Here is a 57671-nt window from a genome sequence, read left to right on the forward strand (position 1 = left end):
GCCTCCCAGCAGATCCTGTCCAGCTAGAGGCGATCGCAAGCGCGGCGCAGCCGGGCGCGGCGGGTCGCCGACCAACAACCTAGGAGAACCAGAAATGACGATCAACTACCAGTTCGGCGACGTCGACGCCCACGGCGCACTGATCCGCGCCCAAGCCGCCTCCCTGGAGGCCGAGCACCAGGCCATCATCCGCGATGTGCTTGCCGCCGGCGACTTTTGGGGCGGCGCCGGCTCGACAGCCTGCCAAGAGTTCATCACCCAGTTAGGCCGCAACTTCCAGGTCATCTACGAACAAGCCAACGCCCACGGCCAAAAGGTGCAAACCGCCGGCTCCAACATGGCCTCCACCGACTCCGCCGTCGGCTCCAGCTGGGCCTAACGCAGATGAAAGTCGTATTGTTCTGCGGCGGTTACGGGATGCGGATGCGAACCGCCGAGGACGACGTCATACCCAAGCCGCTGCAGATGGTCGGGCCGCGCCCGCTGCTGTGGCACGTCATGCGCTACTACGCACACTTCGGCCACAAGGAGTTCATCCTGTGCCTCGGTTACGGCGCCGAGAAGATCAAGGACTTCTTCCTGCGCTACCGCGAGACGGAGTCCAACGACTTCATCATCCGGGGCGGCAAGGTCGAGCTGCTCGACTCCGATATCTCCGACTGGGCAATCACTTTCGTCGACACCGGCCTCGAGTCGCCGATCGGTGAACGGCTGCGTCGCGTCCGCAAGTTCCTCGGCGACGACGAATACTTCCTGGCCAACTACGCCGACGTGCTCACCGACGCTCCGCTCGACGACATCGTCGAGCGGGTGATCGGCAGCGGCGCCATGGCCTCGATGCTGATCGTGCCGCCGCAGTCGTCATTTCACTGCGTCGACATCGCCGACGACGGCGACGTCAAGGAAATCGCCCCCGTCACCAAGTTCCCGATCTGGGTCAACGGCGGCTATTTTGTGCTGCGCCAACAGGTCATCGACCTGATACCGGAGAACGGCGACCTGGTCGGCGACGCGTGCACGGCGCTGGCAGGCACCGGCGGGCTGATCGGATACCGCCACGACGGCTTCTGGAAACCGGCCGACACCTTCAAGGAGCGCGCCGAGCTCGACGCCGACTACAACAACGGCACTCGCCCCTGGATGGTGTGGGATCCGCCCCGACGGCGGGACCGATCCGCATGATCTCACTGACGCCGTCCCGGTTGACGTCGGTGGCCGCCATCGGCGCCCACTGCGATGACATTGTCATCGGCACGGGCGCCACCTTGATGGAGATCGCCCGCCACAACCCCGCTTTGGTGGTGCATGCCCTGGTCTTGACCGGCGGCGGCACCGAGCGGGAAGTCGAAGAGAAGAACGCGTTTGCGGCACTGTGCCCGTCGGCGGACGTGCGGTTGACGGTTGTGGACCTGCCCGATGGCCGGCTTCCGGACCATTGGGCGGCGGTGAAGGGTCACCTCGCCGATTTCGCCCGCGAGTGTGAGCCGGACGTGGTGTTCGGTCCGCAGCGCGGCGACTCTCACCAGGACCACCGTCTGATCGCAGAGCTGATCCCGACGGAGTTTCGCGATCATCTCTCGTTCGGTTACGAGATCCTCAAGTGGGAATCGGACTTGCCGAATCCTTCTCTGTACATTCCGGTTTCGGCCGAAACCGCACAGCGTAAGGCGGCTGTGCTGGCGGAGTGCTATCCATCTCAGTCGGGCCGCGACTGGTTTGACGACGAGGCTTTTCTCGGCTTGATGCGGGTCCGCGGCGTCCAGTGCCGCGCCCGCTACGCCGAAGCATTCACCGTGGAGAAATCGGTGCTCGAAACCGGCGAGGAGTATTCGCTCAACTAGCCGACCAGCCGCTGCCGACACACATCGAGAAAGGACCTGACCGTGCGAGTGCTGGTCACCGGCACCCAGGGATATCTGGGTTGCCTTGTCGCGCCGTTACTTTCGGCCGACGGCCATGACGTCGTCGGCCTGGACACGGGCTATTACCGCTTCGGGTGGCTGTGCCCGGGCCGGCTTGCCGGCAGCCCGGATCAGGCTGAGCCGCTGACCCTGATCCGCGACATCCGCAACGTGACCGTCGATGACCTTCGTGGGTTCGACGCGATCGTGCACATGGCCGAGCTCAGCAACGACCCGATCGGTGACCTGATCGGTGACGTGACGTTCGAGGTGAATCACCGCGGCAGTGTGCAACTGGCCGCGCTGGCCAAACGCGCGGGTGTCAGCCGCTTCGTCTACATGTCGTCGTGCAGCGTGTACGGCATCGCCGAGGGCACGGTCGACGAGAGCAGCCCGATCAACCCGATGACGCCCTACGCGAAATGCAAGGCGCTGGTCGAACGAGACCTGGCGGCAATGGCCGACGACGACTTCTCGCCGACATTTCTGCGCAACGCCACCGCGTTCGGCGTCTCACCGCGGATGCGGTTCGACATCGTGCTGAACAACCTTGCCGGACTCGCGTGGACCGACCATCGCATCGCGATGACCAGCGACGGCACCCCGTGGCGGCCACTGGTGCATGCCCTGGACATCGCCCAGGCGATCCGGTGTGCGCTACACGCCGACCGGCAGACCGTCCACCGCCTGGTGGTCAACGTCGGCACCGACGAGAACAACCTAACGGTCCGAGAAATCGCCGAGACGGTCGGTGCCGAGTTCCCGGGTTGCGAACTGACTTTCGGCCCAGCCGATCCCGACAACCGCAGCTACCGGGTGGCATTCGGCAAGATCCACGAGGTATTCGGCGACTTCCGCGCGAACTGGTCCGTCGCCGCGGGCGCCGCCCAGCTGCACCGGGTGTTCGACGCGATCGAGATGGACCCCGAAACGTTCCACGGCCGGGGACATACCCGGCTCAAACAAATCGAGTACCTGCTCAAGACCGGGCAGGTTGACAAGAAGCTGTTCTGGACGGAGGTCTGAGTGAAGTACACGCCCACTGATGTCGCAGGGGTGACCATCATCGACATCGAACCGCATCGCGACCATCGAGGATTCTTCTCGCGAGCGTTCTGTGCCGAGGAATTCGCCAAGTACGGATTGGATGTGGCTGTCGCACAGACGAATATCTCCTACAACTATGCCCGTGGCACGCTGCGGGGTCTGCACCGGCAGGCGCCGCCGTTCGCCGAGGCCAAATTGGTGCGCTGCACCCGCGGCTCCATCGTCGACGTTGCGGTCGACCTGCGGCCGCAGTCGCCCACCTACGGCAAGCACGTGATGGTCCATCTGACCGCCGACAACCACCGGGCGTTGTTCCTGCCGCCGTACGTCGCACACGGGTTGCAAACCCTCGCCGACGACACCGAGGTTCTCTACCAGGTCAGCGGATCCTATTCGCCGGCCGCCGAGCAGGGATTCCGCTGGGACGACCCGGAGTTCAGCATCACCTGGCCACTGCCGGTAACCGTCATCTCCGAAAAGGACGCCAGCTGGCCGTTTGTCACGCCGGCGGGTACGCCGGCCTTGTGATCGTGCGTGTGGTCCCGCGATGACATCTGACACGTTGCCGGCGCCGGCCGTGCGAATGGTCGTGAGCGGCAGCATCGTCGAGCGCCGCAAGGCCGACGAGGTGCTGTCGATCATCGGCTCCCGCCTGCGATCCCGGTCCACGGTCGGGCTGGCGGTCGGCTCGGTGAACCTGGACCACCTGCATCACTTCCGCAAGCTCGGTGCGGCGCCGGACGGCCGGCTGGAGTGGCTGCTGCTGGCGGACGGGATGCCGATCGCCTGGCGGGGGCAACTGCTCACCGCCGGCCCGTGGCCCCGGATCGCCGGAGCCGATCTGCTGCCCGGTGTTTTGGCGCTGGCCGAAGCGACCTCCCAGCGGGTCGGGTTCTTCGGTGGGAGCGCCGACACCCATCAGCGCCTGGCCGAACATCTGTCCAAGCACTATCCGGCGCTGGCTGTTTCGGGGATGTGGGCGCCGGACGCGACGGCCGTCGAGTCGTGTTCGGACACGCTGGCGGCAGCAATCCGCAGTGCCCGCACAGACATCCTGATCGTCAGCCTCGGCAAACCGCGGCAGGAGCAGTGGGTCGACAAGTACGGATTCGCCACCGGGGCACGGATATTCCTGGCGTGCGGCGGAGCCATCGACTTCCTGGCAGGCCGCACCCGCCGCGCGCCCGACTGGATGCAGCGCGCGGGCCTGGAGTGGCTGCACCGGTTGTCCCACGAGCCGCGGCGGTTGGCCCGCCGCTACCTGCTGCAAGGCCCGGTCGCGCTGCTGCGGGCCAGCCGTGCCCAGCTGATCTGTTATCCCGGCGTGCACTACACCGGGGTGCCGGAGACGCTGGCGTACAAGCGGATCGGGTCGGGATGACGGCGTCCCTTCCCAAGACAGCGTCGAAGCCGGCGCGCCGCCCGGCGGTGGCGGCGCCTGCAGTCGCGTCGCCGGCCACACCGGCCCGCCACTGGCAGCACCGGTATTCCGCGCGGCTGCGCGTCACCGACACCGCCATCGTCGTCGCATCGGTCATGCTCGCCCAATACATCAGGTTCGGCGAATCACCGCACACGTCAGGTTATCCCGGCCAGGTGATGACGCTGTTCTCGCTACTCTTCGCCGCGCTGTGGCTGTCGTCGACCGCCGTGTTCAACACCAGGTCGCCCCGGATCATCGGGGCGGGCATCGACGAGTACCGCCGCATCGCCAGCGCGTCCTTCTGGACGTTCGGGATCATCGCGATGTCCACGCTGCTCGCCAAGATCGACTTGGCGCGTGGCTATTTGGCGGTCGCTCTGCCCGTCGGCACCATCGGGCTGCTGGCGAGCCGCAACCTATGGCGCCGCTACATTGCGCGCCAGCGGGCCGCCGGCAAGTATCAGACGTTGGTGCTGGCCATCGGCGATCGTCCCGGCGTCTCGCATCTGGCCCATGAACTCATGCGCAATCCCCGCGACGGCTACGTCGTGGTCGGGGTAGGCATCCCGGGATACGGCTCGTCGCGCGGCAAGAAACTGACCGTGCACGGTCGCGAGATCCCGATCCTCGGGGACGAAACACACGCATTGGCTGCGATTCCGCGCTGCGGCGCGGACACGGTGGCGATCACCGGAACGGAACGGTTCGGCGTGCGTGGCATCAGGCAGCTGATGTGGCGGCTGGAGACCATGGATGTCGATCTGGTGGTCTCGCCCGGAGTGATGGACGTTGCAGAATCGCGGCTTGCGCTGCGCCCGGTTGCGGGATTCCCCTTGCTGCACGTTGAAAAGCCGCAATACCAGGGCGCCAAGTCTTTTCAGAAGCGCGCGTTCGACTTCTGCTTCTCGCTGGCGGCGCTGATCGGCACGTCACCGCTTCTGCTGACCGCTGCGATCGCGATCAAACTGACGAGCAAGGGGCCGGTCTTCTATCGGTCCGAACGCATTGGCCTGGACGGTCGGCCGTTCACGATGTTGAAGTTCCGCACCATGGTCGAAAACGCCGACGCGCAACTCGACCGGCTGCTTCCGCTGAACGAAGGTGCGGGCAACATGCTGTTCAAGATCCGCCGCGACCCCCGGGTCACGCCCGTCGGCAGGATACTTCGGCGCTTCAGCATCGACGAACTACCACAGTTCATCAACGTGCTGAAGCGGGACATGAGCGTCGTCGGCCCCCGACCGCCACTGCGGCGCGAAGTGGAGAACTACGACGGCGACGTCAAGCGCCGGCTGCTGGTGAAGCCTGGTGTCACCGGTTTGTGGCAGGTGAGCGGACGCTCGGATCTGTCCTGGGAGGAATCGGTTCGGCTGGACCTGTCCTACGTGGACAACTGGTCGATGGCGGCCGACCTCCTGATCATCGCCCGGACGCTCAAAGCAGTCCTCACCCGGGACGGAGCGTACTGAGCCGACATGACCAAGCTCGAGCCATCGGTGGCGCCGACGCGCATCGCGCACGCGTTCTCCATTCAGCTGTTCTGCCGGGCACTGGGCATGCTGGCCTCGGTGAGCTCGGTGGCGATGACCGCGCGCTACCTGGGTCCCGGGCGCTACGGGCAGCTCACGATTGCGCTCGCCTTCATCGGAATGTGGGCCAGCCTGGCCGATCTGGGCATCGGCACTGTCATCGTGCGCCGGGTCACTTCGGGGCGCGGCGAACTCGAGCGGCTGGTCCGGGTCAACAGCGGCCTGTCGCTGGTGTACTGCCTTCCGCTTGCCGCCGTCGCGGTGGGCTCGGGGTTGATCGTCTACCGCGACGCCGACGTGCAAGTGATGCTGGTGGTGCTGTCAGCGCAACTGCTGATGCTGACGATGACGACCCGCTTCGAACCGGTGTTCCTTGCCACCGTGCGGTTTTCGGCGGTAGCACTGTCCGACGTCATCGGCCGGCTGGGCACGCTGGCGATGGTCGGCTGGCTGGTTGCGGCGCACTGCGACGTCATCTGGTTCGCGGTCGCGCAACTCATCCCGCCCACACTGCAACTGCTGATCCAGGGCACCGCCGCGGCCCGGCACATCTGTTTGCGACCGATTTTCTCGGCGCGGGAGACCGCCGACCTGCTGCGAGAAAGCCTGGCGCCCATCGGAATAGCAGTGGTCGCCATCCTGTACTGGCGCGCCGACGGCGTGATCCTATCCTTGCTCAGTAGCCACTCCGAGGTCGGCGTGTACGGTCTGGCCTACACGATCGCGGGCAACACCGCGATCGTGTCCACCTTCTTTCTCAAGTCGACGTTGTCGACGGCCACCGAGTTGTTCACCCGTGACGTCGCCGCATTCGCGGCCTTCATCCGGCGCGGCGTCGAGCTGATGAGTTTCGTGGCGGTACCGATCGCCGTCGTCGGCGCGTTACTGGCCGGACCGCTGATAGCGCTGTTCGGCGATCACGCGTTCGTCGACCGCGGGACGCCCACGCTGGCGCTGCTGTTCGTCGCGGTAGCACTGCGGTTCGTGGCCAGCACCCTGAGCCAGGGTTTGTTCGCCTGCCACCACCAACGGTTTCTGCTGCAGCTGTCGATTGCCGCCCTGGCGGTCAACGTCGCGCTGAATGTGGCCCTGGACGGGCGATTCGGCGCCGTCGGGGCCGGCGTCTCGCTGGTATGCACCGAGTTGTTCGGCGTAGCGATCGCCGGCTGGTGGCTGCATCGCCAATGCGGTTACCGCACGCCGGCGCCGTTCCTGCTGCGCATGCTGGCACCGGTGGGCGCCAGTGTTTCAGTGGCGGTGCTGCTGTCCGGCCGGCATGTCGTTCTGGTGGTGGCCGCGACCGCTGCCACCTACCTGGCGGTCAGCCTGACGATCGGCCCGCTGCGCTGGTCGGACCTGACAGCGATGCGCGACAAGCAGGTGGCGGCATGACCGATCGGGCGTATCTGAAACCCCCACGCGCTGAGGCGCTTTCAACGGTGCCGGCGCAACGCACGCTGGCCGCGCTGATCGTGACCTACAAAAGCCACGACCTGCTGCAGGAGTGCCTCGACCTCGTCGCCCAACATCTGCCCGAGTTGCCGGTCTATGTCTACGAGAACAGCGGCGACGGATATCCCGGCCGGGAGGAACTCACCACCCGGTACCCGACGGTGCATTGGGTGCTGGGGCCGGTGAATCTGGGCTTCACCGCTGCCTTCAACGCGCTGGTGGAACACACGCCGCCCGACGCCGACCTGCTGGTGCTCAATCCCGACGCCCGGCTGCGCGGACCATTGACCCGCACCCGGCAGCTGCTGCGTGAGCCCAATGTCGCGGCGGTGTCGCCGATGATCCACGACGCCGGCGCACCCGGGCCCAAGCCGTGGGACATCGCGACGCGCCGCACCACGCTGCTACGCGCGCTGGTCGCCGTCGCCGGCTATTCCGATGCGCTACGCGGAACGCCGTTTTCACATCTGTACACCCGCCAGCCGGCCGAATCGCAGTGCATCGACGGCTACATCGGCGGCGCCTGCCTGGCGATCAACCGCGCGGCATGGAACGCCATCGGCGGGTTCGACGAGGAGTTCTTTCTCTATGGCGACGAGGCCGACTGGCAGACCCGCGCCCGGGACGCGGGCTGGCGCATTTTGCTGGCCGACGAAATCGGCGTCGACCACGGTCGTCCGGTCACCGGCCAGAATGCGTCCGGACCGTGCACGACCCACGGCGCCGACGTCGCCTCCCCCGAGCGGCGCCGCAACCGCGACTTGTGGCGAGCCAACGCCGCTCTGGCGCTCGAACACCAAAGCAGTGTCCACCACGCGGACATGTACCTGGCCGCCACGACGGCGCTGGACCGGCTGCAGCGCTCGAAGCGCACCCTGCGCCGCGGCACTGCGCGTCGCACCGGCCTGCCCGCGATCGTGATCACCACCAACCGCCTGGTCTACGGCGGCGCCGAGCGGCAGAAGGCGCTGCTGGCAACGGAATTGGATCGGCGCGGGTATCCGGTCACCATCGTGTGCGTGCAACGGTTCGGCCCGCTGATCAGGGAGATCCCGCACACTGTGCGGGTGGTCCGCCAGCCGTGGTGGGCGCCGGTTGTCGACATTCCCGCCGGGCCTGCGGTGCTGATCAGCGGTGACACCAACACCGAAACCGGCTTCGCCACGCTGTGGCGGGCGGCTGCGCGCGAAAGACGCTGGCTGGTGGCGCCGCATATTCCGCCGGAGCCGGATCGGCCCATCTATTCGCGGCCGCTGACCGCCGCCATGCGCCGAGCCGACGGTTTCGTCGTGCTGGCCCAACGACATTGGGACATGCTGGCCGGCCAGCATCGGTTGCGCGGGCGGCGATTCGTCGCACCCAACGGCGTCGCCGTCACGAACGAACCGGCCGCGCGGACAAGGCCTGCCGGTGGGCCGCTGCGACTGGTCATGCTGTCGCGCATTGTCGAGCACAAGAATCCCCATCTGCTGATCGAGGCGCTGACCGGGCTGATGGACATGCCGTGGACACTGTCGATCTTCGGCGACGGCCCCGACCGGAAAAGGCTGCAGGCCGCCACTCCGGCGGAGTTGCGTGACCGGGTGCACTGGCACGGCTGGTCGGCCGGGCCCGAGCCCGCGCTGGCCGACGCCGACCTGCTGTGCGTTCCCAGTCGCTCCGAGGCGTTCCCGCTGGTGATCCTCGAAGCGATGGCCCGGGCGGTACCCGTTGCGGCGTCGGCGGTTTGCGCCGTCCCGGAAATGCTGGATTTCGGCAAGGCGGGGATCGTCGTGGAGCCGGTCTCGGTGTCGGGATGGCGGAATGCGCTGAGCGACATCCTGTCCCAACCGGCGGAGCTTGCCGCGCTGGGTCAGCGCGGTTTCGACCGGCTGCGCGAGCACTACACCGTAGAGGCGATGACCGATGCCTACCTCGACGCGATCGAGGCAGTGCTGGGGACAGACAACGAATCGAGGGTCAGATGAATTGCCGCTTATGCGAGTCGAACCGAATGCTTTCCGTGCTGGACCTCGGCGCGACCCCGCCGTGTGAAAAGTTCCTCACCGCCGACGAGCTGGACCTGCCCGAGCCGACGTTCCCGCTGCACCTGCGGCTCTGCGAGGACTGCCTGCTGTTGCAGATACCGACGCTCATCACACCCGAGGACACGTTCACCGAATACGCCTACTACTCCTCGTTTTCCGACAGCTGGGTGCAGCACGCCAAGTCGTTTGTCGACAGCACGGTCGAACGGCTCGGGCTTTCCGCCGAGTCCTTCGTGGTCGAAGTCGCCAGCAATGACGGTTATCTGCTGCAGCACGTCGGCGCCGCGGGCGTGCCGTGCCTGGGAATCGAGCCGTCGGTGAATGTCGGCGCCGCCGCGTCCCAACGCGGTGTGCCGACGCTGTCGGCGTTCCTGGACGAGCAACTCGCGCAGCGGGTCCGCGCCGAGCACGGTCCGGCCGACCTGGTCGTCGCGAACAACGTCTATGCGCACATCCCCGACCTGCTGGGCTTCACCCGAGCTCTGCGCGGGCTGCTCGCCGACGACGGATGGCTGAGCATCGAGGTGCACCATGCGCTGAACCTGGTGAGCCTCGGGCAATTCGACACGATCTACCACGAGCACTTCCAGTACTACACCCTGCTTTCGGCGACGCGGGCGCTCGCCACCGCCGGGCTGGCCGTGGTGGACGTCGAACTCCTGCCGACGCACGGCGGGTCGATCCGCATCTGGGCGCGTCCCGACGAGGCGGCAGGACCTCCGTCGCAGCGGGTCTTGGAGGTACTGAGCGTCGAGGAAGCCGCGGGCCTGCACGGCATCCACGGATATCTGTACCTCGGCCAGCGCGCCGCGGCGGTGCGCCAGGATCTGCTGCGGTTTCTGTTGCAGTGCCGCGCCGACGGCAAGCGTGTCGTCGGCTACGGCGCGCCGGGCAAGGGCAACACCCTGCTCAACTACTGCGGAATCCGCAGCGACCTGCTCGAGTACACCGTCGACCGCAACCCCTACAAACACGGGCGGTTCACGCCGGGAACGCGGATCCCTATCCACGAACCCGAGCTGATCGACAAGGACCGTCCCGACGTGGTTGTGGTGCTGCCGTGGAACCTGGAGACCGAGCTGACCGCGCAACTCGCCCATATCGCCGACTGGGGCGGCCGGCTGGTCTTTCCGCTGCCGACGCTGCACTTCGCGGGGATGTGAAAGGACTTTCGCCATGGAGCCCAGAGGACAGGCGCTGATCGCCCGCTACAAAGCGGTGTATTCCATTCCCGCCGATGCGGCGATCACCGAGCAGATGATCCTGGCGCACTGGGAATTGGAACGCCAACTCACCCACGATCTGCTCACCTCCACCGCCGAGGATCGCTGGGAGACGTTCGACCGCAGCTATACCCGTTTGTACAGCGAACTGGAGTGGCTCAACCGTTTTGTCGGCGAATCGGACGCCACTGTCGCGACGAATCGTGCGCAGCACCAGAAGTGGCGTGCCGCGATCGGCGCACCGCCGCTCGCGGTTTACGAGATCGGCTCGGGCAAAGGCGAACTGATCACGTTTCTCGCGCAGCAAGGCTTTTTCTGCAAGGCCACCGAGATCACCCGGGAACGCGGTGCGAAACACTCGGATGCCACCGCACCCAATCTCTCGTGGGGCGTGTCGGATGGCGTGCACCTGGACGACTTCGAAGCCGCCGCCGGCTACGACGTCGCCATCTCGGATCAAGTGCTCGAGCACCTTCACCCGGACGACCTCGAGGCACACTTGCGCGGTGCGCTTCGCATCTTGAAGCCGGGCGGACGCTACATTTTCCGCACCCCGCATCGGTTCAGCGGACCACACGATGTGTCCCGGGTGTTCAACTGCGACAGGCCGCTGGGCATGCACCTCAAGGAGTACACCCATCGCGAGATCCTGACGGCGCTGCGGCGAGCGGGGTTCACCCGCGTCTACTTCCCATTCATCCCGGTCCGCAATCCGCGGGTCAACAGGATTGTGGGACAAGCGTATCTGCAGCTATTGCTGGTAGTGGAGCGTGTGTTGTTGTGGGTTCCCGATTACACCCTTCGCCACCGCTGCGCGCGGCTGCTGGGAAAGCTTCGCCTCTTTGGCCACAACGTTTCCCTGACCGCGGAGAAGCCGTGATGGAGCCGGCATGACCGCCTGCCGAGGATGTGAAAGTACCGACCTGAACCGAGTGCTCGATTTGGGCAATGTCCCGGCGGCGGATAACTTTCCCTTGATCACCCAACCGGTGAGCGCCGAGGAGTCGTCGCATCCGCTGGCGATGGACTTGTGCACTCACTGCGGCTTGGCCCAGCTCGCCCACGACGACACCGTGACGTCCGAGCCACGCGGCGTCGAGCCGCGGGCCCTTCGCGACCAGGCCGCCGAAGCCGTTCAATGCGTCGCGGATGCCGGCTGGCTGCGAGGCAAGACGGTCCGCGAGTTCGGCAGCCCCCATGGCGGAACATGGTTGCGGCTGTTGACCAGACGCGGCTTCGTCAGGTTCGGAGTCGCAGACGTAGTGCTCGACAGCTTCGGGATCATGCACGAACGCGACCAGCGGGCGGCCTTCGAGGTCCGTGCGAAGACGACGGCACCCGACGGGGTGCTGCTGCTGCAATTCCATTCGCTCTTGACGATCGTCAGCCAGGGCCAATGGAATGCCTTGCGCCACGGTCACTTCGCCTACTATTCGCTGACCGCGCTGACCGGGCTGCTCGGCGCGGTCGGAATGAGCGTGGCGAGCGCCTGGGAATTCGACCTGTACGGCGGGACCGTGCTGGTTGCCGCCGTGCACGGCCAGGCCACCCCGGACGAGCATGTCCGGGAAATCCTGCGGCGCGAGCGCGACTTCGGCATCACCGACCCGTCGGAGGTCGGGCATCTTCAGCGGGCCGCCGAAGTCCACGCCAAGCGCCTGCGCAGTTGGCTCGAGACACAGCGGCGCAACCGGCGGCCGGTCTACGGGTACGGCGCCGCGTCGCGTGTGCCGGCTTTGTTCAGCATCGCGGGCGTCGATCGGCGGCTGCTCCCCGCTGTCGCCGACGCATCACCCGCCAAGCAGGGCCGCCGGATTCCGGGTACCGACGTTCCGATCATCACCCCCGAGCAACTGATCGCGGCCAACCCCGATCGCGTCTTTCTGACCGTGCCCGACCTGTATCAGGAAGTGCGCCGCAAGTATCCCGAGCTCAGCGGTCGGTGGCTGATCGATCCCGGGCCCGGCTCAGCGCTGTGAATCCCGTTCGGGTGCTGTGGCTTTCACCGTGGATGCGGCCGCTGGCGCGGGTGCAGGCCGAAGCCCTGCAGCGGCGGGGCGCCGACGTGCTGCTGGTGACGTCGGATCAGCACCCGGAGTCGGGCGCCGCCCGCGACTACGAACTCGTCCTGGACCCACGGTTTCGCACCGCGTCCACGTGGCCCGCCACGCTGGCAGCATGGCGCCGCATCCGCGACTATCGCGCCGACGTCGTCGTCAGCGAGCTGGTCCGCGATCCACGCTGGATCGCGCTGGCCGGGCGCACACCCCGCATTCAGCTGATTCACGACCACCGCCCGCACGACGCCGCCGAACAGCGACCGGCCGCCGAGCGCTTCGTGTTCGACCGCTGGGGCGCAGGCTCGGCCGCCACCGTCACCTTCAGCGACCATGTCGCCGCTGCCGCCGCGGCCCGCCGCGACGTGACCGGCACCCGTGTGCACGTCGTCCCGCTTACCAGCGACCTCGACCCGGCCGTGGTTCCGCCACCGGCCGGACCGGAAGCCCGCCGCGATTTCGTGCTGATCGGCCGGCTCAACCCGTACAAAAACCTCGACGTGGTACTCGCGGCCTGGCAGCAGCACATCACCGGAAGTGGTTGGCGCGGCGATGATTTAGTCCTCATCGGTGACGGGCTCAGCATTACCCGCACCCTGCCCGCGCACACCCGGTGGCGTCCCGGGCGGTACCGCTACGCCGATGTGCTGCCGACGCTGGCGGCGGCCAAGGGCTCGATCGCCCACTACCGGCGGGCTTCGCAGAGCGGTGTGCAGGTGCTGTCGATGCAACTGGGAGTCATGCCGATCGTCTCCACCGACGGTGCCCTGCCCGAATACCAACCGCCGGAATGCCCGCCGGTCGGTGTCGACGACGTCGCCGGACTGGCGGCCGCGTTCGACCGCCTGGCCGACCCCGCCACCGCGGCCGCCGAGGGCACCGCAGCGGCGGATCATTACCGGCAACGGTTCAGCGTCGAGCGTGTCGCAGACCGTCTGCTGGACGTCATCGCCGCAGTGCGGGCTGCTCGATCGCCAGATCGCACCATAACTGCGTCAGTTGCCGATACCAGCGGTCGAGTGCAAAGTCGCTAGCGCGGTCGCGGGCGGCAGCCGCCAAGCGAACGCGCATACCCTCGTCGTTCACTAGAGCGATTAACGCGCGGGCGATTTCGTGTGGTCTCCCGGGCTGAACCACGAGACCGTTGACCCTGTCCCTGACCACTTCCCCGATGCTGCCGGCCGTGGTCGTCACCGGCACCAGGCCGCACGCCATCGCTTCCAGCAGAGCCATCGGCAGGCCTTCGTCGCGGCTGGGCAGAACGAAAACGTGGGCGGTAGAAAGCAGTTGGTCGCGGGCAGCGGTGTCCAGCCACCCGGTCACCCGGATGGTGTCGTCAAGGCCCGCGGTGGCGACCGTCGCGCGGACCGCGTCGACCTCCCCGTCGCCGGCGAGCGTGACACGCAGTCGGCGCCGCACTGCCCGGTCGAGCTCGCCGACCGCAGCGATCAGGTCATAGCTGCCCTTGCGCTCCCCCAGCCGGCCCAGCGCCACGGCGTGCACCTGCTCGACACCCGATTGGACCACCACGCCAGGCGGAATTCGGACGGCGTTGTGCAGCACACTGATCCGGCTCTCCGTCAACCCCAGCCGGCGGGTGTACTCCTCGACATGGCGCTCCCCCAGCACCACCCAGTGGTCGGCAATCAGCATCCGGCGGACCGCACACTGCACCGTAGCCGGCAGCCGGTCGAACCAGCCGCCGAAGTCGTAGCTGTGGCCATGCACCACCGCAGGCACACCCACCCGCCGCGCCGCCGCCAACGGCAGCGCCTTGCGGATCACGCTGCCGCCGTGCGCGAGGTGGACATGCAGAACGTCGACCCGGCCGCGCAGCACCAACCACGTCGCGCGCAGCATCCCGCCGATACCGACCGCGACTCGCTGCCAGGCCGGCGCGTCCACAAACGTTGGCACGACACCGATCTCGACGCGCTCATCGGGGTGCGCCGCCATCAGCGCGGCGACCGTGGCCATGCCGCCCCGGCTGTGGGCACCGGCCGGTGCCGGGCCCACCATGAGCACCCGCAGGCGCTGCTGCTCAGAACTCATCGCCGCATCCCGAACGCCATCGCCGACCCCAGCGCCAGGCCCAGCGCCAGGGCGCCGCCCGGCTCTTCGGGCAGCGGATCGATCACTGACATCACCAGCAGGCCGACACTGACCGCCGCGCTGGCCTTCGCCGCTGCCGACCCGTTGCGAAGCGCCCGCACCACCGGGATGAGCGCAAACAGCGCGAACGCCGCCATGCCGACGCCGCCTGCTTTGCACAGCCACCACAGATAGAAGTTGTGAGAGTAGGTGGTGCCCAGCGTGGAGGCGAATGTGTCGAACGCGTCGGAGCCGTCCCCGTACGGCAGCTGATAGGCGTAGCCCAAGCCGTGTCCGAAAACCGGCGCGTTGGCGATCGCGCGGTTGAGGTTGGCGTCCTCGGCCAGTCTGGCCAGCGTGGAGGAGTCGGTGGCGAGCGCGCTGCTCGAAACCCCGCCCAGTACACGGTGATTGAATCCGGTGACCTGATCCCCGAGCCACGCTCCGGCCGTCGAGCGTTGCAGCAGGAACAGCGCCCCGGACACCGATGCCGCCAATATCGCCGCGCCCGAGACGGCCAGCACGGCCGTCCGGCGCAGAGCCGGCCAGCCCACGCTGGCGGCGAAGGCGACGACCGCGGCCACCGAGACACAGATGAGCGTGTTGCGGGAGAACGCAAGCATCGACACCACCAACGCTGGCGGGCCTAGCGCGAAAAACGTTGCGGGCCTGACCCGTCCGACGATCTGGGCCGCGACGAGTGTGGTCAGCACGGCGATCGCCGGCGTCAGGGTGTTGGTGATGACGCGAACGGCCTCGGCGGCGCCCGTGGTGCTCTCCAGGCTCTCCGCACGACCGGCCAGCTGGATCACATGCAGCGAACTGAGCACGGCCAGGCCCGCCGAAAGCCACAGCGTGACGGCGACCGCGTGGATCGCCTCCTTGAGGTAGTCGCCCTGCACGACCAACATCGCCAGCATGGACCCGGCGACCATTTCGAGCAGGAACATCGCTTCCTTCAGCACTACGGCAGTGTCGTGTCCGGTCGCGATTCCGACGACGGCGAAAAACACCACTGTCAGGGCGAAAGTGGCCGGCAACAGGCAGGCGGAGAACCGTGGCCGCACGATCGGCAGCAGATAGCAGAGCGCCAGCAACAGCGGCACATGGTGGCCGTAGACGGTCAGCGGGCCGATGACTTTGCCGGGCGGCAATCCCTGCGGCAACGAAGCGAACGCCAAAAACATTGCCACCCAGGCCATTAACTGCGGCCTTGTCCAGTACACCACCACGCAGAACATGAACCCGATCAGGATCACGCCCTGCGTGGTGTTGCGTACCGAGAACACCCCGAAGACAAAGCAGCAGAACAGAAACACCGCCAGCGCGGCCGCGTTCAACAGCAGACGCTGTCGGTCGCGGACGTAGACGATCACGCCGCGCCGCGCAGCCTCGCCCGATAGGGCCGTCGCCAGTAGGTCTGGATGGCGGCCTTGGTGTGCCGCGACACCCTGGCATCGGTCAGCACCGTGCCGACGACCTCGGTACCGGTGTTACGCAACGCATGCAGGGCGTCCTTGACCTCATCCACGGTGGTCCGGCCCGCGCGAACGACCAGGACGGTGGCTTCCACCGCATCGGCCAGCAGCCCGGTGTCGGCGGTCGCCAGCACGGGCGGACCGTCGACTACCATTCGGCCGAAGCGAGCCGACAAGTCCCCCAACACATCTGGAAGATCCGCACTGCGCGGCAGCGTCTCGTCGCCGCGGGCGTTGCGCGACGCCAGGACGAACAGGTCCTCGACTGGTGTGGCGCGCAGCGATTCGCCGGCGACGTTTCGGTCCACCAGCACGTTGGCCAGGCTCAATCCGGACTTGACGCCGAGCAGGCCGGCGATGACGGGCCGGCGCACGTCGCCTTCGACGAGCAGCACCGTCTCGCCGAGTTCGGTGAGCGACATCGCCAGGTTCAACGCCGTTGTGGTGCTGCCCTCGCCGCCGAAGGGCGCCGCCACCAGTACCCGTCGCGCGTCGGGGCCCATCGCCCTGAGGAGCCGGGTGCGGAAACCGCGGATCGCGTCGTCGAACGAGCCTTCGGCGCCGAACCGCGGTGTGCCGTCACGCCGCCCGGGCAGCTCCGCCAAAGTCGGTGCGCCCGACAGCTGTTCGAGTTGTTCGCGGTCGCGCACGGTGCGGTCGGCGGCCTGGCGGGTGAGAGCCACCGCGATGCCGAGCAGCACGCCCGCGACAAGGCCCATCGCCATGTTGCGCATCGGCACGGGCTTGACCGGGGCGTCGGGTATGCCGGGCCGCTCGATCACCGTGGCCCTGGCCACCGGCACGGGTGGCTGGACCGGTGCCGGCGGCAACGGGGTCGGCTGCGGCGTTCCGGCGTCGTCGGTCGCTGCCAATCCCGTTGAGGGCTCGTCGCCGTCTAAATGCGACGGCAGCGCAACGGGTTTCGGTGGTGCAGGCGGTGGCGGCGGGAGCGGGCCCGCACCCAGTGTGGGAACCATTGCGGCGAATGCGTCGGCCATCGCGGCAGTCAGCGCTGCGACCCGCACCGGGTCGGTGTCTTCGACGGTGACCGTGAAGAGGGTCGTTTTCGGCGTGTAAGACACGTGGGTTTGGCTCACCAGAGCGTCGGCGCTGCCCGGAGCGTGAAAGTCGTTGACAGCGCGCTGGGCGACCGCGTGCCCGCCGGCGATCTGCGCATACGACGCCAGCCGTTCCTGCGCGGCCTGGGTCGCCTGATACACGTCCGTGAGGGTGGTTTCGCCGGAAAACGAGATCAGGATCGTTGCCGAGGATTGATAGCCCTTGGTCTGGAAGGCCGTGACGGCCGCCGCCCCCACCAGACACGCCAGCACCGCACCCGCGACAAGCTGCCAATGCCGGGCAATTGTCCGGGCAAAGGTACGGAAATCCACCAGTAACCCCTCTTGCGGTTCGCTGACGAGCGAATCCCGTCGATTCTGTCTGAGATCGAGGCGAATGGCAAACCTCGTGACCGAACTGCCCTAGAGGGCTCAGGAGCTCAGTGGGACATCGAGCGTCGCCACCGGATACCAGCCGGCGGGGTCGCGCCCATCGCGGGCCAGCTGCATCGGCGGGTAGTCGACCACGTGCGTGGCCCCGGGTTTGTGCTGCTGCCAGGCGATCGCCGCCTGCAGCGTGTAGTGCCCCGGCGCCAACGAGCCCAAGTCGACCTGCACGGACTCCGTCGTCGAGACCGGGACGGGCTGGTCGCCAGACCCGTTCGGCACCAGCGCCTTCAACGCGACGGTCGACGGCAGCGTCCGGATCACCGCTCCGCTGAAATCCACCAGCCGGTAGCCGGGCACCCACTTCTCGGTGGCGGCGGCCGAGCCGTGGTTCGTCCAGGTGACCGCTATCGAAGCGACGCCGTCGCGGGTTGCCTGCGACCCAGGCCGGGCTTCCACCGAATAGCGGTATCCGGCGAAGGCGTTGGCCCGCCACCACAGCGAATACACCGCCGGGTCCATCGGCGTCGTCGCGTCGGCGCCGGGGAAGTTCACGCTGGAGGTCATCGACACGTGGTATTTGACGACGTCGCGCAGGCCTTTGGTGAAGTAGCTCTGCGGGTCGGGCCCGTTCGGCAGCTGACACCACTCGGTGATCACCAGCGCCGACCCGAGCCGCTCACGCAGCTGGTCGACCAGCGGATCCTTCGCCTGCACGTAGTGCGAACTGTCCGACTCGGCCCAGGCCGGCAGCGGCGCGTAGATGCCGAGGCAGTCGGAACGGATGCCCACCGGCGCGGCAAGCTTCTTGGTGACGTCGTCGGCGAGCAGTTCGCGCACGATCTGCGGGTTCTGCGGTGTGACCACCAGTTGGGTGTGCGGGAACGCGGCGACGTTGGCGGCAACCAGCCGGTGGATGGCCGCCGCGGTGATGTTCTGGTCACGGAACTGGCTGAAATACCCGAGCGCCGCGACGCTGTCTTCCGGTGCCGGGCCGGGCACGCCCAGCACGTCGCGCAGATACGCGTTGTGGTTCTCGCTGAAGTCGCCGTACCCGGAGAACTCGAACACGGACAGCCGCTCGTCGCGGTCATAGCGGCGGCCGAGCGCGGCGAGCAACTGCTCGAAACCGCCGAGGTAGCCCTGGTCGTTCCAGTTCGGCACCACCTGGGTCACCCCGCCCGCCGCTGCTGGATAGGTGGTGGTGGCGCCGGGTATTGCACGCACCCAGTCGGGGACCGCGGTGTTGGTGTCGTCGGGGTAGGAGGCGTCGCAGCAGGAGTTGTAGGCGTACACCCGAAGTGTCAGCCGCATCCCGCGACCGGCCAGCTGCGCCAGCGCGTCGTCGATCGCACTGAAGTCGAATTTGCGGTCGTCAGGCGCGTCGGGTCCGAGCGTGCGCGGATCGGTCGGCTGCAGTTGACGCCACGTCACCCGCAGACTCGCGTCGTACGACTTGGGCCAGGCGCCGTAGCGCTTCTGCGCCGGATTGCTTTGCGGGAACAGTGGTTTCAGCAGATCCTTGTACTGCCCGCGCAACGGGTTGGAGATCTCCTGCACGGTCGCCGGGATGGCCGCGCTGATGACGGCGCGCAGCGGCCCGTCCTGGCGGTGCGCCCCGCATCCGGCCACTGCGGCCACCACGCAGGCGATGACCCCGGCCCGTCGCAGCATCGCTAGATGACGCCGAGCGTCAGGGCCTCGCGATCGGCGAGGAACGGCATCCGCATCCACCCCGTCGACAGCAGCGCTTCCATCGCATCGGCGGGCAGCGGACGCGACAGCAGGAAACCCTGGGCACGGTGACATCCGTGCCGCATCAGCGTCAGCGCAGCGGCCGGAGTCTCGACGCCCTCGGCCACCAACTGCAGGTCGAAGGCCTCGGCAAGCCCGATGATCGCGCGCACGATGGCCAGATCCGTGGGGCTGGCACCCAGGTCACGCACGAACGTCGTGTCGATCTTGAGCATGTCGACCGGAAGCGACTTCAGGTAGGACAGCACGGCATAGCCGGTGCCGAAGTCGTCGATCGCGATCTGCACGCCGACGTCCTTGAGCTCCTGCAGCGTTCGGCGGGTGGTTTCGATGTCGCGCACCATGACGCGCTCGGTGATTTCCAGGCACACCGAACCGCTGTCGATGCCGAACTCTTCGATGACGTCCGCGACGCTGCGGACGAACCCGCGGGTGACCAACTGCATGGGCGACACGTTGATGCGCAGCACGGCACCCAGCCCCACCCCACGTGAGCGCCACCGGCTGAACTCCGCGCAGGCGCTTCGCATCACCCACCGGCCGAGCTCACCGGCAAGGTTCATCGACTCCACGACGCCGATGAACGAATCCGGCAGCAGCAGCCCGCGTGTCGGGTGCTGCCAGCGGACCAGCGCCTCGGCCGCCACGATCGCGCCGCTCCACAGGTCGACCTCCGGCAGATAGTGCAGCACAAGCGCTTCGCTGTCGATGTCGCCCTGCAGATGCAGTTCGATGTCGCTGCGCAGCGCGTTTTCGAGCGACATGTAGCCGCTGGACACCGAGATCTGGTTGCCGCCCGCGCGCTTGGCGGTCAGCACGGCTTCGTCGGCGCGGGCGAGCAGATCGGTGCTGTCGTCGCGGCCGGGCAAACCGACCGCCACCCCGATGCTGACCGTGGACGTGACGGTGTCGCCGCCGATGGCCAACCGCTCGCAGAGCATCGTGCGGAGCCGCTGTGCGAGTGCTTCGGCGGTGTCGCTGGACATCGCGCGCTCCGGCACGATGACGAACTCGTCGCCGCCGATCCGCGCGATCATGTTGCGGTTTCCCACGCACGCGCGAAGCCGCTCGGCGAACACCTGGATGCACCAGTCGCCGGCACTGTGGCCGAAACGGTCGTTGATCGACTTCAGCCGGTCGAGGTCGAGGAACAGCACGGCGACGGGCCCCTGCCCGGTTGTTGCCAGCCGCTTGGACAGGTGCGCCACCAGCGCGCGACGGTTGTGCAGGCCGGTCAGGTCGTCGTGCTCGGCCAGGTAGTGCAGCCGTTCCTCGGCGGTGACCCGGGCCTGCAGGTGCGCGAAAAGTGAGGCGACGGCCTGCAAGGTGTCGATGTCTTCCGGCTTCCAGTCGCCGCGGCCGAACTTGACGAAGGCAAGCATGCCCGTTGTCACTTGCCCGGAAATCAGCGGTGCGCACGCCACTGTCGGCGGCGCGACGTGGCGACTCCCCGACAACCGGAAGGCCCGCGCGTTGCGCCCGGCCTCCACTACGACCGGTTTCTTGGCGTCCGCGCAGTTGGCGAAGACAGGGTCGGCGCTGTCGAACGGAACGACGGCAAGGGGATCGTGTTCGGACACCGGCCGGGGTGGCCACTCCGCCACCAACGTGGAAACCCGCAGTTCGTGGTCGTTGTGCCGCAGAAAGCTGGCATCGACGTCCAGCTGGCGAACGAGATAGGCCAGCACCTGCGCGCTGACCTCGCGAGCGTTTGTCGCGGTGGCCATCATCAGCTTGGCCGCAACGGAGTTCACCAGGCTGCGCGGCACGGTGACCTCCTGGCCTTGACGCACTCCGCGGCGCCTGTCGAACGAGTGGCGCCGCGGAATTGAATAGCTTATATATACCGGACGTCGTGAGGGCCTCACATCTTTCATTGGCTACCTGCTGGGACACGACGTGCGGATCGCCTTTATTGGCCGCGTGTCGATTACCCGCCGTCGGTGGCAAAACAATTCCCGCACAAGGCTTTTGATTCCGGCCGCGGTAGGCATTTTTAGTCGGTCGTGGTAGCCGTTCTGGCGCTGGGAGTTTCATGTCCTTCCCGCGGCAATATCTGGTCGGATAAGGTTGTCCTCCCGCAAACCCAAGGAGGGCCGTCGCAGATGCCCGTCGTCGTCTCGGCCAAACGTCGGCTCGCACCGCTGGCAAAAACCATCGCGCCAGGCTGGTTTTGGCGACGCAAACACCGCATTCTGCAGCGGTTGGGCGAATCCAACCCCGAGATTGTCTTGGTTCGGTCGTTGTGCGACCCCGACAGGGTGTCGGTGGACATCGGCGCCGATGTCGGCGAGTTCGCGATCGCCATGCTGGCGTCGTCGCGGTCGGTGATCGCGTTCGAGCCGCGGCCCGCACAGGCACGCGCGCTGGCGGCGATGTTCGACGCAGTCGGCGCCGCGGTCCGAGTCGAGGAGGTGGCGTTGTCGGACCGCCCCGGCGTGACGACGATGCGCGTGCTCGAGTCGGCCCCCGGACGCAGCACCATCGACGGGGCCAACGCCTTGAGCGACGCGGACGGCGGTGCGGTGCGCAGCGTCGACGTGCAGGTCAAACGGCTCGACGATTTCGGGCTGGACGACGTCGGCTTCATCAAGATCGACGTCGAGGGTCACGAACTGGCCGTGCTGCGCGGCGCCGTCAATACCCTCGAGCGCAACCGGCCGGCGCTTCTGGTGGAAGCCGAGGAACGCCATCATCCCGGCGCGGTGGCCGGGGTCGCCGAGTTTCTGACCGGGCTGGGATATCGGGGCTATTTCGACCTCGACGGCGTGCGCCGGCCGATCGACGAGTTCGACCCCGCCCGGCATCAGAACCCGGCGAACATCGACGGCTGGGCGCCCCGCGGCGTCTACGTCAACAACTTCATCTTTCTGGCGGCTGCGCGAGCAGACACAAAAGCACCCTAAATGCCCTGTATAAGGGGCCTTTTGCGTCTGCTCGCGCCACCTTTGCGAAGTGATCTGGGTCACGTCGTGTCACATCCGGCGGCTCGGCGGTGTCTTGAGGGCACACCCGAGTAAAGGAGACAGCAATGACCGACCAGCGCACCCACGTCGTCGTCCTCGGCGGCGGATACTCCGGAACACTGGCCGCCAACCACCTGCGACTGCGTGCCGACGTCGATATCACCCTGGTGAACCCGCGCCCGATGTTCGTCGAGCGAATCCGGCTGCACCAGCTCGCCGCCGGCACTCATACCGCCACGGTCGACTACGGCACGCTGCTCGGTGAGGGTATCCAGCTGGCCGTCGGCACCGCCGAGCGCATCAACACGGTTGAGCGCACCGTCGAACTGAGTTCCGGCGCGATACTGGACTACAACTATCTGATTTACGCCGTGGGCAGCAACACCTCTGCACCCGAATTCGCCTATCCGGTAGGTGAATTCGAGTACGCCCAACGCCTGCGTGATGCCCTCGACGAGCTGCATCCGGACGCCCCGGTCACCGTGGTGGGCGCGGGGTTGACCGGCATCGAAACCGCCTCGGAGCTTGGCGAGCAAGGCCGGCGCGTGACGCTGGTCTGCGGCGGGGTGCTGGGGCCGTCGCTGAGCCGGGTCGGCAGGCGCTCGGTGGCCAAGTGGCTGTCGAGGCTCGGCGTCGACGTGCTCGAGACGGCCGTCGTCTCAGAGGTTAAGCCCGACGCGGTGGTTCTCGGCGACGGTTCGGTGTTGCCGAGCGCGCTGACGGTGTGGACCGCGGGCTTCGGCGTGCCGGATCTGGCCGCCCGCAGTGGTTTACGCACCGACGAGCTGGGCCGGCTGCTCACCGACGAAACGCTGACCAGTGTCGACGACGCCCGCATCGTGGCCGCCGGCGACGCCGCCGCGCCGTCGGGCGAGCCGCTGCGGATGAGCTGCCAGGCCGCGATCCCGCTCGGCGCCCAGGCCGCCAACACGGTGTTGAGCCGCATCGCGGGCACCGCGCCCGCGGCAATCAACCAGGCGTTCACCGGTCAGTGCATCAGCCTGGGCCGCTCGTATGCCACGGTGCAGCTGGCCCGGTTTGACGACACCCCGATCAACGTGGCCCTCGGCGGCCGATTCGCCGCCACGATCAAGGAATTGGTCTGCAAGGGCACCGTTTGGGGTATCCGGCGCGAGGCCGCCAAGCCCGGCTGGTATCGCTGGCTCAAGGGCGGCAAGCGGCCGTCGCAGCAGGCGCACGAGGCGGTCACGGTGCCGTGACCACCCTAGACGAACACGCCGAGCGGTTCACCCTGCTGCGGCCGCTGCTGTTCACCATCGCCTACGAAATCCTCGGCAGTGCAACAGAATCCGACGATGTACTGCAGGACAGCTATCTGCGGTGGGCCGAGGTCGACCTGTCGACCGTGCACGACACCAAGTCCTATCTCGCCCGGCTGGTCACCCGGCAAGCGCTCAACTCGCTGCGCGCCGGTGCCCGTCGGCGGGAGGACTACGTCGGCCCGTGGCTGCCCGAGCCGTTGCTGCTCGACGACGCCGACCCGTCGGCCGATGTGGTGCTGGCGGAATCGGTGTCGATGGCGATGCTGGTGCTGCTGGAGACGCTGGGGCCCGACGAACGCGCGGTGTTCGTGCTGCGGGAGGTGTTCGGCTTCGACTACGACGAAATCGCCGACGCCGTCGGCAAACCCGCATCGACCGTGCGGCAGATCGCGCACCGGGCGCGCGAACACGTGCAGGCCCGGCGCCGGCGCTTCACGCCCGACCCGGAAGCGTCCGCGCGCATCACCGCCGAATTCCTGGCCGCTGCCTCTAGCGGCGACGTGCAGACGGTGATGTCGATGCTGGCGCCCGACGTGGCGTGGACCGCCGATAGCGGCGGCAAGGTCAGCGCAGCGCGGCGACCGGTGGTAGGCGCCGAGAAGGTCGCCCGGGCCGTGGTCGGGCTGGTGAGCAGGGGCATGCAGATACCCGATGTGCGGGTGGAGATGGTGGTGTGCAACGCCGCGCCAGCAGTGCTGCTCTACCGCGCCGACCGGCTCGAAGGCGTGTTCACCATCGAGATCGTCGACGGCAAGATCGCCAACTTCTACGCGATGCGCAATCCCGACAAGTTGGTGGCGCTAGCGACCGCACGCGAGATCCGCCGCGTGTGACACGTCTGCCAAGCTAGAGCGGTGCGAATCGATCGGCTCGGCGACCTGGGCGACGCGGCGCAGGTGCTGCGTTCGGTCGGCGACGCCACGGTTCGGCTCGGTCTGCCGCCGCCGGCGGCGCTGACCGGCGAGTGGTTCGGCGCGTCGGCCGTGATCGCGCCCAGTGTGTCGGTGCGGCCGGTCGACCCCGCCGGCGCGTTCGCCGTCCGCCCCGGCTCGGACACCGCCGCGGTGGGGGGCGGCTGGATCGGCTACCTCTCCTATCCCGATTCCGGCGCCGACGGGCGGCCGCCCCGCATCCCCGTGGCCGCCGGCGGCTGGACCGACTGCGTGCTGCGCTGCGACCCCGACCGGCAGTGGTGGTACGAGAGCTTGTCGGGCGCGCCGATGCCGGGCTGGGTCGTCGACGCGCTGGCGACGCCGGCGCCCGAACCGGCCTGCCGCATAGAGTGGGACGACGCCGACCGCGCGGCGCACCGCGCCGGGGTGCTGGCCTGCCTGGAGGCGATCGCCGCGGGCGAGGTGTACCAGGCTTGTGTCTGTACGCAATTCACCGGTTCGGTCGCCGGGGCACCGCTGGACTTCTTCGCCGACGGCATCGCCTGCACCGCTCCGGCCCGGGCGGCCTATCTCGCTGGCCCTTGGGGTGCGGTGGCGTCGCTGTCGCCGGAGTTATTCCTCTGCCGCCGTGGCGATGTCGTGACGTCCAGTCCGATCAAGGGGACGCTGCCGCTGGATGCCTGCCCGTCGGCACTGCGAGCATCGGTCAAGGATGTCGCAGAGAACATCATGATCGTCGACATGGTTCGCAACGACCTGAGCCGGGTAGCGGTCACCGGAACCGTCGCCGTGCCAGAGCTTCTGGTGGTGCGGCCCGCACCAGGCGTGTGGCATCTGGTGTCGACGGTCTCGGCGGTGGTACCCGCCGAGCTGCCGACGGCGGCGGTGCTGGACGCCGCCTTCCCGCCGGCTTCGGTCACTGGAACACCCAAACTCCGTGCGCGACAGCTTATTTCGCAGTGGGAGCCGTTTCGACGCGGTGTATATTGCGGCACAGTCGGTTTGGCTTCTCCGGTGGCGGGCTGCGAACTCAACGTGGCGATCCGCACGGTCGAGTTCGACACCGCGGGCAACGCGGTGCTCGGGGCCGGCGGCGGAATCACCGCCGACTCCGACGTCGACGCCGAATGGGACGAGTGCTTGCACAAAGCCGCGCCCATCCTGTCAGCTTCGCGACCGCAGCACCGCGTCGTAGAGCTCACGCCGTGACACAGGCGTACCCGCGCTAACCTGCGCGCAGGCGTCTTTGACCCGAACACCCTGGCGGGCAAGGGTGTTCACCTCGGCCACCAGCGCAGGCAGGTCGGCGCTCGGTGTGGCACCGGCCAGCACGACGGTGATCTCGCCCAGTACGCCATCGGCCGCCCAATGCGCCAACTCCTCCAGCGTTCCGCGGACCACTTCCTCGTGCACTTTGGTCAGCTCGCGACACACCGCCGCCCGTCGGGCGCCGCCGAGCTGCTCGACCGCGTCGCGCAGACACGCCGGCAGGCGGCGCGGGGATTCGAAGAACACGCACGTTCGTGGCTCGTCCGCCAGTGACGCCAGCCAACTCCGTCGCGCCGACGGCTTGCGCGGCGCGAACCCCTCGAAGCAGAACTTGTCCGACGGCAACCCCGACACCGCGAGCGCAGCGGTCACCGCCGACGGGCCGGGCAGGCAGTGCACCGGTAGTCCCGCGTCCACGCACGCCGCCACCAGTCGATGCCCCGGGTCGCTGATCAGCGGCATCCCGGCGTCGGTCACCACGAGCACCGTCGCGCCGGCCGCGATCTCGTCGAGCAACAAGGGCACCCGCGCCGCCTCGTTCGCGTCGAACATGCTGACCACCTTGCCGGCGATGCGGACGTCGAGCGCCTTGGCCAGCGTGCGCACCCTGCGGGTGTCCTCGGCTGCGACGACGTCGGCGGCGGCCAGCGCCTCGACCAGCCGCGACGACGCGTCCGACGGCTGGCCCAGCGGCGTGGCGCCCAGCAGCAGTCGGCCAGCGCTCATGGGCCACAGCCTACGATCGACGGTGATGACCGCTGCTCACCTCGACGTCGCCGAACGGCCGGTACCGGTCATCAGCCCGGGGCCGCTGATGCCCGTCGCGGATTTCGGGCCCGTCGACCGCCTCAATGGCTGGGCGGTCACTGCGGTGGTGACCGCGCTGGCGGCGCTCACCCGGTTCGTGAACCTGGGCTCGCCGACCGATGCGGGCACGCCGATCTTCGACGAGAAGCATTACGCGCCGCAGGCCTGGCAGATGCTGCACAACCACGGCGTGGAGGACAACCCCGGCTTCGGGTTGGTCGTCCATCCGCCGGTCGGCAAGCAACTGATCGCTCTCGGCGAGGCCATCTTCGGCTACAACGGCGTGGGCTGGCGGTTCACCGGCGCACTGCTCGGTGTGGTCATGGTGGCGTTGGTGGTGCGGATCGTGCGGCGGATCAGCCGCTCGACGCTGGTCGGTGGTATCGCCGGGCTGCTGTTGATTGCCGACGGCGTCAGCTTTGTCGCGTCGCGCACCGCGTTGCTCGACGGGTTTCTGGCCTTCTTCGTCGTCGCGGCGTTCGGGGCGCTGATCGTCGACCGCGATCAGGTCCGGGAACGGATGCACGTCGTGCTAACCGAGGGCCGCAGCGCCGAAACACCGTGGGGGCCGCGGCTGGGCCTGCGGTGGTGGCGCTTCGGCGCCGGGGTGCTGCTCGGATTGGCTTGTGCGACAAAGTGGTCGGGGCTGTACTTCGTGGTGTTCTTCGGGTTGATGTCGTTGGCGTTCGACGTGGTCGCCCGTCGCGCCTACCGGGTGCCAAGGCCGTGGCTGGGTGTTGTGCGGCGCGACGTCGGTCCGACTGTGTATGCGCTGCTGGTCATTCCGTTCGCGGTGTACCTGGCGTCGTATGCGCCGTGGTTCGCCTCGGAGACGGCGATCAACCGTCACGAAGTCGGCCAGTCGATCGGCGACGAGGCCAGCTTCCCGATGCCCGACGCCATCCGCTCGCTGTGGCACTACACCTATAAGGCCTACCAATTCCATTCCGGGCTAACAAATTCCGCGGGGAACTACCATCCGTGGGAGTCCAAGCCGTGGGCCTGGCCGATGTCGCTGCGACCGGTGCTGTACGCCATCGACCAGCAGAACGTGCCGGGCTGCGGCGCGCAGTCGTGCGTCAAGGCGGTGATGCTGGTCGGCACTCCAGCGCTGTGGTGGGTCTCGGTCCCGGTCCTTTTCTATGCGGCGTGGCGGGCATTCATCCGACGGGATTGGCGTTACGCCGCAGTGCTCGTCGGCTACTGCGCCGGCTGGCTGCCGTGGTTCGCCGACATCGACCGGCAGATGTACTTCTTCTATGCGGCGACGATGGCGCCGTTTTTGGTGATGGCGATCGCGCTGATTCTCGGCGACATTTTGTATCAGCCTGCGCAGGGTCCGGAACGGCGCACGCTCGGGCTGATCGTCGTGTCCTGTTACGTCGCTTTGGTGTTGACCAACTTCGCGTGGCTGTTCCCCATCCTCACGGGCCAGCCCATCTCGCAGGCCACCTGGAACATGGAGATCTGGCTACCCAGCTGGCGTTGAGTGTTGTGCCGCGTTGAGATTGCGCTCAGGGTTGTTCATCCGCGTTATCCACAACCCTGCTTGCAATCTCAACGCATACACGGCCCCATCAAGCACCATCAGTCGGTGGGGGTGATACGCGGCACCGAAGCAATGTCGAGCGGCGCGCTCACCCGCGGGCAGTTGCGGTGGAATTACCAGCCATTGTTTCCCGACGTCTACGCACCGCGAGCGACGACGCCGTCATTGCGGCGCAATACCGTTGGCGCATGGCTGTGGTCAGGGCGCAACGGCGTGATTGCCGGACGCGCCGCGGCCGCACTCCACGGCGCGCTGTGGGTCGATGCCGCTACGCCGATCGAAATGATCTGGCGCAGCGGCCGCCCGCCCGCGGGGATCGTCGTTCGCAACGAACGGCTCGACGCCGACGAGATCGTCGACGTCGACGGCCTACCGGTCACCAGCATCGCAAGGACCGCGCTGGACCTTGCCCGGCATCTGCCGCGTGACATCGCCGTACGACACCTTGACGCGTTGGCCCGCGCCACAGGCGTCACGGCATGCGATGCTCTCTCGTTGGCCGAGCGTTACCCCAGGGCGCGAGGGCTGCGTCGCTCGGAGGTCGCCCTCGCGTTGATGGACGCCGGTGCTCAGTCCCCGAAGGAAACCTGGCTGCGGCTCCTATTGATCGACGCCGGACTACCCGCGCCGAGAACACAAATCAGGGTGAGCGACGGCTTCAACGAGGCATTTATCGACATGGGTTACGACGAGCCGATGGTGGGCCTTGACTACGACGGCCAGCAGCATAGCTCTGATCGCGAGCGGTACGTGTACGACATCGGACGCGCCGAGCTGATTCAACGCAAAGGCTGGATCGACATCCACGTGGTCGCCGAACACAGCCGCCGATTCATCCTTCATCGGGTATCGGAGGCCTTCGCACGCCGCGGAATTGCGCTGAAATTGCGTGCAGGGTCGTGATTTCCGTCCAAGCACAGCCCTAGATGCAATCTCACCGAAACCTAAAGCGGATCCCGGGCCGCAGGACACGACATACACCGCGGCCCACCGCGGCCAGTGCCCAACTCGGAGGCGGCGATGGTGAGCACCTCAATGCCGGCATCGCGAAGGCGCGCATTGGTCCGAACGTTGCGTTCGTAGGCGACGACGACACCGGGCGCGAGCGCCAGCGTGTTGTTGCCGTCGTCCCACTGTTCGCGTTCGGCGATAACGGGATCCAGGCCGGTGTCGATGACACGTAGTTTGTCCACGCCGATCGCCGCCGCGGCGGCCTCCACGAACGGCGCCGCGTCGGAGATCTTCACGCCGTCGGGTGTGCGCGCAATGGTGAACGCCGACAACGTGTCGACGACGTTGGCGTACATCACGACCGCGTCGGTGTCGACCATGGTGCACACGGTGTCCAGGTGCATCTGCGCACGCTTCTGCTCGATCGGAACGGCGAGCACTGTTTCGGCGAGGTCGTCGTCGAACAGGCTGCGCGCCAACGCTTCCGCGCCGGCCGGGGTGGTCCGCTCCCCCACCCCGACGGCGACGACGCCGGGCGCCAGCAGCAGCACGTCGCCGCCTTCGACCGGCGCAGTGTGTGATTCGTAGGCGCGCCGCACACCGGTGAACCGTGGATGGTGGGCATAGATCAGGTCGGTCAGCGACGCCTCCCGGGCCCGCGCCGGCAACGCCAGCGTCGGGATGATCACCCGCGGCCCGATCCAGATCGACGAGTCGCGGGTGAACACCAGATTCGGCAGCGGCTCGATCACGTAGTCGGCGGCGTGATGCATCAGCCGCACCAGCGACACGTCGGTCCGGGTGTCCGGCGGCAGCTCGGCGAACGTCATACCGGCCATCAGGACATGCGCCAGCGCCGCCGGGGCCAAGCCACGCAGGTAGGCCGAAAGCTCTTGGGCCAGCGGCAATCCCAGCCGTCGGTCGTCCACCGCCGCGGCGATGCCCTGCATCCGGGCCGCACCGCTTTCCAGAGCTTCGGTCAGCAGATCGGACAGCAACAGCACCTCGACGCCGCGGGAGCGTAGGAGTTCGGCGAACGCGTCGTGCTCGTCCTGCGCGCGGGCGACCCAGGGCAGCCCGTCGAACAGCAGCTTGTCGTTGTTGCCGGGGGTGAGTCGGCCCAGTTCGGCGCCCGGCCGGTGCAGGATCGCCACCCGCAACGTGCCCACCTCGGAATTGGTGCCAAGACTCACATTTAGCACCGTAACGCCAACAGCCACCTCAAGTATGGTTTAGGTATATGGACACCCAGGAGCTCCTTCCCGGCGAGCTGGCTGCACGGGCCGGCGTGGCGGTTTCGGCGCTGCACTTCTACGAGCGGCAGGGCCTGATCACCAGCCGGCGGACGTCGGGCAACCAGCGCCGCTACAGCCGCGACACGCTGCGCCGGGTCGCCTTCATCCGGATGTCCCAGCGGCTGGGCATCCCGCTGGCCCGGGTGCGGGAGGCGCTGGCCACCCTGCCGACCGACCGGGTGCCCACCAGCAAGGACTGGGCGCGGCTGTCGGCCGGGTGGCGCGCCGACCTCGACGACCGGATCGTCCACCTGCAGCGGTTGCGCGACAACCTGGCCGACTGCATCGGCTGCGGTTGCCTGAGCCTGCGCAGCTGCCAGCTGGCCAACCCCGGCGACATGCTCGCCGAACAGGGCCCCGGTCCCGTCCGCCTCAACTAGCTCTCGAACGCACGTGCGATAAAATGGCGGGCATGGCGATACCGGTACAGGAGTCGCTGTTCGACTGCAACGAGCGCCGCGAGCTGGGTGACGGCGCCTGGATCGACATCCGCTCCGGCTGGCTGACCGGCGCCGACGATCTGTTCGACGAGCTGATGACCACGGTGCCGTGGCGGGCCGAGCGCCGCCCGATGTACGACCGGGTGGTCGACGTGCCGCGGCTGGTCAGCTTTCACGACCTAGCCGTCGAGGATCCGCCGCATCCGCGGCTGACGCGGCTGCGCCGTCGGCTCAACGACATCTACGCCGGCGAGCTGGGCGAGCCGTTCACCACCGTCGGACTGTGCCTGTACCGCAACGGATCCGACAGCGTGGCCTGGCACGGCGACACCATCGGCCGCAGCAGCACCGAGGACACCATGGTGGCGATCGTTTCCCTGGGCGCCACCCGCACCTTCGCGATGCGGCCACGCGGCGGCGGGCATTCGTTGCGGCTGCCGCAGGCCCACGGTGATCTGCTGGTGATGGGCGGCTCGTGCCAACGCACCTGGGAGCACTCGGTTCCCAAGACGTCCGGATGCGCCGATCCGCGGATCAGCGTCCAATTCCGGCCCCGCGACGTCCGCTAGGTTGTCGCGCGGCGACCCGCTGCGCCCGGCTTCGCCGCGCTTGCGATCACCGCTAACTCCGGATCGCCGCGACTCCCTTCACGAGCAGGTCGCGGGCCCGATTGGTGTCGACGGGAGTGACCGGCTTGTCCGGCACCACCAGAGGATTGGCGGTGACGATCACCTCGTAGTCGCCGAATTGGGCCGAGTAGTTGTAGAGCTCGCCGCGCCGGGGCTGGCCATCGACCGTCGTTTGCACCACACGGTGCACGCCCAGCGTTCGCGTCCCGTCGATCTGCGGGACGTCGACGACCTCGATCATGCCGCGCACCGGGCCGCCGGAGAATCCGACCTGCTTGCAGTTTGGTCCCGGGTCGTTGAACGGCAACGCCTCGGAGGTCTGCAAGGCGATCACGATGAAACGGTTGCCGTTACCCTCGGCTGCCTCCGCGGCCATGTTGCCCTGCAGCCCCGCCGGCATCTGCTGGCCGGCCACGAATTTCGCGCAGTCAGCGGGTTCGAACTTCAGTCCGTCGGGCAGCTTGTGCGAGGACAACACCTTCGGGTCAACACCGGTCTTCGGGATGTCCTTGGTGGTGAATTCGGGGCCGAAGCTCGACTTCACCTGCGACACCTTGGTGATGTCCGCGGAGGGAGAGGCCGAGTCGGCGGAGCCGCATGCCGCGAGCAGACACACCGATGCGATCGCAAGCGCAGCCCTGATCATCGTGGCCAGGGTACCCAACGCCAGTCCGTCAGCGGCGCAACTCGGCCACGGTGTTCACCAGCAAGTCGGCCGCGAATTGCGCCGGCAGCGGCGGCTGCGGCGACCCAGGATCGGTGATCAGCGCGGTGAACGTGTAATAGCCGCCAAGGTAGGCGGTGAAAGTGGTTGCCTGAGAATGGATTTCACTGCCGCCTTCGACGGGCATGGTGGTCTCGCTGGCCATGCCGAGGGTTTCGATGCCGTCGATCTGCGGTGGCGCAATGAGATGCACACGAGTGGTGGCGGCGCCGTTGGACATCGTCCAGTGCGGGCAATCGACCACCAGTGCAGGATCCAGCCGTGCCGGCGCGGCCGCGACCACGGTGTAGACGATGCCGCCGTCACCCGACCCCGAGACGCCCTGCGGCGACTGGCCTCGACCACCGGCCGGGTCTGCCAGCGCAGCGCAGTGCGACGGGTCCGCCGTCCAGTCCGGGCCCAGACCCCAGACCGCAGGCGGTGCTGCGGTCCCCGACACGGCGGTGACTTCGTAGCCGGGCGGCATGTCGCGGCTCATCCGCTTGATGTTGGCGGGGTTGACTTGATCCGCCGGGGTGCTCTCCGTCGATGGTGGCGTGGAGGCCGGCGAGTGGCCGCAGGCGGTCAGCACGACCACCGTCGCGCCGATCCACACCCGTCGCATGGGACGTTAATATCAGAGAGGCGAGGGTTGGCCGCACCCGCATTCAGCCGACGGCCCTAATCACTTGGCGGGCAACGCGTTCGAGTTGGCCGATCATGTCCGGTTCCAGGTGCAGGTCGCCTGGTTTGGGGACGTCGATGACCGTGGTGACGACGCCGACGTCGTCGCGCTCCCACACCGCTCCGTACCGGTCCATGATGGTGCGCATCGGCAGGTTGTCGGAAAGCACACGGGCAGAGAACTTTTCGACGCCATCCACCCGGGCGGCGACGGACAGCGCCCCGATCAGAAACGTGCCGATCCCCCGGCCCTGATACGCGTCGGCGACGGTGAACGCGACCTCGGCGACGCTCCGGTTGTGGTCGTCGCGGACAAAGCGGGCATCGGCGACGGGGTAGCCGTCCTGGTCGGTGACCACCCAGACGAAGTGATCGACATAGTCGACCTCGGCCAGATAGTCCATCAGTGCCCGGCTGGGAACGCGTGGCGACATGAATCGCCGGTACAGCGTGTCGTTGGAGAACTGGACGTGGCCCTCCAGGGTCCGCTCGCGGTCGCCGGGCAGCACAGGGCGAAGCAGCAGTCCGGTGCCGTCGCGGGCGGTGATCGGGATCGGTGTGATGAAAGCGGCCAGCCGCTGGCGAACCGTCCGCACCAGCCGCGCCATGATGCCCGGGATGTGCACCATCCGCGCGAACGCGTCGTCGTCACCGATCCAGCCGGTCAACGGTTCGGTGGTGGTGACGGTCGCTGTGCGCGGGATGTCGCGCAACAGCGCGATTTCCCCGACGATGGTGCCGGCAGAGACATGCTCGACGATGACGACGCCGTCGTCGCCGACGTGCTTGACCTCGGCGGTGCCAGACGAGATGAGCAGGAAGGAAACCGCCTGTTCGCCCTGCTGCATGAGCACCTGGCCCGCGGCGGCCTGCAAGGGTTGCAGGGTGGCGGCCAGCGGCATCAAGTCCTCGGAGGGACACCCCTTGAAGATGTCCATGGCGGCAAGTTCCTCGGCGCGCAAACCGGTCAGTTCCGTCACCGTGCCTGCCGCCCCCTGTCCGTCGCGGATAACGCCCAGGTTAGGACGCGAGGGGCGGGTTCGTCAGACTACTGGGATGGATTCGAGCGACGACCCGATCGAAGCGACCCGCGCCCTGCTCAACCGGCCCGCGTCGGTGCGGCACGGTTTTCTCGACGTGTTGGGCGAATCGGCGACGGCGCCGGCCCCGACGTTCGCCCAGCGCGCGATGAACAGCCCGTTCGTCGCCACCGTGTACGAACGGCTGTGGCGGCCGATGTCGTTCTACCTCGCCAGCGGCATCACCACGGGCGCCGAGCAGCGCCGCGCGGCAGAGGCGCTGCAACTTTCGTCGGCGCATCGGCTGCTCGATGTTGCTTGCGGCCCAGGCAATTTCACCGGCAACCTGGCGCGCCAGCTTCCCGCGGGCGGTCTCGCCGTCGGTTTTGACATCTCCGAGCCGATGCTGACCCGGGCGGTGCTCGACAACAGCGGGCCGGGCGTCTGCTACGTCCGCGGCGACGGCCGCGCGCTGCCGTTCGACGACGAAACGTTCGACGCCGTCTGCTGTTTCGGCGCGCTGTATTTGATGCCGGAACCCTTCAAGGTGGCCCACGAGATGGTGCGGGTGCTGCGACCGGGTGGGCGCGTGGCGATCCTCACCAGCTACTCCGGTCAGGCGGCCCCGATGCGCCACGCCCTGGCCGCCGGCGCCGGTGTGATCGGGGTGCGGATGTTCGGCCGTCACGAGTTCGTCGACCTGTTTACGACGGCGGGTCTGGTCGACGTGGAGCAGCACGCGCAGCGTGCGCTGCAATTCGTGACGGCGACAAAACCAGGCTGACCTGCTCGAACTCTGTGGAGCTAAGGGGAATCGAACCCCTGACCTACTCGATGCGAACGAGTCGCGCTACCAACTGCGCCATAGCCCCTGATCCGCTAGCAGGTTACCAGCCGCCGGCGAGCCGGCCGAAACCGTTACTGCCCGACGGCCCTCGGCAGGTCGCGGTGCCAGCCGTAATCCCGCTCGTACGGCGCGTAGTCCAGATGCTCGAAGATCGGGTCCTCGTCGTCGATCTCCAGGACCACCGCGCCCGGGCGCCGCAACCGTGACGGGACCACGTCGAATTCGCGGTCATGGGTGTTCTCCACGCCGAGCCGCGACCGCGCCATCCGCTGCATGCGCCGGCGCCGCAGCCGCGCCTCGATCCGGGTCTGCCGGCGCAGGTAACCCAGGTACAGCACGGTCACCCCACCGGTGGTGCCACACACCCACCAGGCCGTCGGCGTCAGCAGGAATGCCGCCGCGGCCGACGCTGCCAGGATCATCGCCATCGTCAGCAGCATGCGCCGGCGAAACGCGTATTTGCGGGCACTGACCGCAGCTGCGGTCCTGGTGTCGTGCCCGTGCCGCCGCGCGGCCACAGGGCGCACATCCTGCTCCTCCGCGACCGCGATGCCCGACGTGTCCTCGACGTATTCGAACTCGTCGTCCGCCGAGTCGTCGGGCTCCTCCTCGGGCTCGGCCGGCGCTGAGTCCTCCTCGGAAACCGCTGTGTCCGTTGCACTCTCGGGGACGGGATCCGCCTCGATGACCTCAGTGTCGACACTGTCTGGTGCTGCCTCGGTGACCACCGCCGCCGCCACGACCACCTCGGTCTGCTGTATCCGCTCGGTGTCGGTGTCGTCGTCGAGGTCGTCGAACTGGTCTTCCTCGGGCTGCCAATCGGGATCGCTGCGATGCCCGGCCGCCGGGCCGCCCCGCCGCTTCAAAAGCCGCGCGGCGGCGCCACTGTTGAGCACCCGGGTCGCCAGCGCCACATCGCTGGTGCGTCGCACGGCGTCGCGCTTGCTGATCAGCATCGGCACCAGCACGAACAGCCACAAGATCACGAGCGAGATCCACAACAACGATTGCGGGATGCTTGGCATGGCACCCGGTCCTTTCCCGGCGAGACAGGCGGCGCAACACCGCGCCGAGGACAATTACACACCTGTAATTTGCCTGTGACAAGCACCAATAGCCACAAATGTCACTTCTGTAACAGAAAATGGCAAACGTTAGACCCAGGTGGCATGCCCGTCGCGCACCAGCGTCGACGTCACCGACCCGTAGACCTCTTCGACCGTGAGCGCGACCAGAACGTGGTCGCGCCACGCGCCGTCGACCTGGAGGTAGCGCCGCAACAGCCCCTCCTCGCGGAATCCGACCTTTGCCAGCACCGCGCGGCTCGCGACGTTCTCGGGCCGCACCGTCGCCTCCACGCGATGCAACATGACCGGACCGAAGCAGTGGTCGAGACCCAGCGCCAACGCCCCGGTGGCCACCCCTCCTCCGGTGACCGAACTCGACACCCAATACCCGATCCACGCCGACCGCAGCGCCCCGTGCGTCACATTGCCGACCGTCAGCTGCCCACAGAACTGCCCGTCCAGCTCGATCGCATACGGCAGCATCCGGCCCTTGCGGGCCTCCGCGCGCAAACTCGAACACACTGCGGGCCACGACGAAACACTATGGTGCACGGTCCAATCCGACTCAGTGCTGGGCTCCCACGGCTCCAGATGACTGCGATCGGTCAACCGGATCCGGCTCCACTGCCCGGCATCGCGCATCCGCACCGGGCGCAGCCGGATCACACCGGCCGGGACACGCAATGGCCCAACCACCATCGGCCAGCCGGGATGCTGGGAACTCGAGCGCCACAGGTTCACGAGGGCCGCTCAGCCACGCTGAGCCAGGAACGCGACGTCGACGATCTCGCCGGTGCGGACCTCTTCGGCGTCACTGGGAACCACGACCAGACAGTTTGCCTCGGCCAGCGTCGCCAACAGGTGCGACGAGGCGCCCGGCGCCCCGCCGAGCGCCTGCACCAGGTATTCGCCGGTGTCCTGATCGCGCATCAGCTGGCCGCGCAGATAACCCTTGCGGCCCGGCACCGAGCTGATCGGCGACAGCGTGCGTGCCTGCACGATCCGGCGCATCGGCTGCCGCTTGCCCAGCGACAGCCGGATCAGCGGCCGGACCATCACCTCGAACACCACCAGCGCGCTGACCGGGTTGGCGGGCAACAGAAACGTCGGAACCCCCTCGCGACCCAGCTGCCCGAAACCCTGCACGGAACCGGGATGCATCGCGACCCGGGTCACCTCCATCTCGCCGAGCTCGGAGAGCACCTCGCGCACTCCCTCGGCCGCGGCGCCACCGACCGCGCCGGCGATCACCACGATCTCGGCGCGGTTGAGCTGGCCCTCGACGACGTCGCGCAGTTCCTTGGCGTCCACGATCCCGACGCGGTTCACCTCCGCGCCCGCGTCGCGGGCCGCTGCCGCCAACGCATAGGAGTTGACGTCGTAGACCTGGCCGTTGCCGGGGGTGCGCGAAATGTCAACCAGCTCACCGCCAACCGCCAGCACCGACAACCGCGGACGGGGATGGACCAGCACCCGCTCCCGGCCCACCGCGGCCAGCAGACCCACCTGTGCGGCGCCGATGATCGTGCCCGCCCGCACCGCGACGTCACCCGGTTGCACGTCGTCGCCAGTGCGCCGCACATACGCCCCCGAGCGCACACCGCGCAGCACCCGCACCCGCGACTGCCCGCCGTCAGTCCAGCGCAGCGGCAGCACGGCGTCGGCCAGCGTCGGCAAAGGCGCCCCGGTCTGCACCCGCGCCGCCTGCCGCGGCTGCAGCCTGCTGGGCGTGCGCGTCCCGGCCTCGATGGTCGCCATCACCGGCAAGACCACGGCGCCGTCGTCGTCGACCTGACCGTCGGTATCCCCGACGCCGAGCACGTCGACACTGCGTACCGCGTAGCCGTCGATCGCGGCCTGGTCGAAACCCGGCAGCGGTCGCTCGGTGACCACCTCTTCGGCGCACATCAGCCCCTGCGCCTCGGCGATCGCCACCCGCACCGGCCTCGGCGCCACCGCGGCGGCCGACACCCGAGCCTGCTGCTCCTCAACCGAACGCACCACGCGCCTTTCTGCCGTCAAGCCGTACCGGCCCGACGCGCAGCTACTCCCCGGTCAGGCCCAATCGCGCCACCAACCATCGCCGCAAATCCGGGCCATAGTCGTCGCGGTCCAATGCAAAGTCAACCGCAGCCTTGAGGTAGCCGCCGGGATTTCCCAGGTCGTGTCGAGAGCCGCGATGCACCACCACGTGAACCGGGTGACCTTCCTTGATCAGCAAGGCAATTGCGTCGGTGAGCTGCATTTCGCCGCCGGCGCCGCGCTCGATGCGGCCCAGTGCGTCGAAGATCGCGCGGTCCAGGACATAGCGGCCGGCCGCCGCATACGGCGACGGCGCGGCCTCGGGTTTCGGTTTTTCCACCATGCCGTTGACCTTGAGCACGTCACTGCCGGCACCGGTGACCGGCTCGACGTCGAAAACGCCGTAGGCGCTGATCTCGTCGGGACCGACCTCGATCGCGCACAGCACGCTGCCGCCGTAACTGGCCCGCACCTTGGACATGGTCTCCAGCACGCCGGTCGGCAGCACCAGGTCGTCGGGCAGCAGCACGGCGATGGCGTCCTCGTCATCGGACAGCGTCGGCTCGACGCAGCCGATGGCATGTCCCAGCCCGAGCGGCTCGTCCTGCACGACGGATTCGACCTTGATCAGCCGAGGGGCCCGGCGCACCTTGGCCAGCATGTCCTTCTTGCCGCGCGCCTCCAACGTGCCTTCGAGCACCAGGTCTTCGACGAAATGCGCGACGACGCTGTCCTTGCCCTGGGAGGTGACGATCACCAGCCGTTCGGCGCCGGCGTCGGCGGCCTCGGCGGCAACCAGCTCGATGCCGGGCGTGTCGACGACGGGCAACAGCTCCTTGGGCACCGTTTTGGTGGTGGGCAAAAAGCGTGTGCCCAGACCGGCGGCGGGAACCACCGCGGTTCGGGGAACCGGAAGCTGTGCGCGTGACATCGTTCACACCATAATCGCGCGTCGAAGTGGCGGAGCGAAAGGCCGTGCTGCCATGGTTGATCGCATGCCAACCGCGGGCAAAGCCCCTCTGCGGGAACAGCTGCTGGCCGCCCGCCGTTCGGTTGCCGACGATGTACGGGCCGACGAGGCGCGGGCGCTGACCGGGCACATCCGCGACCTGGTGAGCAGCGGCAGCACGGTCTGCGCCTACGTGCCGGTGGGTGCCGAACCGGGGTCGATCGAGATGCTCGACGCGTTGCTGCGCCGCGCCGCACGGGTGCTGCTGCCGGTCGCACGCACCAGTGGCGACGACACGCCGCTGGCTTTGCAGTGGGGCGAATACCGGCCGGGACATCTGGTGGCCGGCCGGTTCGGTCTGCTCGAACCGGCCGAGCCGTGGCTGCCGCCGCCGGCACTGGCCGAGGCCGACCCGGTGCTGGTCCCCGCGCTGGCCGTCGACCGCACCGGCGTGCGACTGGGCCGCGGCCGCGGCTTCTACGACCGCTCACTGCAACACCGCGACCCGCGGGCTCGCCTAGTTGCGGTGGTACGCGACGACGAGCTGGTCGACGAGCTGCCGTGCGAGCCGCACGACGTCCGGATGACCCACGCACTGACGCCGGGGCGTGGGCTGGTCGCCCTCCGGGAATGAGCCAGGCCACATAGCGGTTTAGCACTGCAGACGGTAGAGTGCTAACGAAGCTGGACATACCCGGAGGTTTCAGTGCCGACTTACAGCTATGCGTGCACCGATTGCGGCCACCGCTTCGACATCGTGCAGGCCTTCACCGACGATGCGCTGACCACCTGCCAGCAGTGCTCGGGTCGGCTGCGCAAACTGTTCAACTCCGTCGGCGTGGTGTTCAAGGGCAGCGGTTTCTACCGTACCGACAGCCGCGAATCGGCCAAGAGCGGCACCAACGGCCACGCCAAGAACGGGTCGTCGTCGAGCGAATCGTCGACTTCGACTTCTGGCTCGGCCGAGAAGTCCAGCACGTCGAGCGCCGCGCCCGCGGCGGCCGCTGCCAGCTAGCGGCGATCGCAAGCGCGGCGCAGCCGGGCGTTGGGGGTGCCCCCAGCCGCGGAGCGGCGAGGGGGACGGGTCGCCGCCATCTCAGTTAGTTATCCACAGGCGGGTTTTCCGCCGAGCCCGCCGATGCCGGACCGCGCCTAGCGTGACGGCATGCCGGCGTCGCTGAATCCGTCACTGCCGGCCCGCATCTCGCAGTGGCTGCGCCCGGACTGGACGCGCACAGTGCTGGCCCGCCGCGTCGCGGCGGCCGGGCTTGTAGTGCTGGCCGGAGTCGCGGCGGTGCGATCCAACCCCGACGGCGATCGCGCTGCGGTGGTGGTCGCCGCCCGCGACCTCAGCCCCGGCGCCGAGTTGACCTCCGACGATGTTCGGCTCGAAAGCCGTTTGGCGCCAACACTTCCCGATGGATCGCAATCCGACCCGGGCGTGGTTGTCGGCTCGACGCTGGCCGGCCCGGCGCGACGCGGCGAGGTGCTCACCGATGTGCGGTTGCTGGGCAGCCGGCTCGCCGAGTCGGCGGTGGGACCCGACGCGCGGATCGTGCCACTGCACCCCGCCGACGCCGCGCTGGCTGACCTGGTGCGCGCCGGCGATGTCGTCGACGTCGTCGCCGCGCCGGAAGCCGACACGCACGCCACTCCCCGCGTGGTGGCCACCAACGCCGTCGTCGTCGTGGTCTCGGCAAAGCAAAAGACCGAGGACCGCGTGGTGTTGGTCGCGCTACCGGCCGCCGCCGCGAACGCGCTGGCCGGTGCCGCGCTCGTTCAAAGCGTGACGTTGACCCTGCACTGAGTCGTCTTGCGGCGACCCGCAGCGCCCGGCTTCGCCGCGCTTGCGATCGCCGCTCAGGCGGCCGCCGGTTGGTCGGTCGCACAGTACTTGCACTTCTGCGCGGCCTCGGGGATATCGGACAAGCAGGCGGGGCAAGCCTTGGTCGCCGGTTCTTCACCGAACACGGTGACGCCGCGGCGCTTCTGAATGTGCCGGTAGGGCAGGACGATCAGGAAGTACACCACCGCCATGAAGACGATGAAGTAGATGATCGCCGAGATGAACGCGCCGATGTCGATGAATGTCGCCTTGTTGCCCGCTTCGCCGAGCTGCCATCCCAATCCGAACTTCTCGCCCGGCTGCGCAGCGGCGACAAGCGGGTTGATCACACTGTCGGTGAATGCCTTGACCAAATTCGAGAACGCCAAGGCCACCACCAGGCCGACGGCCACGGTGATCACGTCACCGCGCATCACGAAATCTCTGAACCCCTTCAACACGCGAGCCACCCTCCCGTCACAGGAATTTGCCGAGGCGACGCGACGCCGCCCGAAAATGACCGTATGCCGATAGGCGGTCACTCGTGGCCTTTGCGGGCAATTAGTGATCGACGGTTGACTCCGCCGTGACGGAATGCCGGTTCAAATGTGATGCGGCGGCTGGTTCTCCGTCAGCCATCGTTCGTGCTCGTCGGCCTCGTGCAGGTCCTCCGAATCACGGTCGTCGGACGGGTGGCTCATATCTCCAGGCTGGAGAGTTGGCCGATGATCTGGGCCGCCAGCGGATTCAGCGTTGCCATTCCGTCGCGCACCGCGTAGCGGGAGCCGGCGAGATTCACCACCAGGGTGCTGCCGGAGATGCCGGCCAAACCGCGCGACAGTCCGGCCTCGGTGATGCCGGCCGACAATCCAGACGCGCGCAATGCCTCTGCAATGCCGAGGATTTCGCGGTCGAGAATGTCGCGGGTGGCTTCCGGGGTGACGTCCCGCGGGGTCACGCCGGTGCCGCCGACCGAGACCACCAGGTCCACCCCGCCGATCACGGCGGTGTTCAGCGCGTTGCGGATTTCCACCTCGTCGGCGGAGACGACCACCACACCGTCGACCAAGAATCCCGCCTCGGTGAGCAGCTCGGTAACCAAGGGACCACTGTGGTCCTCCTCGTCCCCGTGCGCCGTGCGATCGTCGACAACGACGACGAGTGCCCTGCCGACCATGTCCGCACGCTGCTGTTCCATGGTTGCCACCGTATATCTGTGATCCGACCGCGGCCCGGCGACTCTCATCACTTGTCCGCCTTACCCAAAGTGACCTGCACGGTCCGCGTGTCACCGGACGGATCGAGGTACGTCAGCGTGATCTTGTCGCCGGGTGCCCTCGACCGCACCGCTGCGACAAGGCCGTCGGCGCTGTTGATCGTGCGGTCGTTGACCTTGGTGACCACGACCCCGTTGGGCAGACCCGCGGCCGCCGCCGCGCCCCCCGGCACCACCTGCACCACCTTGGCGCCGTGCGCGCTCTTGTCGCTGGTGACCTGAACGCCCAGCGAGGCATGCGACGCCGTGCCGCTGCTGATCAGCTCGTCGGCGATGCGCTTGGCCTGGTCGATCGGGATCGCGAAGCCCAGGCCGATCGAACCGCTCTGGCTGTCGGTGGAGTCGCCACCGAGCGTGGCGATCGCCGAGTTGACGCCGATCAGGTCACCGTTCATGTTCGTCAGCGCGCCACCCGAGTTGCCCGGGTTGATCGCGGCGTCAGTCTGGATGGCGTCGAGCACCGTGTTCTGGTTCCCGGTGTCCCCGGTGGTCGACACCGGCCGGTTGAGCGCGCTGACGATGCCGGTGGTTACCGTTCCTTCCAGACCGAGCGGGGAGCCGACGGCGATCACCGGCTGACCGACGACCAGGTTCGCCGACGTGCCGAGGCTGATCGGGGCCAGCCCGGACACGCCTTGCACCTTGACCACCGCGATGTCGGTGGTGGGGTCGGCCCCGACCACGCTGAACGTCGCGGTCCGCCCGTCCGAGAACGTGACGGTGGTTTTGGGTCCCGCGTCGGGAGGCGCATTGTCGTGTTCGGCCTTGGCGGCCGCTGCGACGACGTGGTTGTTGGTCAGGATCAGCCCGTCGGAGGACAAGATGATGCCCGAACCCTCTTCGGACTGCCGGCCCAGATCGGTCTCCAGCATCACCACGCTGGGCACCACTTTGGCGGCCACCTGCTCGACGCTGCCGCTCGGCACGTTGGCGGCCGGCATGCTCGGCGCCGGCGCGCCCGGCAACCTGCTGCCCGGCATGGCGCTGGTCGGATGCGTGCTGTGCACGACCACCGACGCAGCCGCCCCACCGATACCGGCTGACACCACCGCGATAGCCAACGCACCAACGGCCAAAAGCCCTGCGCGAGAACGCTTTTCAGGGGCAGAAAGCGGGGCGGCGCTCGGGCTCGGGTTGGGCTGACCGGCACCGAACGGCGCGAACGGTTGCCGGTATGCCGGCTGCTGCGCGTAGCGCCAGTCGTACTGGGAATACGTTTGCTGCTGGCCCGGACCGGAATACGCCGGCATCGCAGGCTGATCGGATGCCGGACGGTATCCAGCTTGCGGCGGTGGCGAATACCTCGGGTGATTCGTCATGCGCTAGGTCGCTCTTCCTCTACGTGTCGCGGTCGGACTCAACAGTAACTGCAACTACCTTGCCTACGTGGACTGAGAATCGACTGAGATAACGTTCTCCGCTCCCGGAGAGTTTCCCCCGGTCTCGGCGCCCCCGCCGTCCGGCCCCGGCTGCGGCGCCACCGGCAGCGGCCGCCCGGGTAACAATACGTACACCGTCGTCCCGGGCGGTTGCCCTCCCGGCACGGTGTCCTCGATGCGCAGCGCCCCACCGTGTTTGAGCACCACTTGTTTGACGATCGCCAATCCCAGGCCAGAACCGGGCATCGCCCGCGCCGACGCCGACCGGAAGAAACGTTCGAACACCAGGTGGCGCTCGTGTGGCGGGATGCCCGGGCCGTAGTCGGAGACCACCAGCTCTGCGTGCGACGGGTCGAGCTGGGTCATCCGCACGCCGATCCGCCCGCCCGACGGGCTCCACTTGGCGGCGTTGTCCAGCAAGTTCAGCACCGCCCGCGACAGGCCCGCGGCGTCGCCGTAGACCTGCCACGGGATCACCTGCACGTCGAAGTCGACGTCGTTGCGGCGCCGTCGCACCCGCTCCAGGCAGCGGTCGATGACCTCGCCCATGTCGACCGGCTCATGCACCACCTCGCCGACGTCGCCGCGGGTGAGGTCGACCAAATCGCCGACGAGCGTGGACAATTCCTCGATCTGGGCGATGACGTCGGCACGCAGATCAATCATCTCCTGCTCGGGCAGCCGCGGCGCGCCGGGCGCCATCGACGCCATCAACAGTTCGACGTTGGTGCGCAGCGATGTCAGCGGCGTGCGCAGCTCATGACCGGCGTCGGTGACCAACCGGGCCTGGCGTTCCCGCGACTCGGCCAGGGCTGCCAGCATCAGGTTGAACGCCTCGGTGAGCCGGGCCAGTTCGTCGCTGCCGAACACCGGAATGGGTCGCAGGTCGTCGGTGCGCGCCACCCGCTCGGCGGCCTCGGTGAGCTGCGCGACGGGCCGCAGCCCGGCTCGGGTGACCATCCCCCCGGCGACCGCGGCCACCGCGACGCCGACCCCGCCGACGATCAGCAGTACCCAGCGCAGTTTCAGCATCACCGCGTCGGTGGGGGCCAGGCTCTTGGAGATCAGCAGCGAGCTGCCGTTGGGCAGGTGAATGGCCAGCACACGCTGGTCGGCGGCCGTGCGCCGAGACATCAGCAGGTCCCCGCGGATGACTGCTTTCTCCGGCGGCCCGACCGGCAGCGTCTGGCCCGTCTGATTGGCGGTGAACACGTAGCGGCCGGGGTTGACCAGCATTGCGTTGACGTCCGAATATGCGGTTCCCTCAATGGCTTTGCCAGGGTCGGCCGCCAGTGACCCGCTGGCGATCAGCAGCTGCGCGCGGCTTTGCAGCTGGTTGTCGATGTCCTTGTACAGGGCCGCGGAGATCACCGCGTAGACAGCGACCGCCATCAGCACGACGACCATCGCCACCATGGACATCGCCAGCAGCATCACCCGCCACCGCAGGGACAACGAGGTGGTGGCTCGCAGTGGAGCGCGACGCCGCTGGCGGAATCGAAGCATCAGGGAGGGGTTTCGCGAAGCACGTAACCCACGCCGCGAACAGTGTGGATCAGCCGCGGCTCGCCATCGGCTTCGGTCTTGCGGCGCAGGTATCCGACGTATACCTCCAGTGCATTGCCAGAGGTGGGAAAGTCGAATCCCCACACCTCCTCGAGAATGCGGCTGCGGGTCAGGACTCGCCTCGGATTGGAGATCAGCATTTCCAGCAGAGCGAATTCGGTACGCGTCAGGCTGATTTGGCGTTGCCCGCGGGTGACTTCGCGGGTTACCGGGTCGAGGGTGAGATCGGAGAACGTCAAAGGAGCCGAGTCGGCGGAATCGTCAGGCTGGGTACGGCGCAGCAGCGCGCGCAACCGGGCCAGCAGCTCTTCGAGGGCGAACGGCTTGGGCAGGTAGTCGTCGGCGCCGGCGTCCAGGCCGGCCACCCGCTCCGAGATCGCGTCGCGGGCGGTCAGCACCAGGATCGGCAGGTCGTCGCCGGTGCTGCGCAACTGGCGGCACACTTCCAGGCCGTCCAGCCGCGGCATCATGACGTCCAGGACCAGGGCGTCGGGCCGGTCGTTGGTGATGACGTCGAGGGCCTTGACGCCGTCCTCGGCCAACGCCACCGAGTAGCCGTTGAAGGACAGGGACCGGCGCAGCGACTCGCGGACCGCGCGGTCGTCGTCGACGACAAGGATTCGCACGGCCACCAGTGTCATCCAATCGGCTGAGAGCGACCTAAGAGACGCGCCGCTCCCGCTGGCGGTCTAGCGGCGGTCGAGGTCGATCAGACCGAGGCGCGCCGCCTTGAGCAGCCGACGCGGCACCTTGTGCCGCTGACCGGCGACCGTCACGCCGACGAGTTGCGGCTTCTCGGCCTTCCACTGCGCGCGCCGGCTACGGGTGTTCGCGCGCGACATCCTGCGCTTGGGCACAGCCATGATCGAGCTTCTCCTTGACGAGGGTGGTTGCCGCGCAGGTACCAGCGGCGACGGGTTCCGATCAGGATACCCGGTGGCCAGCGGCGGTTACAAAATGCCCGCTGCGCTGACAGCATTGATTAGGTGCAGGCTGGCACATCTTGACGCGCTACCCGCGGTACCCGCTAACCTACCGGTTGGTTGATAGATGGGGTTTGGGATGACTTCTGGGGTTCGGATCGGGAACTGCTCAGGGTTCTACGGCGACCGCCTCTCGGCGATGCGCGAAATGCTCACCGGCGGCGAGCTGGACTACCTGACCGGCGACTACCTGGCCGAACTGACCATGCTCATCCTGGGCCGCGACAAGATGAAGCACCCCGAGCGCGGCTACGCCAAGACGTTTCTGACCCAGCTCGAGGAGTGTCTGGGCCTCGCCCATGACCGCGGCGTGCGGATCGTGGCCAACGCCGGCGGCCTGAACCCGGCCGGCCTGGCCGACGCCGTGCGGACGCTGGCCGAGCGGCTGGGCGTCCCGGCGCGGGTGGCCCACGTCGAGGGCGACGACTTGGCGCCGCGCGCCGAGGAGCTGGGGCTGGGCACGCCGCTGACCGCTAACGCCTACCTGGGCGCCTGGGGCATCGTGGACTGCCTGAACAGCGGCGCCGACGTCGTCGTCACCGGCCGGGTGACCGACGCGTCGGTGATCGTCGGACCGGCCGCCGCGCACTTCGGCTGGGGCCGCACCGACTACGACCGGCTGGCAGGGGCGGTGGTCGCCGGTCACGTCATCGAATGCGGCGTGCAGGCCACCGGCGGCAACTACTCGTTCTTCACCGAAATCCCCGACCTGACCTATGCCGGGTTCCCGCTGGCCGAAATCCACGCCGACGGCTCGTCGGTGATCACCAAACACCCCGGCACCGGAGGTCTGGTCAGCGTCGACACGGTCACCGCGCAACTGCTCTACGAGATCACCGGCGCCCGCTACGCCAACCCGGACGTCACCGCGCGGATGGACAGCGCCGAGTTGTCGTCTGACGGCCCGGATCGGGTGCGGATCAGCGGGGTGGTCGGCGAGCCGCCGCCGCCGACGTACAAGGTGTCGCTGAACAGCATCGGCGGTTTCCGCAACGCGATGACATTCGTGCTGACCGGTTTGGACATCGAGGCCAAGGCCGAGTTGGTGCGACGCCAGCTGGAATCCAGCCTCACCGCCAAACCCGCCGAGCTGGAGTGGACGCTGGCCCGCACCGACCACCCCGACGCCGACACCGAGGAGGCGGCCAGCGCGCTGCTGCGCTGCGTGGTCCGCGACCCCGACCCGGCCAACGTCGGTCGCCAATTCTCTTCGGCAGCAGTCGAATTAGCGCTGGCCAGCTACCCGGGCTTCACAGTGACCGCCCCGCCGGGCGAGGGTCAGGTGTACGGCGTCTTCACCCCCGGCTACGTCGACGCGGCGTCGGTCCCGCATGTCGCCGTGCACGACGACGGTACTCGGGTCGAGATTCCTTGTGCCAACGAGACTTTCGAGTTGGCACCGGCCTCCTCACCTGCTCTGCCAGAGCCGTTGCCGGCCGGCCCGACGCGGCGGTTGCCCTTGGGCGTGGTGGCGGGCGCGCGCAGCGGAGACAAGGGCGGGTCGGCCAACGTCGGTGTGTGGGTGCGCACCGACGAGCAGTGGCGGTGGCTGGTGCACACGCTGACCGTCGAGCTGTTGCGCGAGCTGCTGCCCGAGACCGCCGACCTGCCGGTCACCCGGCACGTGCTGCCCAACCTGCGCGCGGTGAACTTCGTCATCGAGGACATCCTCGGTCAGGGCGTGGCCTATCAGGCCCGCTTCGATCCGCAGGCAAAAGGTTTGGGTGAATGGCTGCGCAGCCGTCACGTCGACATTCCGGAAAGGATCTTGTGAGTATCTGGACCACCCCGGAGCGCGACCAGCTCCGAAAGACCGTGCGCTCGTTCGCCGAACGCGAGATCCTCCCGCACGTCGACGAGTGGGAGCGCATCGGCGAGTTGCCCCGCGACCTGCACCGCCGTGCCGGCGAAGCGGGTCTGCTGGGCGCGGGGTTCCCCGAAGCTGTCGGCGGCGGTGGCGGCGACGGCGCCGACGCCGTGGTCATCTGCGAGGAGATGCACGAAGCCGGTGCGCCGGGAGGCGTGTTCGCGTCGTTGTTCACGTGTGGGATCGCGGTGCCGCACATGATCGCATCGGGCGACGATCGGCTGATCGAGGAATTCGTGCGGCCGACGCTGCGCGGGGAAAAGATCGGCGCGCTGGCCATCACCGAGCCCGGCGGCGGCTCCGACGTCGGGCATCTGCGCACGACTGCGGTGCGCGACGGCGACCACTACGTGGTCAACGGCGCCAAGACCTACATCACCTCCGGGGTGCGCGCCGACTATGTCGTGACCGCGGTGCGCACGGGCGGACCTGGGGCAGCGGGTGTTTCGCTGCTGGTGGTAGAGAAGGGCACGCCGGGTTTCGAGGTGACGCGCAAGCTGGACAAGATGGGCTGGCGGTCCTCCGACACCGCCGAGTTGTCGTACACCGACGCGCGGGTTCCGGCGGCCAATCTGGTGGGCGCGGAGAACAGTGGTTTCACCCAGATCGCTGCTGCTTTTGTGGCTGAACGGATTGGCCTCGCGGCACAGGCGTATTCGAGTGCGCAGCGCTGTCTAGACCTGACGGTGCAATGGTGCCGGGACAGGGATACGTTCGGCCGGCCGCTGATCTCGCGGCAGGCGGTGCAGAACACGCTGGCCGAGATGGCTCGCCGGATCGACGTCGCGCGGGTGTACTCGCGCAACGTGGTGGAGCGTCAGCTCGCCGGCGAGACCAACCTGATTGCGCAGGTGTGCTTCGCCAAGAACACCGCGGTGGAATCCGGCGAATGGGTGGCCCACCAAGCCGTCCAGCTGTTCGGCGGGATGGGGTATATGGCAGAGTCCGAAGTCGAGCGGCAGTATCGCGACATGCGCATCCTGGGTATCGGCGGCGGCACCACCGAAATCCTCACGTCGCTGGCCGCGAAAACCCTGGGATTCCAATCATGACCGCGTTACAGACGACGCTGGACCTTCATGCGCCCGCATACACGGAGGCGGCGGAGGCGTTGTCCACCAAGCTCGACGAGATCAACGGCGAGCTGGCCAAGGCGCTGGCCGGCGGCGGCCCGAAATACGTCGAGCGCCACCACGCCCGCGGCAAGCTCACCGCGCGGGAGCGCATCGAGTTGCTGATCGACCCGGACTCGCCGTTCCTGGAGCTGAGCCCCTTGGCGGCCTACGGCACCGCATTCACCGTGGGCGCCAGCCTGGTCGTCGGCATCGGCGCGGTGTCGGGGGTGGAGTGCATGATCGTCGCCAACGACCCGACCGTCAAGGGTGGCACCAGCAACCCGTGGACGCTGCGGAAGATCTTGCGGGCCAACCAGATCGCGTTCGAGAACCGGCTACCGGTGATTTCGCTGGTGGAATCCGGCGGAGCGGACCTGCCCACCCAGAAGGAGATCTTCATCCCGGGTGGGCGGATGTTCCGCGACCTGACCCGGCTCTCGGCGGCCGGAATCCCCACGATTGCCCTGGTGTTCGGCAACTCCACCGCGGGCGGGGCCTACATCCCCGGCATGTCGGATCACGTGGTGATGATCAAGGAACGCTCGAAGGTATTCCTGGCCGGCCCCCCTCTGGTCAAGATGGCCACTGGCGAGGAATCCGACGACGAATCGCTGGGCGGCGCCGAAATGCACGCCCGCATCTCGGGATTGGCCGACTACTTCGCCGTCGACGAGCTCGACGCGATCCGGATCGGTCGCCGCATCGTGGCGCGACTGAACTGGGTCAAAAAGGGGCCGACGCCCGGCCCGGTCACCGAGCCGCTGTTCGACGCCGACGAGCTGATCGGCATCGTGCCGTCGGACCTGCGCATCCCGTTCGACCCCCGCGAGGTGATCGCCCGCATTGTCGACGGCTCCGAATTCGACGAATTCAAGCCGATGTACGGCTCGTCGCTGGTGACCGGCTGGGCCCGGCTGCACGGCTATCCGCTGGGCATCCTGGCCAACGCCCGCGGCGTGTTGTTCAGTGAAGAATCCCAGAAGGCCACCCAGTTCATCCAGCTGGCCAACCGCTCCGACACGCCATTGTTGTTCTTGCACAACACCACCGGCTACATGGTGGGCAAGGACTACGAAGAAGGCGGGATGATCAAGCACGGCTCGATGATGATCAACGCCGTGTCGAACTCGACGGTCCCTCACATTTCGCTGCTGATCGGCGCGTCCTACGGCGCCGGCCATTACGGCATGTGCGGGAGGGCGTACGATCCGCGGTTCTTGTTCGCCTGGCCGTCGGCCAAGTCCGCCGTGATGGGCGGCGCCCAGCTGGCCGGTGTGCTGTCGATCGTCAGCCGCGCCGCCGCGCAAGCCCGGGGGCAGCAGGTCGACGAAGAGGCCGACGCCGCGATGCGGGCCGCCGTCGAGGGCCAGATCGAAGCCGAGTCACTGCCGTTGGTGCTGTCCGGGATGCTCTACGACGACGGCGTCATCGACCCCCGCGACACCCGCACGGTGCTGGGAATGTGCTTGTCCGCCATCGCCAATGCCCCGATCGAGGGGACGTCGAACTTCGGCGTCTTTCGGATGTGAGTCAGATGATTACTCGAGTACTGGTGGCCAACCGCGGCGAGATCGCCCGGCGGGTTTTCGCCACCTGCCGACGGCTGGGGCTGTCCACCGTCGCCGTCTACACCGACCCCGACGCCGGAGCACCGCACGTCGCCGAGGCCGACGCGCGGGTGCGGCTGCCCAACACCAGCGACTACCTCAACGTCGAGGCGCTGATCGGCGCTGCCCGTGCCTCCGGCGCCGACGCGGTGCATCCCGGCTACGGATTCCTCTCGGAGAACGCCGATTTCGCGGCTGCTGTGCAGGATGCGGGTTTGGCGTGGGTCGGGCCGCCAGTGGCGGCGGTGCGCGCGATGGGCTCCAAGATCGAGGCCAAAAAGATGATGGCCGCCGCCGGTGTCCCGGTGCTCGAGGAACTCGACCCCGAGACCGTGACGGCGGAGCAGTTGCCGGTGCTGGTCAAAGCGTCGGCGGGCGGCGGCGGTCGCGGCATGCGAGTGGTCACCGAATTGGCCACGCTGGCAGGTGAAGTCGAGGCAGCGCGGCGTGAAGCGCAGTCGGCGTTCGGCGACCCGACCGTCTTCTGCGAGCGCTACCTGCCCACCGGGCACCACGTCGAGGTGCAGGTGCTGGCCGACACGCACGGCACGGTGTGGGCCGTCGGCGAACGCGAATGCTCGATTCAGCGGCGGCACCAGAAGATCATCGAGGAAGCCCCCTCACCGTTGGTCGAGCGCACACCCGGTATGCGAGCCAAGCTGTTCGACGCCGCGCGGCTGGCCGCCGAGGCGATCGGCTACGCCGGGGCCGGCACCGTGGAATTCCTTGCCGACGACGACGGCGAGTTCTACTTCCTGGAGATGAACACCCGCCTGCAGGTCGAGCACCCCGTCACCGAGGAGACGACGGGTCTCGACCTGGTCGAACTGCAGCTGGCGGTCGCTGATGGAGCCCGCCTGGACGCCGAACCGCCGGCGGCGCATGGCTATTCGATCGAGGCACGGCTCTACGCCGAGGATCCGTCGCGCGATTGGCAGCCGCAGGCCGGCGCCCTGCACCGTTTCGACGTGCCGAGGGTGCGCGCGGAGTTCGATTCGCTCGGGGCGCGAACCGGGATCCGGTTGGATTCCGGAATTGTCGACGGCTCGGTGGTCTCCATTCACTACGACCCGATGTTGGCCAAGGTCATTTCGTATGCGCCGACACGCCGCGCAGCCGCGACGGTGCTCGCCGATGCGTTGAGCCGCTCCCGCATACACGGCGTGCGCACCAACCGCGACCTGTTGGTGAACGTGCTGCGGCATCCGGCATTTTTGGACGGCGCCACCGACACCGCGTTCTTCGACACCCATGGGTTGGCCGAGCTGTCCGCGCCGCTGGCCGGCGCAGCCGCGCTCCGACAGTCTGCGATCGCTGCCGCGCTCGCCGACGCCGCGCACAACCGCGCAACCGCAACGGTTTTCGCTTCCATTCCCAGCGGCTGGCGCAACCTGGCGTCGGGGTATCAGGTCAAGACCTATCTCGACGACAGCGGCGGCGAGCACCGCGTCGAATACCGGTTCACCAGAGGCGGTTTGGCTCTGGTCGATGACGTGCGGTTGCTCAGCGCATCCCCGGACGAGGTTGTGCTGGCCGGCGCCGACGGGGTGGCGCACAGCTTCGGCGTCGCCCGCTACGGGGACGACGTCTACGTCGACTCTCCGCACGGCCCAGTGCATCTGGTGGCGCAACCGCGCTTCCCCGAACCGGGTTCCGCCGTCGAGCAGGGGTCTTTGGTGGCACCCATGCCCGGCAACGTCATTCGCATCGGCGCCGAAGTCGGCGACAGCGTCGCCGCCGGCCAGCCGCTGGTGTGGCTGGAAGCCATGAAAATGGAACACACCATCACCGCACCCACCGACGGTGTGCTGGCGCAACTCAACGTCAGTACCGGACAGCAGGTCGAGGTGGGCGCCATCCTGGCCCGCGTCGACGCATACGAAGGGAATCACGCATGACCGACACCAGCTTCATCGAGAACGACGAACGCCGGGCGTTGCGCCAGGCGGTGGCCGCGATGGCCGCCAACTACGGCCAGGACTACTACCTGGAGAAGGCGCGGGCGCAGCAGCACACCGACGAATTGTGGAACGAGGCAGGCAAACTCGGCTTCCTCGGAGTGAACCTGCCAGAGGAGTACGGCGGTGGCGGCGCCGGCATGTACGAGCTGTCACTGGTGATGGAGGAGATGGCCACGCACGGCTGCGCACTGCTGATGATGGTCGTCTCGCCGGCGATCAACGGCACCATCATCTCCAAGTTCGGCACCGACGAGCAAAAGCAGCGCTGGCTGCCCGGGATCGCCGACGGGTCGATCACCATGGCCTTCGCGATCACCGAGCCTGACGCCGGCTCCAATTCACACAAGATCACCACCACCGCACGCCGCGACGGCAGCGACTGGATCCTTTCCGGCCAAAAGGTTTTCATCTCCGGCGTCGACCAGGCGCAGCTGGTGCTGGTGGTCGGCCGCACCGAGGAGACCAAAACCGGCAAGCTGCGGCCGGCGCTGTTCGTGGTGCCCACCGATGCGCCGGGCTTTTCCTACACCCCGATCGAGATGGAGTTGGTCAGCCCCGAACGCCAATTCCAGGTGTTCATCGACGACGTGCGGCTGCCGGCCGACGCGCTGGTGGGCTCCGAGGACGCGGCCATCGCGCAGCTATTCGCCGGGCTGAACCCGGAACGCATCATGGGTGCCGCGAGCGCGGTCGGCATGGGCCGGTTCGCGATCAACAAGGCCGCCGACTACGTCAAGACCCGCAAGGTGTGGGGCACACCGATCGGTGCGCACCAGGGCCTGTCACATCCGTTGGCGCAGAACCACATTGAGATCGAACTGGCCAAGCTGATGATGCAGAAGGCCGCGACGCTCTACGACAGCGGCGACGACGTAGGCGCTGCCGAAGCCGCCAACATGGCCAAATACGCGGCGGGCGAGGCGTCGGCTCGAGCGGTCGACCAGGCCGTGCAGTCGTTGGGCGGCAACGGGTTGACCAAGGAATACGGCATCGCGGCGGCGTTGACCGCGTCGCGGTTGTCGCGGATCGCGCCGGTGAGCCGGGAGATGGTGCTCAACTTCGTCGCGCAGACGTCGCTGGGCCTGCCCCGGTCCTACTGATGGACAGGCTCGTTCAGTATGCCGTCGACAGACATGTCGCGCGGCTGACGCTGGATTCGCCGCACAACCGGAACGCGTTGTCGACAACGCTGGTCGAGCAACTGCATCAGGGGCTGCGGGACGCTATCGGCGATCCGGCGGTGCGGGTGGTGGTGCTCGGTCACACCGGCGGCACGTTCTGCGCCGGTGCGGACCTGTCGCAAGCGTCCGGGGGTGATCCATTCGACATGGCCGCCGATAGGGCGCGCGAACTCACGGCGCTGCTGCGCGCGATCGTCGAGTGCCCGATGCCGGTAATCGGCGCGATCGACGGCCATGTCCGCGCGGGCGGTTTCGGCCTGGTCGGCGCGTGCGACATCGCGGTGGCCGGTCCGCGCAGCACATTCGCGCTGACGGAGGCCCGGATCGGGGTCGCGCCGGCGATCATCTCGCTGACGTTGCTGCCGAAGATGTCCGCGCGGGCCGCGGCGCGCTACTTCCTGACCGGCGAGAAATTCGACGCCGGCGAAGCCGCCGCAATCGGGTTGATCACGATGGCCGCCGACGACGTGGAGGCCGCGGTGGCATCGCTGGTGGCCGCGCTGCGGCACGGCTCTCCGCAGGGCCTGGCCGCGTCGAAGGCGCTCACCACGGCCGAGGTGCTGGCCGGTTTCGACCGCGACGCCGAGCGGCTCAGCGTCGACTCGGCCCGGCTGTTCGTCTCCGAGGAAGCCCGCGAAGGAATGCTGGCCTTCCTGCAGAAACGCCCGCCGCGGTGGGCCGAGGCCGGTGACGGTGGAAAGGCAGTTTAGCGAACTTGCCTTGCAGCAAAATCTGTTCGTCGTAGGCTCGTAAGCGATGAGCAATTCAGCGCAGCGTGGCGCGCAGGACACGCCGGACGCGGAGTCGCGCGCCGCCGACACCGACCGCATACAGGTAGCGCAATTGCTCACCGATGCCGCTGCGCAGGGCCGGCTGCCGATGAACGAGTACGAAGACCGGTTGACCAAGGCCTACGCCGCGCAGACCTACGACGAACTCGACCGGCTGCGGTCCGACCTGCCGGACTATCCGGTGACTCCTCGCCGGGGCGCCTGCAAACCCGCGCCGTCCACCTTGTTGTTGGCCATCATGAGTGCGTTCGAACGCCGCGGCCGGTGGAACGTGCCCAAGAAGTTGACGACGTTCGCGCTGTGGGGCGGCGGGGTCATCGACCTCCGCTACGCCGACTTCACCTCCCCCGAAGTCGAGATCCACGCCTGCTCGATCATGGGCGGCCAGACGATCCTGCTGCCGCCCGAAGTCAACGTCGAAATCGAGGGCCACGGCGTGATGGGTGGCTTCGACCACGACGTCAAGGGTGAAGGAACGCCGGGCGCGCCCAAGGTGAAGATCAAGGGTTTTTCGCTGTGGGGCGGCGTGGGCATCAAGCGAAAGAACCGCAAGCCGCAGCGGTAGTTGCGAGCAGACGCAGAATCGCACTCCGCGAAGCGGATTCGTGCGATTCTGCGTCTGCTCGCCACACTAACGGCGGCGCCTCCGCGACCGCAGATAGTCGCCGACCACCGCCGCGCCCAGGCCGTCGAGATCGGGCACGACCACCCGGCCCTCCACCCGTCGCGCAACCTGGTCGATAAACCGTGCCAGACCCGGGTCGCTACCCAATCGGAAGATGGTGACCTGCGCGCCCAGACGCGCCATGTCGTCGAACCCACGCACGGTGTGCGCGATGGTCCGCGGATGAGGCGGATAGTCGAAAAATACTGCGGTGCCCTCCCCGTCGAAATCTTCCAGGTGTGCAGTCGGCTCACCGTCGGTTACGACCAGCACGACGGGCTGCGCGTTGGGATGGCGTCGCAAATGCCGGCCGGCCAATGCCAGCGCGTGATGCAGGTTGGTGCCCTGCTCGTAGACGCCCTCCAGGCCCATCAGCTCCGCAGGGGTCATCGTTCGCGCGTAGCGGCCAAAAGCGATGATCTGCAACGCATCCGAGCGGAACCGGGTGCTCACCAAATGGTTGAGCGCCAACGCGGTCCGTTTCATCGGCAGCCAGCGGTTCTCCATCACCATCGAAAACGAGGTATCCACCAGCAGAGCGACCGCGGCCTGCGTGCGGGTCTCGGTTTCGGAGACCTCGACGTCGTCGACGGTGATCCGGATGGGGCCTTCGGTGGTTGCGGTGCCGGCTTCCCGCAACACCGCATTGGTCAGCGTGCGGGTGACGTTCCACGGCTCGGTGTCGCCGAACTGCCACGGTCGCGTCGCTCCGGTCAGCTCACCGGCTGCTCCGGCGCGCCGGTGGTCCCGTTCGCCGCGACGCCCCGAAAGCTGTTCTGCCACATCGCGTAGCGCGGTCTCGCCGAGCCGTCGCATCGCCTTGGGCGACAGCCGCCATTGCCCGTCGGAACCGCGGTCCAGAAACCCCTGGTTGAGCAGCGCGCGTTCCAGCTCCGCCAACGTCTGCGCGTCGATGGCGGCCTGGTCGCCGAGTTGGCGGGCCAGCGCGTCGAGGTCGACGTCGTCCATCGTCGCGCCCGGGTAGCTCTGCGAGAGCTGCTCGGCCAGCTGCTCGAGTTCGGCGATGTCGGCCAGTGCCTGGGCCCCCTCCCCCATGCCCAGCGGGTTGTCTCCGGAGAACTCCGACGAGCCGGTCCAGTCCTCGCCCGGACGCAGCATTTGCAGGTTGGCGTCGAGCCGGGACAGCGCCTGTTGCAGCGCGGGAGATCCAAATGCCTGCTGCGCCAACGCCTCCAGCTCGGCCCGCTGGTCGGGGCTCAGGCTGTTGAGGAACCGCTGGGCCGCTGCCGCTCGCTGGGCCAGCGAGTCGATGAGCTCTTCGACGTTGCTCGGGTTCTCCGGGAAGAACTCGCCGTGCTTGTCCATGAAGTTTTGAAAATCTTGGGGGGTGTCCTCGCCGCGGGCATGCTTGTCCAGCAGATCGTTGAGGTCGTCGAGCATTTCGCTGACGCGCTGGCGGTCCTCGTCGGTGGCGCCCTCCAACGCCTGCTTCATCCCGGCGAAGCGCTGGTCGAGCATCTCGCGGCCGAGCAAATCCTTGATTTGCTCGTACTTTTCGCGAGCCTCGCCGCTGCGCCAGTTGTAGTCGGAGAGCTCCTGGATGGCCTTGGCCGGCGACGGCGACAGCGCATCGAGCTGCAGCTCCCCGAAGCGTGCGTCGTCGTCCAGGGCGCGGGCCAGTTCCTTGCGCTCGGCGAGCACCGCGTCGTCGAGCAGCTTCTTGATCTCCTGCAGAGTGCCGTCCAAGTTGTTGCGGCGCAACAACTCCCGCCGGCGTCGATTGGCCTCGGCGGCCAGCCGGTCAGCACCCGGCATGTTGCGAGTGCCCCGTCGCAGCAGCTCGGACAGCGCGCGGCGCGGCGAGGTGCCGGCCATGACGTCCTGGCCGATCTGCTCGAGCGCCTCACGCAGATCCACCGGCGGAGCCAGCGGGTCGGGCCCGCCGGTATACGCCGAGTAGCGCGACGAGTGGCCTCGTGACGATCGCAAGCGCGGCGAAGCCGGGCGCAGCGGGTCGTCACCATCAGATCTAGCCATAGACGGTTTCGCCCTCCCCGGACACCTTGTCGATGCGCTTGGCCAAATACAGTGCCTCCAAAGCTAATTCGAGCGCGGCGGCCCGTTCACCCTCGGATTCCGCGCCGAGCCGTTTCGCAACCGCGTCGATGACCGGCAGATCCGGCAGCGCGGCCAGCACGTCCTTGGCCGACACCCGCTCACCCGTCGTCACCGCCGAACCACCCTCGACCGCGGCCACCAACGCGCCGACGTCAAGGCCGCCAAGGACTTTCGACGCGGTGTCGGCGGTGGCGCGGCGCAGCAGGTGCTCCAGCACCGCCTGCTCGCGGCCTTCCTCCCCGGACTCGAATTCCAGCTTGCCGCGCAGCACATCGATCACCGTGCCCAGATCGACCACGCGGGCCACCGGATCCGTCTCACCGAGCACCGCGCCGCGATGCCGTGCCGAGGCCGCCACGGTTTCGGCCGCGGCGATCGCGAACCGCGCCGACACCCCGGAACGCTGATCCACCGAATGGGACTCGCGCAGGTAGCGGGCAAACCGGGCGATCACCTGGATGAGGTGGTCCGGCACCTGGGCGCTCAAATGCGCCTCCTGCAAAATGACGCCGACCTCGGCGTCGAGTTCCAGCGGGTAGTGCGTGCGGATCTCCGCGCCGAAGCGGTCTTTGAGCG

At 67.9% G+C, this 57671-nt stretch carries 54 protein-coding genes and 1 tRNA gene (1 of these 55 cut by a window edge); 32 read left to right on the plus strand and 23 right to left on the minus strand.

Annotated elements, in window-relative coordinates:
• The first annotated feature begins 94 nt into the window (after positions 1-94).
• From MFM001_RS05580 to MFM001_RS05640, 13 genes are read left to right on the plus strand one after another with little or no spacing between them, the layout of a single operon-like run.
• The gene (locus MFM001_RS05580; RefSeq protein ID WP_045384667.1) at positions 95-379 is read left to right on the plus strand and encodes a WXG100 family type VII secretion target; all 285 of its coding nucleotides are present in this window, start codon (positions 95-97) and stop codon (positions 377-379) included.
• Between the two features lie 5 nt (positions 380-384).
• Positions 385-1182, plus strand: a complete 798-nt coding sequence (locus MFM001_RS05585) for a glucose-1-phosphate cytidylyltransferase (RefSeq protein WP_116374245.1) — start codon at positions 385-387, stop codon at positions 1180-1182.
• Entirely contained in the window at positions 1179-1841 is a 663-nt protein-coding gene (locus MFM001_RS05590) for a PIG-L deacetylase family protein (protein WP_116374246.1), read from the plus strand. The genes MFM001_RS05585 and MFM001_RS05590 overlap by 4 nt, the downstream gene beginning before the upstream one ends.
• 42 nt (positions 1842-1883) lie before the next feature.
• A complete protein-coding gene (locus MFM001_RS05595) occupies positions 1884-2927 on the plus strand; it encodes an NAD(P)-dependent oxidoreductase (RefSeq protein ID WP_116374247.1) in 1044 nt (347 codons plus the stop codon).
• On the plus strand, positions 2928-3476 hold the full coding sequence (gene rfbC, locus MFM001_RS05600) for a dTDP-4-dehydrorhamnose 3,5-epimerase (protein WP_116374248.1): 549 nt from the start codon (positions 2928-2930) through the stop codon (positions 3474-3476).
• 19 nt (positions 3477-3495) lie between these two features.
• Complete coding sequence (locus MFM001_RS05605) at positions 3496-4329, plus strand: WecB/TagA/CpsF family glycosyltransferase (protein ID WP_238158926.1); 834 nt, start codon at positions 3496-3498, stop codon at positions 4327-4329.
• Complete coding sequence (locus tag MFM001_RS05610) at positions 4326-5840, plus strand: sugar transferase (RefSeq protein ID WP_116374249.1); 1515 nt, start codon at positions 4326-4328, stop codon at positions 5838-5840. Before MFM001_RS05605 ends, MFM001_RS05610 begins: the two co-directional genes overlap by 4 nt.
• 6 nt (positions 5841-5846) lie before the next feature.
• Positions 5847-7292, plus strand: a complete 1446-nt coding sequence (locus MFM001_RS05615; RefSeq protein WP_116374250.1) for a flippase — start codon at positions 5847-5849, stop codon at positions 7290-7292.
• Complete coding sequence (locus MFM001_RS05620) at positions 7289-9319, plus strand: glycosyltransferase (RefSeq protein ID WP_116374251.1); 2031 nt, start codon at positions 7289-7291, stop codon at positions 9317-9319. Before MFM001_RS05615 ends, MFM001_RS05620 begins: the two co-directional genes overlap by 4 nt.
• Positions 9316-10542, plus strand: a complete 1227-nt coding sequence (locus tag MFM001_RS05625) for a class I SAM-dependent methyltransferase (RefSeq protein WP_116374252.1) — start codon at positions 9316-9318, stop codon at positions 10540-10542. Before MFM001_RS05620 ends, MFM001_RS05625 begins: the two co-directional genes overlap by 4 nt.
• Positions 10543-10555: 13 nt before the next feature.
• Positions 10556-11482 carry a bifunctional 2-polyprenyl-6-hydroxyphenol methylase/3-demethylubiquinol 3-O-methyltransferase UbiG gene (locus MFM001_RS05630; RefSeq protein WP_116374253.1) on the plus strand — a complete coding sequence of 309 codons (927 nt, stop codon included), beginning with the start codon at positions 10556-10558 and terminating at the stop codon, positions 11480-11482.
• A 10-nt stretch (positions 11483-11492) separates the two neighbouring features.
• Positions 11493-12581, plus strand: a complete 1089-nt coding sequence (locus tag MFM001_RS05635) for a methyltransferase domain-containing protein (protein WP_116374254.1) — start codon at positions 11493-11495, stop codon at positions 12579-12581.
• 11 nt (positions 12582-12592) lie between these two features.
• Complete coding sequence (locus MFM001_RS05640; protein ID WP_371685306.1) at positions 12593-13693, plus strand: glycosyltransferase family 4 protein; 1101 nt, start codon at positions 12593-12595, stop codon at positions 13691-13693.
• Here the strand turns inward: MFM001_RS05640 and MFM001_RS05645 are convergent.
• From MFM001_RS05645 to MFM001_RS05665, 5 genes are all read right to left on the minus strand, one after another.
• The gene (locus tag MFM001_RS05645) at positions 13605-14711 is read right to left on the minus strand and encodes a glycosyltransferase family 4 protein (protein WP_116374255.1); all 1107 of its coding nucleotides are present in this window, start codon (positions 14709-14711) and stop codon (positions 13605-13607) included. The genes MFM001_RS05640 and MFM001_RS05645 overlap by 89 nt on opposite strands.
• On the minus strand, positions 14708-16126 hold the full coding sequence (locus MFM001_RS05650) for an O-antigen ligase (protein WP_116374256.1): 1419 nt from the start codon (positions 16124-16126) through the stop codon (positions 14708-14710). The genes MFM001_RS05645 and MFM001_RS05650 overlap by 4 nt, the downstream gene beginning before the upstream one ends.
• Positions 16123-17619 carry a polysaccharide biosynthesis tyrosine autokinase gene (locus MFM001_RS05655; protein WP_116374257.1) on the minus strand — a complete coding sequence of 499 codons (1497 nt, stop codon included), beginning with the start codon at positions 17617-17619 and terminating at the stop codon, positions 16123-16125. Before MFM001_RS05655 ends, MFM001_RS05650 begins: the two co-directional genes overlap by 4 nt.
• A 99-nt stretch (positions 17620-17718) precedes the next feature.
• Positions 17719-19347, minus strand: a complete 1629-nt coding sequence (locus tag MFM001_RS05660) for a hypothetical protein (RefSeq protein ID WP_192886853.1) — start codon at positions 19345-19347, stop codon at positions 17719-17721.
• 2 nt (positions 19348-19349) lie between these two features.
• Positions 19350-21197, minus strand: coding sequence for a bifunctional diguanylate cyclase/phosphodiesterase (locus MFM001_RS05665; RefSeq protein WP_116374399.1), 1848 nt, complete (start codon positions 21195-21197; stop codon positions 19350-19352).
• 336 nt (positions 21198-21533) lie between these two features.
• Here MFM001_RS05665 and MFM001_RS05670 point away from each other — a divergent pair, with 336 nt between their 5' ends.
• The 4 genes from MFM001_RS05670 to MFM001_RS05685 all read left to right on the plus strand — a co-directional run bounded on the left by MFM001_RS05670 (position 21534) and on the right by MFM001_RS05685 (position 25779).
• Positions 21534-22334, plus strand: a complete 801-nt coding sequence (locus tag MFM001_RS05670; protein WP_116374258.1) for an FkbM family methyltransferase — start codon at positions 21534-21536, stop codon at positions 22332-22334.
• 125 nt (positions 22335-22459) lie between these two features.
• Positions 22460-23614, plus strand: a complete 1155-nt coding sequence (locus MFM001_RS05675; RefSeq protein WP_116374259.1) for an NAD(P)/FAD-dependent oxidoreductase — start codon at positions 22460-22462, stop codon at positions 23612-23614.
• On the plus strand, positions 23611-24510 hold the full coding sequence (locus MFM001_RS05680) for an RNA polymerase sigma-70 factor (protein WP_116374260.1): 900 nt from the start codon (positions 23611-23613) through the stop codon (positions 24508-24510). The genes MFM001_RS05675 and MFM001_RS05680 overlap by 4 nt, the downstream gene beginning before the upstream one ends.
• 21 nt (positions 24511-24531) lie before the next feature.
• Positions 24532-25779 (plus strand): aminodeoxychorismate synthase component I, encoded by a 1248-nt coding sequence (locus tag MFM001_RS05685; protein WP_116374261.1) that lies wholly within the window; start codon positions 24532-24534, stop codon positions 25777-25779.
• Here MFM001_RS05685 and rsmI read toward each other — a convergent pair.
• Positions 25735-26565 carry a 16S rRNA (cytidine(1402)-2'-O)-methyltransferase gene (rsmI, locus tag MFM001_RS05690; protein ID WP_116374262.1) on the minus strand — a complete coding sequence of 277 codons (831 nt, stop codon included), beginning with the start codon at positions 26563-26565 and terminating at the stop codon, positions 25735-25737. The genes MFM001_RS05685 and rsmI overlap by 45 nt on opposite strands.
• Positions 26566-26590: 25 nt before the next feature.
• Here rsmI and MFM001_RS05695 point away from each other — a divergent pair, with 25 nt between their 5' ends.
• Positions 26591-28135 (plus strand): dolichyl-phosphate-mannose--protein mannosyltransferase, encoded by a 1545-nt coding sequence (locus MFM001_RS05695; RefSeq protein ID WP_238158928.1) that lies wholly within the window; start codon positions 26591-26593, stop codon positions 28133-28135.
• A gap of 132 nt (positions 28136-28267) precedes the next feature.
• On the plus strand, positions 28268-29098 hold the full coding sequence (locus tag MFM001_RS05700) for a hypothetical protein (protein WP_116374401.1): 831 nt from the start codon (positions 28268-28270) through the stop codon (positions 29096-29098).
• Between the two features lie 41 nt (positions 29099-29139).
• Here the strand turns inward: MFM001_RS05700 and arcA are convergent, their stop codons facing one another.
• On the minus strand, positions 29140-30348 hold the full coding sequence (gene arcA / locus MFM001_RS05705) for an arginine deiminase (RefSeq protein WP_116374263.1): 1209 nt from the start codon (positions 30346-30348) through the stop codon (positions 29140-29142).
• 38 nt (positions 30349-30386) lie between these two features.
• Here arcA and soxR point away from each other — a divergent pair, with 38 nt between their 5' ends.
• Both soxR and MFM001_RS05715 read left to right on the plus strand, forming a co-directional pair.
• On the plus strand, positions 30387-30821 hold the full coding sequence (gene soxR, locus MFM001_RS05710) for a redox-sensitive transcriptional activator SoxR (RefSeq protein WP_116374264.1): 435 nt from the start codon (positions 30387-30389) through the stop codon (positions 30819-30821).
• A gap of 32 nt (positions 30822-30853) precedes the next feature.
• A complete protein-coding gene (locus tag MFM001_RS05715) occupies positions 30854-31450 on the plus strand; it encodes an alpha-ketoglutarate-dependent dioxygenase AlkB (protein ID WP_116374402.1) in 597 nt (198 codons plus the stop codon).
• 52 nt (positions 31451-31502) lie between these two features.
• Here the strand turns inward: MFM001_RS05715 and MFM001_RS05720 are convergent, their stop codons facing one another.
• The 3 genes from MFM001_RS05720 to MFM001_RS05730 are packed head-to-tail and all read right to left on the minus strand — an operon-like array spanning position 31503 to position 33877.
• Positions 31503-32156 (minus strand): DUF5642 family protein, encoded by a 654-nt coding sequence (locus MFM001_RS05720; protein ID WP_116374265.1) that lies wholly within the window; start codon positions 32154-32156, stop codon positions 31503-31505.
• A 28-nt stretch (positions 32157-32184) separates the two neighbouring features.
• Positions 32185-32838: a DUF5642 family protein gene (locus tag MFM001_RS05725; RefSeq protein WP_116374266.1), complete on the minus strand. Its 654-nt coding sequence runs from the start codon at positions 32836-32838 to the stop codon at positions 32185-32187.
• 43 nt (positions 32839-32881) lie between these two features.
• On the minus strand, positions 32882-33877 hold the full coding sequence (locus MFM001_RS05730) for a GNAT family N-acetyltransferase (RefSeq protein WP_116374267.1): 996 nt from the start codon (positions 33875-33877) through the stop codon (positions 32882-32884).
• 76 nt (positions 33878-33953) lie between these two features.
• Between MFM001_RS05730 and MFM001_RS05735 the strand changes: the two genes are divergently transcribed.
• Positions 33954-34700 carry a class I SAM-dependent methyltransferase gene (locus MFM001_RS05735; RefSeq protein ID WP_116374268.1) on the plus strand — a complete coding sequence of 249 codons (747 nt, stop codon included), beginning with the start codon at positions 33954-33956 and terminating at the stop codon, positions 34698-34700.
• Positions 34701-34715: 15 nt separating this feature from the next.
• Here the strand turns inward: MFM001_RS05735 and MFM001_RS05740 are convergent.
• The 5 genes from MFM001_RS05740 to MFM001_RS05760 all read right to left on the minus strand — a co-directional run bounded on the left by MFM001_RS05740 (position 34716) and on the right by MFM001_RS05760 (position 38783).
• A tRNA-Ala gene (locus MFM001_RS05740) sits at positions 34716-34788 on the minus strand.
• Between the two features lie 46 nt (positions 34789-34834).
• Positions 34835-35788, minus strand: a complete 954-nt coding sequence (gene glpR, locus MFM001_RS05745; protein ID WP_116374269.1) for a gephyrin-like molybdotransferase receptor GlpR — start codon at positions 35786-35788, stop codon at positions 34835-34837.
• Positions 35789-35917: 129 nt separating this feature from the next.
• On the minus strand, positions 35918-36571 hold the full coding sequence (locus MFM001_RS05750) for a GNAT family N-acetyltransferase (protein WP_192886855.1): 654 nt from the start codon (positions 36569-36571) through the stop codon (positions 35918-35920).
• Positions 36572-36580: 9 nt separating this feature from the next.
• Positions 36581-37831 carry a gephyrin-like molybdotransferase Glp gene (gene glp, locus MFM001_RS05755; protein WP_116374404.1) on the minus strand — a complete coding sequence of 417 codons (1251 nt, stop codon included), beginning with the start codon at positions 37829-37831 and terminating at the stop codon, positions 36581-36583.
• Positions 37832-37874: 43 nt separating this feature from the next.
• Complete coding sequence (locus tag MFM001_RS05760; RefSeq protein WP_116374270.1) at positions 37875-38783, minus strand: UTP--glucose-1-phosphate uridylyltransferase; 909 nt, start codon at positions 38781-38783, stop codon at positions 37875-37877.
• A 64-nt stretch (positions 38784-38847) separates the two neighbouring features.
• Here MFM001_RS05760 and MFM001_RS05765 point away from each other — a divergent pair, with 64 nt between their 5' ends.
• The 3 genes from MFM001_RS05765 (at position 38848) to MFM001_RS05775 (ending at position 40608) form a co-directional block, all read left to right on the plus strand.
• Entirely contained in the window at positions 38848-39435 is a 588-nt protein-coding gene (locus tag MFM001_RS05765) for a 5-formyltetrahydrofolate cyclo-ligase (protein ID WP_116374271.1), read from the plus strand.
• A 72-nt stretch (positions 39436-39507) separates the two neighbouring features.
• Positions 39508-39816, plus strand: coding sequence for an FmdB family zinc ribbon protein (locus MFM001_RS05770; RefSeq protein ID WP_116374272.1), 309 nt, complete (start codon positions 39508-39510; stop codon positions 39814-39816).
• A 150-nt stretch (positions 39817-39966) separates the two neighbouring features.
• A complete protein-coding gene (locus MFM001_RS05775; protein WP_116374273.1) occupies positions 39967-40608 on the plus strand; it encodes an SAF domain-containing protein in 642 nt (213 codons plus the stop codon).
• Positions 40609-40661: 53 nt separating this feature from the next.
• On the opposite strand, the gene MFM001_RS05780 is transcribed toward MFM001_RS05775, so the two are convergent.
• The 6 genes from MFM001_RS05780 to rpmF all read right to left on the minus strand — a co-directional run bounded on the left by MFM001_RS05780 (position 40662) and on the right by rpmF (position 45710).
• Entirely contained in the window at positions 40662-41087 is a 426-nt protein-coding gene (locus tag MFM001_RS05780) for an MscL family protein (RefSeq protein WP_116374274.1), read from the minus strand.
• A gap of 236 nt (positions 41088-41323) precedes the next feature.
• On the minus strand, positions 41324-41872 hold the full coding sequence (locus tag MFM001_RS05785; protein ID WP_116374275.1) for a molybdenum cofactor biosynthesis protein B: 549 nt from the start codon (positions 41870-41872) through the stop codon (positions 41324-41326).
• Positions 41872-43221, minus strand: coding sequence for a S1C family serine protease (locus MFM001_RS05790; RefSeq protein WP_116374276.1), 1350 nt, complete (start codon positions 43219-43221; stop codon positions 41872-41874). The genes MFM001_RS05785 and MFM001_RS05790 overlap by 1 nt, the downstream gene beginning before the upstream one ends.
• Before the next feature lie 63 nt (positions 43222-43284).
• Entirely contained in the window at positions 43285-44787 is a 1503-nt protein-coding gene (locus MFM001_RS05795; RefSeq protein ID WP_116374277.1) for a HAMP domain-containing sensor histidine kinase, read from the minus strand.
• Positions 44787-45473 (minus strand): response regulator transcription factor, encoded by a 687-nt coding sequence (locus MFM001_RS05800; RefSeq protein WP_116374405.1) that lies wholly within the window; start codon positions 45471-45473, stop codon positions 44787-44789. Before MFM001_RS05800 ends, MFM001_RS05795 begins: the two co-directional genes overlap by 1 nt.
• A gap of 63 nt (positions 45474-45536) precedes the next feature.
• The gene (rpmF, locus tag MFM001_RS05805; protein ID WP_083131418.1) at positions 45537-45710 is read right to left on the minus strand and encodes a 50S ribosomal protein L32; all 174 of its coding nucleotides are present in this window, start codon (positions 45708-45710) and stop codon (positions 45537-45539) included.
• 199 nt (positions 45711-45909) lie between these two features.
• On the opposite strand from rpmF, the gene MFM001_RS05810 reads away from it, so the two are divergent.
• The 7 genes from MFM001_RS05810 to MFM001_RS05840 are packed head-to-tail and all read left to right on the plus strand — an operon-like array spanning position 45910 to position 54917.
• On the plus strand, positions 45910-47604 hold the full coding sequence (locus MFM001_RS05810; protein WP_116374278.1) for an acyclic terpene utilization AtuA family protein: 1695 nt from the start codon (positions 45910-45912) through the stop codon (positions 47602-47604).
• A complete protein-coding gene (locus MFM001_RS05815) occupies positions 47601-48749 on the plus strand; it encodes an acyl-CoA dehydrogenase family protein (RefSeq protein ID WP_116374279.1) in 1149 nt (382 codons plus the stop codon). Before MFM001_RS05810 ends, MFM001_RS05815 begins: the two co-directional genes overlap by 4 nt.
• Positions 48746-50341 (plus strand): acyl-CoA carboxylase subunit beta, encoded by a 1596-nt coding sequence (locus MFM001_RS05820; RefSeq protein WP_116374280.1) that lies wholly within the window; start codon positions 48746-48748, stop codon positions 50339-50341. The genes MFM001_RS05815 and MFM001_RS05820 overlap by 4 nt, the downstream gene beginning before the upstream one ends.
• 5 nt (positions 50342-50346) lie before the next feature.
• A complete protein-coding gene (locus MFM001_RS05825) occupies positions 50347-52317 on the plus strand; it encodes a biotin carboxylase N-terminal domain-containing protein (RefSeq protein WP_116374281.1) in 1971 nt (656 codons plus the stop codon).
• A complete protein-coding gene (locus MFM001_RS05830) occupies positions 52314-53480 on the plus strand; it encodes an acyl-CoA dehydrogenase family protein (protein WP_116374282.1) in 1167 nt (388 codons plus the stop codon). Before MFM001_RS05825 ends, MFM001_RS05830 begins: the two co-directional genes overlap by 4 nt.
• Complete coding sequence (locus MFM001_RS05835; protein WP_116374283.1) at positions 53480-54271, plus strand: enoyl-CoA hydratase family protein; 792 nt, start codon at positions 53480-53482, stop codon at positions 54269-54271. Before MFM001_RS05830 ends, MFM001_RS05835 begins: the two co-directional genes overlap by 1 nt.
• Before the next feature lie 46 nt (positions 54272-54317).
• On the plus strand, positions 54318-54917 hold the full coding sequence (locus MFM001_RS05840) for a DUF1707 domain-containing protein (RefSeq protein ID WP_116374284.1): 600 nt from the start codon (positions 54318-54320) through the stop codon (positions 54915-54917).
• A 66-nt stretch (positions 54918-54983) separates the two neighbouring features.
• Here MFM001_RS05840 and MFM001_RS05845 read toward each other — a convergent pair whose 3' ends face one another.
• Positions 54984-57014, minus strand: a complete 2031-nt coding sequence (locus MFM001_RS05845; protein ID WP_116374285.1) for a VWA domain-containing protein — start codon at positions 57012-57014, stop codon at positions 54984-54986.
• Positions 57007-57671, minus strand: the 3' end of a protein-coding gene (locus MFM001_RS05850) for an ATP-binding protein (protein ID WP_116374286.1). Its footprint extends 721 nt past the window's final position; only the last 665 of its 1386 coding nucleotides appear in the window; the start codon falls outside the window, past its right edge; its stop codon occupies positions 57007-57009. Before MFM001_RS05850 ends, MFM001_RS05845 begins: the two co-directional genes overlap by 8 nt.

This window comes from Mycobacterium sp. MFM001, assembly GCF_003402475.1.
Classification (GTDB): Bacteria; Actinomycetota; Actinomycetes; order Mycobacteriales; family Mycobacteriaceae; genus Mycobacterium.

Coding starts and splice junctions, on each gene's coding strand:
- MFM001_RS05795 (WP_116374277.1), bottom strand. CDS start 44,787: ATGCTTCGATTCCGCCAGCGGCGTCGCGCTCCACTGCGAGCCACCACC.
- MFM001_RS05675 (WP_116374259.1), top strand. CDS start 22,460: ATGACCGACCAGCGCACCCACGTCGTCGTCCTCGGCGGCGGATACTCC.
- MFM001_RS05845 (WP_116374285.1), bottom strand. CDS start 57,014: ATGGCTAGATCTGATGGTGACGACCCGCTGCGCCCGGCTTCGCCGCGC.
- MFM001_RS05760 (WP_116374270.1), bottom strand. CDS start 38,783: ATGTCACGCGCACAGCTTCCGGTTCCCCGAACCGCGGTGGTTCCCGCC.
- MFM001_RS05585 (WP_116374245.1), top strand. CDS start 385: ATGAAAGTCGTATTGTTCTGCGGCGGTTACGGGATGCGGATGCGAACC.
- MFM001_RS05835 (WP_116374283.1), top strand. CDS start 53,480: ATGGACAGGCTCGTTCAGTATGCCGTCGACAGACATGTCGCGCGGCTG.
- MFM001_RS05610 (WP_116374249.1), top strand. CDS start 4,326: ATGACGGCGTCCCTTCCCAAGACAGCGTCGAAGCCGGCGCGCCGCCCG.
- MFM001_RS05840 (WP_116374284.1), top strand. CDS start 54,318: ATGAGCAATTCAGCGCAGCGTGGCGCGCAGGACACGCCGGACGCGGAG.
- MFM001_RS05695 (WP_238158928.1), top strand. CDS start 26,591: ATGACCGCTGCTCACCTCGACGTCGCCGAACGGCCGGTACCGGTCATC.
- MFM001_RS05605 (WP_238158926.1), top strand. CDS start 3,496: ATGACATCTGACACGTTGCCGGCGCCGGCCGTGCGAATGGTCGTGAGC.
- MFM001_RS05810 (WP_116374278.1), top strand. CDS start 45,910: ATGACTTCTGGGGTTCGGATCGGGAACTGCTCAGGGTTCTACGGCGAC.
- rsmI (WP_116374262.1), bottom strand. CDS start 26,565: ATGAGCGCTGGCCGACTGCTGCTGGGCGCCACGCCGCTGGGCCAGCCG.
- rpmF (WP_083131418.1), bottom strand. CDS start 45,710: ATGGCTGTGCCCAAGCGCAGGATGTCGCGCGCGAACACCCGTAGCCGG.
- MFM001_RS05670 (WP_116374258.1), top strand. CDS start 21,534: ATGCCCGTCGTCGTCTCGGCCAAACGTCGGCTCGCACCGCTGGCAAAA.
- MFM001_RS05765 (WP_116374271.1), top strand. CDS start 38,848: ATGCCAACCGCGGGCAAAGCCCCTCTGCGGGAACAGCTGCTGGCCGCC.
- MFM001_RS05820 (WP_116374280.1), top strand. CDS start 48,746: ATGACCGCGTTACAGACGACGCTGGACCTTCATGCGCCCGCATACACG.
- MFM001_RS05830 (WP_116374282.1), top strand. CDS start 52,314: ATGACCGACACCAGCTTCATCGAGAACGACGAACGCCGGGCGTTGCGC.
- MFM001_RS05635 (WP_116374254.1), top strand. CDS start 11,493: ATGACCGCCTGCCGAGGATGTGAAAGTACCGACCTGAACCGAGTGCTC.
- MFM001_RS05645 (WP_116374255.1), bottom strand. CDS start 14,711: ATGAGTTCTGAGCAGCAGCGCCTGCGGGTGCTCATGGTGGGCCCGGCA.
- MFM001_RS05720 (WP_116374265.1), bottom strand. CDS start 32,156: ATGATCAGGGCTGCGCTTGCGATCGCATCGGTGTGTCTGCTCGCGGCA.
- MFM001_RS05725 (WP_116374266.1), bottom strand. CDS start 32,838: ATGCGACGGGTGTGGATCGGCGCGACGGTGGTCGTGCTGACCGCCTGC.
- MFM001_RS05625 (WP_116374252.1), top strand. CDS start 9,316: ATGAATTGCCGCTTATGCGAGTCGAACCGAATGCTTTCCGTGCTGGAC.
- MFM001_RS05735 (WP_116374268.1), top strand. CDS start 33,954: ATGGATTCGAGCGACGACCCGATCGAAGCGACCCGCGCCCTGCTCAAC.
- MFM001_RS05630 (WP_116374253.1), top strand. CDS start 10,556: ATGGAGCCCAGAGGACAGGCGCTGATCGCCCGCTACAAAGCGGTGTAT.
- MFM001_RS05580 (WP_045384667.1), top strand. CDS start 95: ATGACGATCAACTACCAGTTCGGCGACGTCGACGCCCACGGCGCACTG.
- MFM001_RS05785 (WP_116374275.1), bottom strand. CDS start 41,872: ATGAGAGTCGCCGGGCCGCGGTCGGATCACAGATATACGGTGGCAACC.
- MFM001_RS05660 (WP_192886853.1), bottom strand. CDS start 19,347: ATGCTGCGACGGGCCGGGGTCATCGCCTGCGTGGTGGCCGCAGTGGCC.
- soxR (WP_116374264.1), top strand. CDS start 30,387: ATGGACACCCAGGAGCTCCTTCCCGGCGAGCTGGCTGCACGGGCCGGC.
- MFM001_RS05620 (WP_116374251.1), top strand. CDS start 7,289: ATGACCGATCGGGCGTATCTGAAACCCCCACGCGCTGAGGCGCTTTCA.
- MFM001_RS05775 (WP_116374273.1), top strand. CDS start 39,967: ATGCCGGCGTCGCTGAATCCGTCACTGCCGGCCCGCATCTCGCAGTGG.
- MFM001_RS05700 (WP_116374401.1), top strand. CDS start 28,268: ATGTCGAGCGGCGCGCTCACCCGCGGGCAGTTGCGGTGGAATTACCAG.
- MFM001_RS05825 (WP_116374281.1), top strand. CDS start 50,347: ATGATTACTCGAGTACTGGTGGCCAACCGCGGCGAGATCGCCCGGCGG.
- MFM001_RS05590 (WP_116374246.1), top strand. CDS start 1,179: ATGATCTCACTGACGCCGTCCCGGTTGACGTCGGTGGCCGCCATCGGC.
- glpR (WP_116374269.1), bottom strand. CDS start 35,788: ATGCCAAGCATCCCGCAATCGTTGTTGTGGATCTCGCTCGTGATCTTG.
- MFM001_RS05615 (WP_116374250.1), top strand. CDS start 5,847: ATGACCAAGCTCGAGCCATCGGTGGCGCCGACGCGCATCGCGCACGCG.
- MFM001_RS05715 (WP_116374402.1), top strand. CDS start 30,854: ATGGCGATACCGGTACAGGAGTCGCTGTTCGACTGCAACGAGCGCCGC.
- MFM001_RS05790 (WP_116374276.1), bottom strand. CDS start 43,221: ATGACGAATCACCCGAGGTATTCGCCACCGCCGCAAGCTGGATACCGT.